Source organism: Natrinema salsiterrestre (assembly GCF_029502005.1).
Classification (GTDB): Archaea; Halobacteriota; Halobacteria; order Halobacteriales; family Natrialbaceae; genus Natrinema; species Natrinema salsiterrestre.
Window position 1 is genome coordinate 227,722 of sequence record NZ_JAMQOT010000006.1, and the last position, 55,775, is coordinate 283,496.

A 55,775-nucleotide genomic window follows, 5' to 3' on the forward strand; every position below is an offset into this window, starting at 1 on the left:
CCGGAGATTCGACAGGCCGCCGCGGTCGTCCTCGATGGAGGGGAAACGGGGGGTACCGAGAGCACCGTGGTCGACGTCTCGAGCGACACGATTCACCGGCGCGGAGCGCAGGCCGACGAGATCGAGGCGTGGCTCGAGAGCCACTGAAATCGCGACGGACTCGGGTACAGTGGTTCTCTCGGTTCGGTCTCGCCCATTCTTTCATAAAAGTGTCCACCAGTGTCCCCCGCTGCCGGTCCGGAGTAACGTTTTTCATACAGTTCGTTGAAGCTGGCGTGTCGAGTCCATGTCAGACAATACCAAACACAATTGGGCCGACTCGAGAGTCCGCCAGTACACTCCACCATGATCGACCTCGAAGAGACGTTCATCTTCGACGCCGTCGTGCACGCGTATAACCTCGCACCGTCGAACTACCGCAACGAACAGTACGCGCAGGGCATCACCGAGATGATCTACGGGACCGTCGACGAGGCCTCGCCGCCCGGCTACCGGGTGACGCGCGACGGGTACGTCCGGAACTGGTCCGTCGAGGAGACGGCGAACATGCTCTTTCTCGAGAGCGACACCGACATGGCGACGTTCCAGTCGCTCCCGCTGTACGCCTATCACGACGGGTTGACGGCCAACGAGAACTGCGTCGAGGCGGTCGAGGAGTACCCGGAACGGTTCCTCGGGTTCGCCAACATCGATCCGCTCCGCGACGGCTGGGAGGAATCGCTCGAGGAACAGGTCGAGGCAGTCGACCCGGTCGGGCTCAAACTCTACCCGTCCCACTGGGGCGAAGAACACCACGAGGGATGGCGCATGGACGACGAATCGATCGCGTACCCCGTCTTCGAGAAGGCGAAGTCCCTCGGAATCGACCTGATAGAGGTCCACAAAGCCATTCCCTTCGGTCCCGTTCCGCGGGACCCGTACCATCCCGGAGACGTCGACGACGCCTGCGCGAACTTCCCGGAGCTCGACTTCGGCCTCGTCCACGGCGGCCTCGCGTTCACCGAGGAGACCGCCTGGCAGATGGCCCGATTCCCGAACCTTCACATCAACATGGAGACCCTCGGCGTCCAGCTAGCGGCCAACGAGCGCGCGTTCGCCGAGACGATGGCCAAGATCATCAGCATCGGCGGCGAGGCCGTCCTCGACAGGATGTACTGGGGGTCGGCGGCCATGGCGTACCATCCCCAGCCCGAACTCGAGGCGCTCCGAGATTTCGAGTGGCCCGACGACATCGCCCGACGGGGCATCGACTTCGGCGAGATGCCGACCATCACCGACGAGCACAAGCGGAACCTCCTCGGGCGCAATTACGCCGACCTCGTCGGCCTCGATATCGACGAGGCGCGCGAGCGGCTCGCCGACGACTCGTTCAGCAAGCAGACGGCCGAGCAGGGGCTCGCCGACCCCTTCTCGACGACGAACGCGGCGTCGGAGGTGTACTGACGTGAGCGCGGAAGCGTCCCCGCTTGCGGTCCGGAACCGACTCGACGAGATCGTCGACCCCTGCAGCGAGGCCCGCGGGACGGACATCAGCATCGTCGAGATGGGCCTGCTCAAGAGAATCGAGATCGAGGACGGGACGGCTCACATCGAACTCCGGATCACGTCGCCGTCGTGTATGATGGTGGGGTACTTCATCGAACAGGCGAACAAGCGCGTCGGGAGCCTCCCCGGCATCGAGGACGTGAGCCTGGAGACGGACGCGGGCCTCTCGTGGCGAGAGGAGATGATGTCCGAGGACGCGAAAGAGCGCCGACGGGAGCACCAGCAGGCGCTGGCCGACCGGTACCACGACGAACGGAACGCGACGACGACGGCTCCCGTCTCGGAGGACTGACGGGGCCCTCACCTAACCGAACCCCAGCAACGACCGCAGCGTTCGCGTTTTGACCCCACACTCCGCGGCGAACTCGCAGGACTCACACTTCGAACGGTTAGTCGTCCGCGCCGGCGGCCCGTCTAGTTCGCGAACCGCACGAAGCGCGCTGCGATACTGTGCTTTCCGCCGCATCGTCACGTCGACCGATCGGATAACACCGTACGCCGGGTACTCGAGCCATACCCGGTCGACCGACTCCTCGTACTCCCAGGCCAGTGCCTTCGCGGCCGCGACCGCGTGAACCGACTGGGGCTTCCAGACGCCGTTTTCGGGCGGTTCGCCGGTCGAAATCAGCGCCGGCTCGAGCGGGTCGGTAAGCACCTTGTGAACGATCCCGCGACAGTGGCGACCGGTCGCAAAGACGTCGCGTTCACGTGGATTACGGAGGCGCTCCCAGTGGCCCGCGTCGCTGAGTCGGTCCCGGGTCGCCGCCAGCGTGTCGCGGTACCGGACGGACGGAACGGCGATCGGTTCGGATTCGAGCGCACTCGGCGGGGCCGCGAGCAGTTCGTCGTAGCGGGTCGCAATCGAGCGGATCGACTCGATCTCGGGCGGCGGGTCGCGATCCTCGTCGGGGAGGCGTCGCTGATAGTAGCACTTCCGCGGGCAGTACGCGGCAGTTCGGAGATCGCTGAACGAGACGTGCGCTCGGGTCACGGGCCGTCTGGCCGCGGCTTGGTATAAGAACCCTCGCCGGATCCTTACGGGATCCAAATCGACGCATCGAGCACGAACCTGGACACTGGGAACGGCCTTCCGTCGCGAATCGTCAGGGGATAGCTGACGGACGCCACGACGCAGAGGGCGAATCCGCCGACGACACCGGCGATCGTGAGCGCGAGCGCGCCGTCTGCGACGACGGATCCCATCGCGACGTAACAGCCGACCGCCAGCGCGCCACCGAACAGGACCGCCTCGAAGAGCGCGGAGAGGAGTCGATATCCGCGGTACATTCCTCTGTGCGACGCTCTCGGCGCGGGTTGTCAATCTATCGAACAATACGGGAACGGGTGACGAAAACGGGCGGCCGACGAAAACGAAGTCCCCGCGGTTACGTCGCCCTAAAAGTCGACCTCGGTCTCCATTCCCTCCGTCGCGTCCTCGAGGCCGTCCTCGCGGAGGTCGGACGTCATGCGCTCGGAGAGGTCGGCGTCCGCGAGGATGCTGTCGAACTCGTCGCGGTAGCGGTCGTTGGCCGCTCGAGACTGGTCTTCCGCCGCGGCGACGCGGCGGTAGCGGCGGATCTGGGCCTCGCTGACGTCGTACTCCGCGGCCAGCGTCGCGTCGTCCTCCTCGCGGTCGCGGATCGCCGCGAGGTCGACCTCGTCGGCGTCGGCCTCGCCGACGAGATGGAGCGCCATTCGTGCCTCGAAGACCGCATCGGAATCGACCTCCAGTTCGTCGGCGATCTCCTCGTCGCTCCGATCGTCGTAGAAGCCTCGAGCGACCGCGAGCAGTTCCTCGTCCGAGAGGGGCGTCTCGAACGCGTATCGCTCGCGCATCTGCTGGACGACGCTCTCGAGCCGGTCCGCGTCCGAGCGCTCGTCCCGCTCGATCGAGCCGCGGGTGTTCTCCTGCGATTCGGTGACCGTTTCCTCGCCGTCGGTGACGTCGGTGAAGATATCTCGGAGTTCTTCGGTTTTCTCGTTCATGGGTGGACACTCCAGACGGGAGTCTATTTAAGCCTGTTGCCAGATCACGTTGGGCGAGCGAATCGAACACGGACAACTATTATAAACTCGAGTCGAGATGAAAGTTTTCGCAGGACAGCGGAGGGGTGTGCTACCGAGCGGTGTGGCAAGAATTAAGTTACAGCCACCCCCCTCATTGGACATGAACGGCTTAGCACAGTCGGACGTGGCGAGGGAGACGTACTGGGGGATCACCAGCGTCGAGTACGCGGTGTTCTACCTCCTCGCGTTTACCGCCATCGCCATCTTCGTCTACGGCGTCTACCAGCGGTTCGCCCGCTACGCCGACGGGGACGACGATTCCTTCGCCCGTCTCGACGATCTTCCGGACCGTATCGTCAGCAGTGCCAAGATCGTGCTCTCGAACGAGAAACAGTTCAACAGGGACCTCTATGGCGGTCTGATGCATTCGTTTATTCTCTGGGGTTTCCTGACGCTCTTCATCGCGACGTCTATTCTGGCGTTCGATATGTACGGCGTTCAGAAGCTCTTCCAGATGGAGAGCTTCTGGGAAGGTGACTTCTACCTCGCCTACCAGTTCATGGTCGACGCCATGGGCCTGCTCTTCGTCGTCGGCATCGGGATGGCGATGTACCGCCGCTACTGGGTCCGCAACCACCGCCTCTGGGGCCGCCACACCTCCAACGAGGACGACGTCTTCATCTGGACGCTGTTCGCGCTCGGCGTCGGCGGCTTCCTGCTCGAGGGGCTGCGCGTCTACAGCGCCGGGATTCCGGACCACGAGATCGTCAGCTTCGTCGCCTACGGCATGGCGCTGGGCTTCGACGCGATGGGGCTCTCGACGCTCGGCCCCGAACAGGCCGGGTTCAACACCGCCGGGCTGAACGTCGAGAACCTCCACTGGCTCGCGTGGTGGTCCCACTCGCTGATCGCGTTCTTCTTCATCGCGTGGATCCCCTACGCCAAGCCGTTCCACATGATCTCCTCCTTCGCGAACGTCGTCACGCGCGACGAGAAAGCGGGCCAGCGCCTGCCCAACGTCCCCTCCGATCTGGACGCGACCAACGCCGAATCCATCGACGACTTCACCTGGAAGGAGATCCTCGACCAGGACGCCTGTACCAAGTGCGGCCGCTGTTCGTCCGTCTGTCCCGCCAAGGCCTCCGACCGACCGCTCGACCCGCGGGACGTCATCCTCGACCTGAAATCCTACCGCGAGGACCTCGACGCCGGCGGCGAGGAGCAACCCATCGTCGCCGACGGCGGCACGAGCGTCATCAACTCGGAGACGATGGAGTCCTGCATGGCCTGTATGGCCTGCATGGACGCCTGTCCCGTCGAGATCGAACACCTCAAGAGCTTCACCCGACTCAACCGACAGCTGACCGACCAGGGCGACGTCGACTCGAGCATGCAGGACGTCTTCCAGAACGTCATGCAGAACGGCAACACGTTCGGCGACTCGCCGCGAAACCGCGGCGACTGGGCCGACGAACTCGAGTTCGACGTCACCGACGCCCGCGAGGAGGAAGTCGACTACCTCTGGTACGTCGGCGACTTCCCGAGCTACGACGAGCGCAACAAGCAGGTCGCCCGCTCGCTGGCCACGATTCTCAAGGAGGCCGACGTCAGCTTCGGCATCCTCTTCGACGACGAGAAGTTCGACGGCAACGACATCCGCCGCGTCGGCGAGGAGCTACTCTACGTCGAACTGGCCGGTCATCACGTCGAAACGTGGGAAGACTGCGAGTTCGACAAAATCGTCTGTACCGACCCCCACTCCTACAATACCTTCAAGAACGAGTATCCGGAGGTCAACTTCGACGAGTTCGCCGACGACCCGATGATGCCCTTCGACTACGAGGAGCAGTGGAACGAGGACGGCGAGATCGACGTGCTCCACTGGACGCAGGCCGTCGAGGAGCTCGTGAGCGACGGGAACCTCGACCTGAACGGCACCGAACTCGACTACACGGTCACCTACCACGACCCGTGTCACCTCGGCCGATACAACGACGAGTACGAGGCCCCGCGCGAACTCATCAAAGCGACGGGCTGCGAACTCGACGAGATGCCCCGCAACCGCAGCAACTCCTTCTGCTGTGGCGGCGGCGGCGGCGGCCTCTGGATGGACTTCGAGGAAGAGCCCAAACCGAGCGAGGAGCGGATTCGAGAAGCGCTCGAGGACACCGACGCCGGCAGCGGCGTCGAGAAGTTCGTCGTCGCCTGTCCGATGTGCATGACGATGTACGAGGACGGCCGCAAGACCGGCGGCTACGAGGACGAGATCGAGATCGTCGACGTCGCCGAACTCATCGTCGAAGCGATCGGCAAGGCAGACGAAGCGAAGGTCGAAGTCGCCGCGGACTGATCGACTCGCGGTCGGCTCGATTTCGGTGATGCGTGCGTATCGCTCTCGTTCTTCGACAGACTGACGCGCTGGTTGCGAAGCCGTGGGTTCGCTCCCAGTTACGACTCCGAATCGTCACGGAACAGCTCGATCGTCTCGTCTTTCGACTCATAGGCGTCTCGAATTATTCGCTCGAGTACCACCGATTTGGGGACGTTCCGACCGGTCTCGCGGCGGATCTCCGCCTGAAGCTCCTCGAGCCGATCGTTCGTTGCCTCCGTGATCTCGACCGACGAGCACATATGTCCATCTTCCAATCGCTTTCGCAAAACGGTTTTCGTCGGGTTTCGTGCCGAACGATCAGTACTCGCCGAGAGACGACTGGTCGATCAGTGATCCCTAGTCGGAACGGCCGACCGAAGCAGAGGTGTCGGCAGTGGTATCGATCCGCTTTACCTCGCGAACGAACTCGAGGAAGTTCTCGAAGACCAGCTTCGCCCCGCAGGCCGCCTGGTAGTTCTCGTCGGTGATCTCTGCGAGCACTGACTCGCGGCGCTCGTCGGAGAGTTCCTTCCGGTGGACGAGGTCGCGAGCGGTTTCCATATCGTACTCGGGATGGAACTGGACGCCGAACACGCGGTCGCTGCGGAAGCCGTGATTCGAGTAGTCGTTTTCGGCGAGGGGCTCGGCTTCGGGCGGGAGTTCGGTGACTGCATCCGAGTGGCTGGTGAAGGCGGTGAAGGTCTCGTCGATGCCGTCGAACAGCCGCGATTCGCCGGTGTGGTCGATCTCGCTGTAGCCGACCTCGTAGACGCCCATGTCCGCGACGGTCCCGCCGAGGACGTCGGCCAGCAGCTGGTGGCCCCAACAGACGCCGAGGAACGGAATGCCGCGATCGATCGCATCGTCGACCCACTCCGCGACCGGCTGCATCCAGTCGTCGTTCCAGTAGACCGACGCCCGCGAGCCGGTGACCACAGCGCCGTCGTAATCGAAGCCGTCGGGAACCGTGCCGTCGGTCGCGTCGAACTCCGCCAGCGAGGCGTCGAGTTCGCGCCGGAAGTTCCGCGTCGTGTTCTCGTCCCGATGGGCCGCGTTCAGGACGGCGATTCGGAGCTGACTCATTACGCCATAGTGGCGACTCGAGAAGAATAGACCTTCCGCCACGCGCCGGCATTGCCGAAACCGACGACGGCGGGCTCGGAGAGAAGACCTCGGGTAGAGCGGCTGGCAGGCATCGTATCGCCCGGTCCGACGGTTACCCGGGGTGGTAGTTCCCGTCGTCATCTCGGTAGAATCGCTCGCCAGTGTCGAACCACCCGTCGAGGAACCGCCCGCGATCGCCCCCCTCGTCGCGCTCGGCGCGCTCGACGTCGGCCGGTTCGTACCAGTTCCCGTCCCGTGTTCCGGTCCCCTGTAGGTAGCCGTCAGCGACCACCGATCCCGAGAGCCGGAGTCGTCCCTCACCCGCGCCCTCGAACGTCGCCCCCTCGTCGTCGACCAACCGAGCGCGACAGTCCGGCACCGGCCGGCCGACTCCGGTGCCGTCGACGTCGATTTCGGCGGGCGTACCGGCGGTTTCGAACCGCTGGCCCAGTGCGGTCGGACACTCGAGACGGCCGTAGACCCGCGCGACCGGGACGCCGCGATCGCGGTAGGCCGCGACTACGTCGTCGTCGACCGGGACCCCGCAGATCGCCCGCTCTATGGAGTCGGCGGCGGTCTCGAACCCGGATTCGGCCGCGATATCGCGAAGCGCTCGCTCCCGACCCGGGAGCAACGTCGCTCCTTCCCGATCGATCGCGGTCGCGGCGTCTCCGGGGTCGAACGCCCGGTCGAGGAGCAGCGTACCGCCGACGTACAACACGGAGAGGGCGACGCGAACGAGACCGTCCGCGGCCGACAGCGGCGTGACGAGCGGGACGGTATCGTTCGCTGCGACCCCCCACGCGACCACGCTCGTGACGCAGTTTCGTTCGATAGTGTCGGCGGCGTAGCCGGCCACCGGCCGGCCGGCGTCCCCGTGGAGGGCGAGCAGTGGCCGGTCGCCCGTCGCTTCCCCGTCGAACGCGACGGAACTTCGATCCGCGTCGGTCAACTCCTCGAGCGTCACCGACCGGTCGAAGGGGATCGACCGGACCAGATCGCGCTGGGCCGCCTCCGCGACGACGATATCGGGCTCGAGGACGTCGAAGGGGCGTTCGACCGTGGCCGGCGTCAGGAGGTGTGAAATCGGAGCGAACGTCACACCGAGTCTTCGGCAGGCGAAGAACAGCGCCAGCGAGGCCACTCGGTTTCGCGTGACGAGGCAGACGGTATCTCCGGGGGCGATATCCAGCGCCGAAAGCCGCTCGGCCGTCCGCGTCGCGATGGTCGACAGTTCGCCGTAGGAGACCCGGTCCTCGTGGACCGTCTCCGCCGGCGCGTACAGTCGCCGCTCGGAGATGTCGACGACCGCCGTCCGATCCGGGAACCGCTCGGCCCGTCGCGCCAGCGAGAGTGTCACGCCGGTGACTCCCACGCTCGAGTACGTAGTAGACAGGGGGTCAGTCGCAAGCACGAGAGCGAGTAAGACCGATCGACCAGTACTTCGGCGCGCCATGCCGCGATGAGCCGCTGGCGAATCGCGGCCCGAAACCGCGAGGGATGAGTGAGTGAGCGACGCGAGCGAACGAATCGGCTGGGGAGGGTGTGGCGGTCCTCGTCGCTACGATTGCAGGACAGGCATCGCCGCAGAAATCCGCGGAACTCGACCCGAGAACTGATCCGTCGAGAGTCCTCTCCTGACGGATCACCCGTCGCCTTCGGTGTGTTCCTCGAGAAACCCGAGCGACCGATCGTTTACCGTCCGCGAGCGCTCGACGAAACAGAGGTGCCCCGCACCCTCGAGCCCGGTGAACTCTCCGCGCGGAAGCCCCCGCGCCAGCTCCCGCCCGGCCGCAGGGGGTACCAGTTCGTCCGCCGTCCCGTGAATCACCCGCGTCGGCTGCGTCACCTCGACCAGCCACTCGGTCGCGTCGAACCCCTCGAGCGCCGCCGTCTGCGCCTCCCAACCCTCGCGGTCGGCGTCGCCGTCGGCTCGCCACTCGACGATCCCGTCTCGGACGTCCGGCTGGGCGTCGATGAATTCCTCCGAGAGCGCCGCGGAGAGCGAGTCCCGAAGCGCGTCAGAGTCGTCCGGGGGTGCGAACAGCGGCTCGAGGTCGAACTCCTCGCCCCGAGCCGCGGTTCCGAACAGCGTCAGCGTCGCGACGCGACTCGAGGTCCGGGCCGCCTCGAGCGCGATCGCGCCGCCGAGGCCACAGCCCACGAGGTGGGCGTTGCGAATGTCGCAATCGGCGAGGACCGCCTCGAGGTCTTCGACGAGCGTCTCGAGGTCGTAGGGGCCCTCGGGTCGGTCGGAGCGGCCCGTGCCTCGGAGGTCCCAGACGACGGCCTCGTGGGGACCGGCGACGGCGGCGTGTTGCCAGCCCCAGAGCCAGCCGCCGAGGCCGGCCTCCGGGACGAAGACGACCGGCTCGCCCCCGCCTTCGCGGTCGTAGTACAGCGAGACCGATCCGTTCGAAGCAGTCGGCATATGTGACCGGACGGGACGGACGCCGAAAGAAGGGGTCGGTTTCGACTCGAGCGATCCACTCAGACAGCGGTGGCCGGTGGTCAGGCGTTCAGTACCTGCCGCAACACGTCGGGCGCGTCCTCGAGCGCGTCGTCCAGATCCTCGACGTTGGGGCCGCCGCCCTGTGCGAAGTCCGGCGGGCCGCCGCCGCCGCCGCCGACCTTCGCCGCGAGTTCGCCGACGACCTCGCCGGCGTTGACGCCGACGTCGTCGGGGACGGCGACGACGAACTGCGCCCCGCTCTCGCCGCTGCCGATGACGGCGATTTTGCCCTCCTCCGCGAGGGCGTTGGCGGTCGCTCGGAGTTCGTCCATGTCGGCGTCGAGGCGCTGGACGACGGCCGTCGCGTCGCCGACGTCGACCTCCTCGCCGCCGCCACCGCCGCTCGCGCGGGCTTCGGCGAGCTGTTCTTTGAGGTCCTCGATCTGTTTACCCCGCCCCTTCCACTCTTCGAAGAAGCGTTCGGCGGTCTCGGGGACGTCTTCGGGCGAGACGTCGAGGATCGCGGCGGCCTCGTAGAGCGCGTCCTCTTTGACCTGCGTCGCCTCGATGGCCGCCTCGCCGGCGGCGAACGTGATTCGCTCGACGCCGTCCTGCACGCGCTCGGTGTTGAGGATCTTGATCGTCCCGATATCGCCGGTCCGAGCGACGTGGGTGCCACCGCAGGCCTGCGTGTCCTCGTCGACGTGAATCAGCCGGATCTGTTCGCCCGGCGGGATCCCGCCCTGATAGAGATCGAAGCCGTGTTCGGCCTCCGCGTCGTGACGGTCGGGCCACTCCTGCGTGACCGTCGTGTTGTCCATCACGATCTCGTTGGCCAGCGACTCGATCTCCTTGACGTCCTCGCGAGCGATCCGGTCGTAGTGTCGAACGTCGATCCGCGAGGAGTCGACGCCCTTCTGCGCACCGGCCTGTCGGATGTGCTCGCCGAGTACCCGCCGCGCGGCGTGGATGACGATGTGCGTCGCCGTGTGATGGCGCATGAGCTGGCGACGGCGACCCCCGTCGACCTGCCCGTTGACGAACTCGCCCTTGCCGGGGTCCTCGTCGGTCCGGTGACAGATGACGCCGCCCTCGATCTGGACGTCTTCGACTTCGACGGTCGTGTCGTCGGTCGAGAGCGTCCCCGTGTCCGCGGGCTGGCCACCGCCCTCGGGGTAGAACATCGTCTGGTCGAGGACGACGTCGTAGCCCTCCTCGCGCTCGAAGACGTCCAGGACGACCGCCTCGAACTGGGTCCGCTGCTGGTCGTCGTAGTAGAGTTTCTCCGTCTCCGGGAGATCCTCGAACCGTTCGTCCTCCTCCTCGGTCGTCTCCGCGACCGACTCCGGCGTGTCGTGGCGCTTCGCGACGAGGCTGTAGAAGTCGTCCGGGATATCGACGTCCGCGCCCGTCTCCTCGGCGATTTCCGCGACCATATCCGGCTGGATGCCGTGGGAGTCGTAGAGCTCGATCAATTCATCGGTCGGGATCGGCTCGCCCTTCTTCGCGTACTCCTCGGCCAGCGTCTCGACCCGGCGACCGCCCCGCTCGAGCGTCTCGCGGTACTTCTCGACCTCGGTGCGGACGATGTCGCGGATCGTGTCGCGGTTCTCGTACTCGAGGCGCTCGGCCTGCATGTCGACGAGTTCGTCCAGCGGCGCGTCGACGCCGACCGTATCGCAGAGCCGCTTGGTCCGTCGGAGGATCATCCGCGTGAGATAGCCCGTGCCGACGTTCGAGGGGACGATGCCGTCGCCGAGCATGTACGCCAGCGTCCGGCAGTGGTCCGCGATCGCGTAGATGTCCTCGAGGGGCTCCATCAGTGCCTCGAGCTCAGTCACCTCGACGCCGAGCTCGTCGGCGATCTCGCCGCGGGCGGTCTCCATGTCCTCGGCCTCGTCGATGTCCATGTGGCCCGCGAGCTTCGCGGTGCGATGGATCAGCGCCTCCTGCTCGTCGGTGTGCTCGAGGCCGGCGTTGTCCTTCAGGAAGGCGATCATGTCGGGGTAGACCGCCTCGTAGACCGTCGGCGTCCCCTGAGAGACCCAGGTCCACCGCTCGAGCCCGTAGCCCGTGTCGACGATGTAGGTGTCCATCGGGCTGTAGCGGTTCCCGTCTTTCATCTCGTACTCGCCGTCCGGGTCCTGTTCCATGGACATGAAGACGAGCGTGGCGAGTTCGACGCCGCGGTAGATGACTTCGATCGCGGGGCCGGCGTTGCCGCCGCCGACCCACGGGTCCTCGATGTAGATGACCTCCTCGAGATCGACGCCCATCGAGTCGAAGAAGCCGTCGCAGAGTTCGACGGTGTGGTCCTTCCAGTAGACTTCGCCGTGATAGGCGTACTCGCCTTCCTCGACGTCCTCGCGCGTGTTGAACGCGTGGTGGGCCATCATCTCGAAGGCCATCGTGTGCCGTCCCGTCTTGCCGACGTTGTCGATGTCCTGCATCCGGATGCACGGCTGGGAGACGCAGAGCGGGTTCGCCGGAGGCGGCGTCTCGCCGCTCGTCACCAGCGGCTGGAAGTCGTAGATCGACGCCTGCGTCAGCAGGACGTCGTCCCGCCAGCGGTTCGCCGCGACGGGATAGGGGTCGATGCGCTCGTGGTCGTTGGCCTCGAAATAAGAGAGAAAGGCCTCGCGCATCCCCGTCAAGTCGTACGACTCGTCGAACCCCGAGTCGTCGATGAAACCGTACTCCTCGCAGGGCGGCTCGCCGCAGGTCACCCTGCTCTCGTCGCGCGTCCAGAAGTGAGCGCCACACTCCGGACACTCCTTGCGCTCGAATCCTTCCTCCTCGAAGTACTCGAGGCGGTACTCCTCCTCTAGTTCGCTCATTACGCGTGTATTGGCCCTGCAGCGCGTAAAACAGTTCCGCAACCGCCGTCGGACGCGCGGTCGGCGGGCTCGAGCGCGTCGTCGACCCGCCGTCAGCGATCGAACCGGCCGGCGTATCGCGTCGGTCTCCGGCCCACCGCTATCGAGCATCCGTTCGAACCGGCCGCGGTATCGACCGATTTCTTGGATTTTCTTTACTTCCAGTTGAAAAATTCACTACGCTGTCCAGTAAATCCTTAACGGTGGAATCACCTCTCGGTACATAGACTAGCGCGGACTCCGACGCAATGACCCGGCCCCGAGCGACCACACAGACGCGGACGATCCTCTACGTCGCCGATCTCGAGGCGACGGCCAGCGACGGCGCCGCCGCGCTCGAGGCGGTCGAATCGGGGCCCGACCGCTCGGCGCGGCCGGCGACGACCGTCGAGCGGGTCCGCAACTGGGCGAAAGGGGTCGACTGCGTCGTCTTCGCCGAGACGCCGACGACCGCGGCGGGCTCGAACCTGCTCGAGGTGGTCGACGCCTGCGGCGAGACGCCGCTGGTGCTCTTTTCGGACTCGTCGTACGCGCCGACGGCCGCCCGATCGACCGACGGCATCGACGGCTACGTGCGCCGGGATACCGACGACGCCGTCGAACACCTCGCGGACGAGATCGAGTGGGTCTGCGGGGGCGTCGACCGCGCCGAAAGTTCCGATCCCGAAACGGAGACGGAATCGGAACCGGAACCCGGCTCGGGGGCGAACGCGGAGTCCGACTCCAGTGCGATCGCGATGGCCGGCGACCGAGCGCCACCGACTCCGACCCCCGCCGATCGACTCCTCGAGTCGGTGCCCGAACTGGCCGCCTGTCGCGACCGCGATCGGCTCTTCGAACTCGTCGTCGAGGCCGCGGCCGACGCCGTCGAGTGCGAGTACTGCTGGCTCTCGACGGTGCACTTCGGGCAGTTCGAGCCGCGGGCGACCACGACGGCGGTTCCGGAAGCCGACCTCGAGTCGACCTCGCGCGAGGGACCCCTCGGTGACGTCCTCCGGACCGGAGAGCCGCTCCGCCTCGACGATATCGCGGCCGACGATCGGCTCGCGGCTCCCTTCGAGGGAATCGAATCGTTGTACTGTTTCCCCGTGGGCGACGTCGGTATCTTGCACCTCGCCGCCGGGGAGCCGGCGGCGTTCGACGAGTCCGACTGCGACGTGCTCGCACAGTGGTGTCGCTCCGGCACCGCCGTCCTCGAGCGAATCGACGCCGACGCGAGTCGGGACACGGCGCGCGAGCGACTGCGCCGGGAACGGGACCGACTGCGGGAGGAACGCGATCGGCTCGCGGACGAACGCGACCGCTCTCGCGCCCTGTTCGCGAACGTTCCGGAACCGACGGTCAGATACGAGGTCGACGACGGACGGCCGATCGTTCGGGACGTCAACGACACGTTCACCGAGGTCTTCGGCACCCACGCCGAGACCATCGTCGGCGACCCCGTCGACGAAGACACCGTCCCGCCCGGCCTCGAGCAACGACGTGCCACGCTGCTCGAGTCGCTGCGGGCGGGCGAGCGCCGCCAGCTCGTCAGTCGCCGGGAGACCGTCGACGGCGTCCGCGAGTTCCTGCTGACGCTGGTCCCGGTCGACGCGGATCCGGACGGAGACGCGAACGGGACGACCGCCGATCACAACCCCGAAGGGTTGATCATCTACAGCGACGTCACCGAGGCGAACCGTCGCGAGCGAGAACTGGCGGCCGCTCGGGCGCGCCTCGAGACGATCGCAGATATGGTCGACGAGGACGTTCGCGGGCCGCTGAACGTCGCGCGCGGGTATCTCGAGCTCGCCGAGGAGACCGGCGATCGGGAGCACTTCGACGAGGTCGACGACGCACAGGAACGACTACGGGAGGTCGTCGACCAACTGGTCGCGATCGCTCGGCGGGACGACGCGCTCGTCGAGACCGAACCCGTCGCCATTCACGACGTCGCGCGCCGGGCCTGGGTCGCAGTCGATACCGGCGACGCGCGGCTCGTCACGCAGGCGGCGAACGACCGCGTCCTCGAGGCGGACAAGACCCAGCTGCGGGAGCTGTTCGAACACCTGCTGCAGAGTACGGTCGACGTATCGGAGCGCTCCGACGCGGAGACCGACGGCGAGACGAGAATCGAGAACGATGCGACGCCGGTCGTGACCGTCGGGGCGACCGACGACGGCTTCTACGTCGCTCGACGAGATCCCGACGCCGAGACCGGGAACGTCGACGGACTCGAGACGGATCCGGTCCCCGGGCAACTGGCCGCGGCCGACGGCACCGGGTTCGGGCACGGCACCGTCGAACGAATCGCCGACGCCCACGGCTGGAACGTCGGCGTCGCCGAGGACGACGACCGCGTCGCCTTCGCGTTCCGCGGCGTCGACGCCGGCGACGGGAAAAGGAACGGGAACGGAAGCGAAGGATAGCCGCGACCGGCGATCAGGCGTCCGCCTCGAGCGCCAGCGAGGCCAGCATCGCCTCGAGTTGCAGGCGCTCGTTCGCGCCCTCCGTGATCCGGTAGTCGACCTCCCCGAGTCGCTCGAGGAGTCGAACCGTCGCCCGTTCTGGAAGATCGAACTCCCAGGCGGAGCGGTGCAGCTGGTCGATGACGTCGCCGCCGGCGAGGCCCCGCTCGGTCAGGAGGTCCTCGAGAGCGGCGCGGGCGGCGGTGAAGTCGCCGCCGATGGCGTGCTCGACCATCGCCTCGACCTCCTCGGGGCGGGCGGTCGCGGTGATCGCGAAGACGGTCTCCTCGTCGACGGTTTCGCCCATCACGGCGGCGGCCTGCAGGGCGTTGATGGCTTTCCGCATGTCGCCGTCGGCCGCGTAGACGAGCGCGTCGACGCCGTCGTCGGTCACCTGAATATCCTCGGTGGCGGCGATCTCCCGAATCTGGGCCTCGACGGCGTCGTCGGTGAGCTCGGTAAAGCGGAAGACCGCACACCGCGACTGGATGGGATCGATGATCTGACTCGAGTAGTTACACGAGAGGATGAAGCGCGTGTTGTTCGAGAACTGCTCCATCGTCCGGCGCAGCGCGGACTGGGCGTCGGAGGTCAGCGCGTCGGCCTCGTCGAGGAAGATGATGCGGTGGTCGTAGCCGCCGAAACTCGAGCGCGCAAAGTCCTTGATCCGATCGCGGACGACGTCGATCCCGCGCTGGTCGGAGGCGTTGAGCTCGAGGAAGTTCTCCCGCCAGTCGTCGTCGTAGACCTCTCGAGCGATCGCCTGTGCCGCCGTGGTCTTTCCGGTCCCGGCCGGCCCCGCGAACATGAGGTGGGGGAGGTCGTCCTGTTCGACGTAATTTTTGAGCCGCGGAACGATGTCCGTGTGGCCCTTGATCTCGTCGAGTCGTTCCGGGCGATACTTCTCGATCCAGACTTCGGTCTTCCCGGGTGTGGGCTCCGCCGCCTCGGCGTCGGCCTCGCTCATACCGGTCGAAGGCGGGGCCGAAAGATAAAACGACCGAAGGTGGCTCTCGAACGCGATCGGCCTCCCGAGAACCGGACGACCGGGGAGGCGACTGCGAGCCCCGAAACGGTAAGCGGTCCGTAACCGATCCGATTCCCGATATCTGCGTAACAATTTTTACTGTCTACTCGAGGTAGGGCACCCCGCAATGAGCAGGAACGATCGACTACCGCGACTTCTCGTCGTCGCACTGGTCGTGCTCGTCGTCTGCGGGACCGTTCCGGCGACGGTCGCCGCCCAGACTGACGGGCAGACCGGCGGCACGGTCGTCGTCGAGGAAGGCGAAACGGTCGACAGCCTCGAGGCGTTCGGCGGGAGCGTCGTCGTCCGCGGCACGGTGACGGGCGACGTCAGCGCCGTCGGTGGCGACGTGCGGATAGAACAGACCGGTTCGGTCGGCGGCGATCTCGAGGCCGCCGGCGGGAGCGTCGCGATCGCGGGAAGCGTCGACGGTGACGTCGACGTCGGGGCGGGAAGCCTCACGGTCGCCGAGAGCGGCACCGTCGGCGGCACGCTCATGGCCGGCGTCGGGAGCGCGACGATCGACGGCACGATCGAGGGCGACGCCGAGATCGGGGCGGAGACGATTCGACTGGGCGAAACGGCCAGTATCGCGGGCGATCTGCGGTACGACGGCGACCTCGAGGGGAACACCGACGCGGTCGCCGGCGAGATTCGGGAGGACCCGTCGCTGGGGGTGGACGTCGCGCCGACGATTCAGCCCTTCGCGTCGTGGCTGTTCACCGCGTACGTCCTCGCGCTGAATCTTCTGGTCGGTGCCCTGTTGCTCGCGCTGTTCCCTCGCTTCTCGGAGGGCGTCGCGGACCGCGTCGCGTCGGGACCGCTTCGCTCCGGGCTCGTCGGACTCGGAGTCCTCGTCGGGATTCCCGTCCTCTTGATCGCGCTCGCGATCACCGTCGTCGGCATCCCGCTGTCGATGATCGGGGGCTTCGTCTTCGGACTACTGCTGTGGATCGGGACGATCTACGGCCGCTTCGCCGTCGCCGCGTGGCTCCTGTCGCTGGTCGGGCTCGGCAATCGGTGGCTCGCGCTCGTCGTCGGACTGGTCGCCGGCGCGCTCCTCTCCCGGCTCCCGATCCCGATCGTCGGGGAGACGATCAACCTGCTCGTCCTACTGCTGGGGCTCGGCGCGCTCGTTCGCGGGCTCGTCGGCCACTGGCGCACCGCTCGAGGTCGAGAACAGGAACGCCGCGTCGGCCCCGGTCCCGACGAACCGACCGCCGACTGACGTCGAGCGACGCGCTCAAGGCCGTCGCCTCGTAACCCGAGCTATGCACGTCACCGTCGACGTCAAAGGCGAGGACACCTACGAACTCGAGCTCGAGGCGGTGGCGGGGGCCGGAGACGGACCCGAAGCGAACTCCGATACCGCCGACGCGCCGCCCACCTACGCGGACCTGCTCCGCGAGGTCGATCTGAGCCCCCACGAGGTGAGCGTCCTCGTCGACGGTCGCCCGATCCCCGAGGATCAGCCGGTCGAGAGCGACCACGTGACGGTGTTGCGGCTCATCAAGGGCGGATAACCGCGATCCCGAGACGGATCCACTCGGTACCGGCGAACGGACGATTACTCGTCGAACCGGTCGAGTCGAAACATGTCGATCGGGTGGTCCGTCTCGCCGTCGACGGCGAGGTCGGCGAGGATCTCGCCGACGACGCTGGCGAACTTGAACCCGTGGCCCGAGAAGCCCGCGCCGACGGCGACCTGCGGGTAGTCGGGGAGCGTATCGAGGATGAAGTGCTCGTCCGGGGAGTTCGTGAACATGCAGGTCGCGAGCCGCATCGTCGGCCCCGCCGCGTCGGGGAAGTACGTCGCCGTGGCGTCGCGGAGGAGCTGCTCGTCCTCGAGTCCCGGTTCGGTGTCGTACTCGTCCGGATCGACCTGTTCGTCGCGGTGGTGGTACTTGCCGATCTTGAACCCCGGTACGTCGTAGATGGGCAGCCCGTAGAACCGTCCCTCGGGAACCTTCAGGTTCCAGACCGGGAAGTTCTCCGGCTCGAAGGTCGACGGCTCCTCGGGCTGGAACCAGCCGAGCACCTGTCGTTCGGGGACCGCGAGCCCCTCGAGCGCGTCGGCGAACTCCTCGTTCCAGGCACCGGCGGCGAGCACCATGCTCCCGGCCTCGTAGGTTCCTCGATCGGTCTCGACCCGAACGCCGTCGTCCGAGGTCGGTTCCCACTCCAGGACCTGTTCGCGGGCGCGTATGTCGGCGCCGGCAGCCTGTGCCGTCTCGACGTGGCCGACGATCGACTGCTCGGGGACGACGAAGCCGCCGTCGGGCTGGTACAGCGCTCTGTACCCGTCGGGAAGCCGATAGCCCGGGAACCGCTCGGACAGCTGCTCGCTCGTGAGTACCTCGTGGGGAATGTCGTGCGCCTCGCAGGAGCGCAGCGACCCCTCGAAGACGGCGCTCTTCGCGGGACCGGCGTCGATCGACCCCGTCCGGTGAATCACGTCGCGCCCGGTCTCCGCCGCGAGGTCGTCCCAGAGGTCGTACGCCCGTTCGACGAGCGGGATGTAGGACGGATGCTCGTAGTAGGCCCGCCGGATGATCCGCGTGATGCCGTGTGACGATCCCCTCGCGTGGGGCACGTCGTAGCGCTCGAGGCCCAGCACGTCCACTCCGCGATCGGCGAGGTGGGCGGTGGTCGCGCTGCCCATCCCGCCGACGCCGATCACGACGACGTCGTATCGGTCTCCGCTCGTGTTCATCTACCGACCGATTCGACGACGCGACTCTTGAGTGTTCGTCCGTCGAGGACGCTCCTGCCGTCCGAACCGGCGTTACACCGGCCATCGGATCAGTGAAAGCCCAGTCGCTTTCCCCGTCGATGCGGTAGTCCGGATATGATCGACCGCGTCCGCGAGTCGGACAGACCGAGCGGCGGTCCGAGACCGATCCCGTTCGATCGCCCCGGAATCGACGCGTTGTTAGCCCGCGCCGACCGACCCTCCTGACGAATGTTCGTCCGCACCGCCGTCCGCGACGACGCCCTCGAGGTCCGGCGCATCCTCGACGGCGCGATGCTCGAGCCGGGCGACGTCGAGCACCGAATCGACGCCGCGGACGTCTTCGTGGCGGGCGATCGGCGGGGCGGATCGACGGACGCCGACGCCGCCGATTCGGCGGACCGCGAGCGGATCCTCGGAACGGTCGTCCTCGAGCCGATCGGGAGCGAGGAGGGCGCCCACGTCGCGGCCGTCGGCGTCCGCCGACGCCACCGGGGTCGGGGGATCGGCTCGGCGCTGATCGAACGCGCGCTCGAGCGGGAGGGGCGGCTCACGGCGCGGTTCGACGACGGCGTCCGACCGTTCTACGAGCGGCTCGGGTTTTCGATCGAATCGATCGACGAGCAGCGCCACCGCGGGGTGGCGGTAACGGCCGACCGCAGCTGACGGCAGTCGACGGCGGCCCCGTCCCCTGCCAGCGCACTTTTATCAACGGGAACGTGGTACGTGGCCCCGCATGGTACTCCAACGGATGCTCAGCGGCGATCCGTCGAAGAGCTCGAAGGTCTATCTGGCGATCGGTGCGCTCTCGCTCGTGAAAGCGATCGCGGTCCGCAAGGACCGGGACCGGTTCCGACGCGAGCTGATGGACGCCGGACTGTTCCTCGGCGTCGGCCTCCTGCTGCGTCGGTTCAGTAAAATGAAGACGCAGAAGCGACGGGAGCTCGAGTCCCAGATCCCGGACTGGGCGGCCGACATGGCGACCTCCGAAGCCGCGTCGAAGGGACTCCAGCAGCTCGCGAAGCGACAGCTCGGCGGCCGATCGGAGCCCGAACCCGAGCCGCGGCTTCGCGACCGAGCGCGACGCGTCGTCTCGAGTCGCTAACCGCACCCGCCGTCGGTCGCGTTCTTCTCACTCCAACCCCCCATCGACGGCGGTCGGAGCCTCGGCGGAAACCGGCTCGAGCGCCGCGGAAAAGTGACGGAGCTCCGGAACCGCGGGGTCGGAGACGATCTCGAGGCCGGACACCTCCTCGCGCCGCTCGAGGACGGCCGCGGCCGTCTCGACGACGTGCTCGAAGTGCTCCCGGTGGTAGGTCCGGCGCGGGACCGCGAGCCGGACCAGTTCCGGACGGTCGGTCTCGGGGAACGCGAAGCTCCCGAGTTCGACGCCCCTGACTCCGCCCTCTCGGTACAGTTCGCAGACCAGCGCCTGCCCCGGAAACTCGTCGGCCGGAATCCCCGGAAACGTCGCCCCGGCGTCGAGGTAGACCGCGTGGCCGCCGACCGGTTCGTATACCGGAAGGCCGGCCTCCTCGAGCATCGCGCCGAGTTCGCGGACCTGTTCGACCCGGTCTTCGACGTACGACTCCTCGACGGCCTCGCGCAGGCCGACGGCCATCGCGGCGACGTCTCGACCGGCCATCCCGCCGTACGTGGGAAAGCCCTCGTAGAGGATCGCGCGCTGTTTGCACCGCTCGAAGAGCTCCTCGTCGTCGGTCGCGACGAAGCCGCCGACGTTCACGAGCCCGTCTTTCTTCCCGCTCATGACGAGCGCGTCGGCGTAGCCGAGTTGCTCGCGGGCGACCTCGGCGACCGTCGCGTCGGCGTACTCGTCCTCGCGTCGGGTCACGAAGGAGGCGTTCTCGGCGAACCGGCAGGCGTCGATCACGAACGCGGCATCGATCTCGTCGGCGAACGCGCGGACGCGACGGGTGTTTTCGACGCTGACCGGCTGGCCCGCAGCCGAGTTGTTCGTCACCGTCAGGATCACCAGCGGGACGCGCTCCGCGCCGACCTCGTCGACGACCGCTCGCGCCCGCTCGAGCGAGAAGTTCCCCTTGAACGGCTCGTTCGCCTCCGGGTCGTGGGCCGCCGGAACCGGACAGTCGACCGGATCTGCGCCCTGATTCGAGACGTGCGCTCGCGTCGTATCGAAGTGGGTGTTGTTGAGGGCGACGTCGCCCTCGGAGAGCAGCGTACCGTAGAGGACGTTCTCCGCGCCGCGGCCCTGGTGGGTCGGCACCACGTGCTCGAATCCCATCACGTCCGCGACCGCGGACTCGAGGCGATCGAAACTCGACGAGCCGGCGTACGCCTCGTCGCCCCGCATGAGCGCGGCCCACTGGTCGTCGCTCATCGCACCCGTTCCGCTATCGGTCAACAGGTCGATGAAGACGTCGTCAGCGGAGAGCTCGAACACGTTGTACCCCGCCTCCTCGAGCGCCGTCGCTCGTCGTTCCCTCGATGGCAACTGAATTCGCTCGACGACCTTCGACTTGTACGCGACCATGGCCGTCCGTCACCGCGGCGCGTGTTCAGTCTAGCTGGCGTCTTGTGACCGTCGATGGCTCGAGCCATGCCCTTCCGGACGGATCGGCGCATCGATGGACGGAATCGAGAGGTCCGTTGATGGACGGGGTCACGGAACCGACGGGCGAAACGATGGACGGGTCCACGAGATCGACAGGCGCAACGATGGACGTGGCTACGAAATCGGCGGGCACACCGCCGACGATCGACGGCGACAGTACGATCGAACTCGCTCGCGTCCGTCGACGAATCAGTACGCGTCGGACCCGGCAGTGCCGAAGGCATCGTCGGCCACCCGCGTCGTCGTCGGATCGCCGACGAGTTCCAGCTCGTCGGTCCCGCCGTCGCGGAGAACGAGCGTCTCGAACGAGGCGTCGTCGCTCGAGTCCGAATCGGTGGATTCGAGACTTTCGACGGAATCATCGGTAGCAGTCGCCCGGTCAGGGGTCGAAGCAGTCGCAGTGAGTGCGTCGAGCTCGGCCGCGGTGGCGTCGATCGCGTCGCCGTCGTCCCGGACGGTCGCGTCCGCATCCCCGGCGAACTCGCTCTCGAAAGCGGCCTCACGGCTCCAGTCAGTCGTCTCGTCACCGAGATCGGCGAACAGTTCCGCGGCGGTCGCGTCGCTGATCTCGTCGGGCTCTGGGTCGTGTTTCCCGCCGCTTTCGACGAGTTCGGCCGGCGTCTCCGCGCCGCACGCCTCGAGGATCGCGTCCGGATCGGCCTCGACGTCCTCGAACACCTCCGTGACGGTCGAATCGGTACTCATGACTCCGTCGCCACTCCGGTCGGCCTTCGTTACGCTGTCATTACCGCGGAACGAGGCTCTCGACACCGTCGTTAATACGACGTTCACGTCTGATCGGTCGATCGAAGCGCAGCGCGATACCGAGGTAGAAAGCGTCGAGCGCAGCGATCGCTCGGGCTAGAACAGGTCCTGAGTCAGCTCGAGGGTCTCCTCGCGGTCGTCCCAGTCGACGAACAGCGCGACGCTGGTCGCGCTCGTGATGATGTCCTGCAGGTGGATCCGGGCCTCCGCGAGCGGGTTGACGATCTCGCTGATGATCCCGGGCTGATTGGGGAGTTCCCCGCCGGTGACCCGGATGACGGCGATCGGCGAGTCGACGGTGACGCTCGAGAGCGCGTCGCGGGCGATGACCTCCCGGTGGAGGATGTTCTCGGCTCGCTCGGCCTCCTCCTCGTCGATGTAGAAGGTGATCGTGTCCATACCGCTGGCGACGGCGTCGACGTTGACGTCGCTCTCGGCGAGCGCCTCCGAGAGGTGGTTGAAGACGCCGGGCTCGTTGCGGATCGCTCGGCCGGCGACGGTCAGGCAGGCCAGGGGCCGCTCGCGCAGGTCGACGAGGTTTCTGAACTCGCCTTCGATGCTCGTCCCGCCCGAGAGGAGGTCCCCGTGCTGGTAGTGGACGACGCGAACGTCCAGATTGCCGCCCTTGTAGGACAGCGCGGAGGGGGCGACGACCTCGGCTCCGCGGAAGGAGAGGTTTCGGAGTTCGTCGACGGAGATCTCGCCGACGTTCCGCGCGCCTTCGACGACGTGTGGATCGCCGGTCATGACGCCCTCGACGTCGGTCACGATGACGACCTCGTCGGCGTCCATGTACTTGCCCATCATGACCGCCGTCGTGTCGCTGCCACCGCGACCCAGCGTCGTGATCGAGCCCTCCGGGCCCTCGGCGAGGAAGCCGGTGAGGACCGGCACCGTCCCGTCGAGATCCGCTGCGACCTCCTGAGCGCGTTTCTGCGTTTCCTCGACGTTGACCTCGCCGTACTCGTCGGTGACGACGGGCCACCGCTCGCTGCCGGGCTCGAGGAAGATCGCATCGATTCCGCGGGCCGACAGCGCGGCCTTGAGCATGCGGACCGACGTCCGCTCGCCCATGCTGACGATCTGAGCGCGGTCGGCTTCGTCGGTCTCGAAGCTGATCTCGTCGAGCAGTTCGTCGGTGGTCGACCCCATCGCGCTGGCGACGACGGCGATCTCGTGACCGTCCTCGACGGCCGCGGCGATCGAATCCGCGGCGCGGTTGATCCGGTCACCGCTCCCCAGACTCGTGCCGCCGAACTTCGCTACGACGCGCATACTGACACCTCACGGGCTGCGTGCGTTACGGTGGTGTGGCTCATACTGCGTTCGTAACCAGAGCGCGCAGATAACTGTGTCCCATCGTCCCCGTTTTTATTCGGGCCGGACGGGGCGAGTCCGACCCCAGCGGACGGGATCGACTCGTTCGTGGCGATGCGCCGCGACTGGGATTTATTATCGTGGGCAGCATTACCATCCGTCGATGAACGTACGGGACGCACTCGAGGCCGACGCAGACGCGCTCGCGTCGATCGCGGACTCCCCGACCGACGTGATGCGGAATCTCGTCCACGACCGGACGGTGCGCGTCGCCGAGGACGGGAGCCACGATCCCAACGCGGACGTCTCCGGGTCGCAGTACGACGGCTCCGATCCCGAGGACCTGCTGGGGTTCATCAGCTTCGACGCGCGGGAGGATACCGTCCACGTCACCCAGCTCGACGGGACGAAGGAGGCCTGCAAGCGGCTGCTGGCCGAACCGGTTCGCTTCGCCGAGCGCGAGTCGATGGCCGTCGAAGTCCTGGCGGCACGGGACGCCGACTCCATCGAGACCGCTGCCGAGGACCTCGGCTTCGATCGACGCGGCCGCGGCCCGCGGTTCGACGGCTCCCCGACGGTCCGGTTTCGACTCGAGCCGTAGGATCGGTCAGTGACGCCGGCTCTCGGCGTCGAACGGATTCGATCGATCCGGTCGCCCGTTTCGGACCCGATTCCGGAGACAGTTCCGGTGCCCGTCGCGGGCGATCTCTCCCCGTTCGTCTCAACGTATCAGTCTTGCAACTATCCGAAGGGATTATTACCGTTAACGGTGCCTCCGGTGGTGTATGCCATCGAACCATAACGTGCCCGGGTACGAGGAGACTCGAGCGGAGTTCACGTGGGATCGGATCTACGACGAGGCGGCGTGGGATGCCCCGTCAGAACTGAACATCGCACACGAGGTCTGCGATCGACACGCCGAGAACAGGGAGACGGTCGCGCTCTACCAGGTCGGTGAGGACGGCGAGTTGACCACGCTGACCTTCTGGGAACTGGCCGAGCGGACGAACCGGTTCGCGAACGTCCTCGAGTCGCTCGGGATCGAGCGGGGCGACCGCGTCTTCTCGTACATGCCGCGGATCCCCGCACACTACGTCGCGCTGGTCGGGACGCTCAAACGCGGGGCCGTCTTCGGCGGGATCAACGAGCGGTTCGGTCCCGACGGTATCTCCTATCGGCTCGACGACTGCGACGCGAAGGCGATCGTCACCACCGCCGCGAACCGAGACACCGTGGCGGCCGCGCTCGAGGACGCCCCCTCGGTCGAACACGTCATCGTCGTCAGCGACGACGGAACGGGAATTCGGCGGGGCGACGCGAGCTACCACAGCGAGATGGAGACGGCGAGCCGCGAGTACGAGCCGGCCGACACCGGCGGCGAGGACGACGCGCTGCTGTACTACACCAGCGGGACGACCGGGCTGGCGAAGGGCGTCCTCCACAAACACCGATGGGTCGCCGGCGTCGCCGCCACCCAGAAGTACTCGGTCGATCTCCGGGAGGGCGATCTGTACTGGTCCACGGCGGACCTCGGCTGGCTGACCGGGCCGATCAACACCCTCGGTGCCTGGTTCTGGGGGACCGCGCTGTTCACCTACGAGGGCGAGTTCGACCCCGAGGAGTGGGCCGACCTGCTCGACACCTACCCGATCTCGGTCCTGTTCTCGGTCCCGACGGCCTACCGCATGCTCCGCGAGCACGAGGACGTCCTCGAGGACGTGTCGCTCGATCTGCGGCACGCGCTGTCGATCGGCGAACCGCTCTCGGCGGGCGTCGTCGAGTGGGGCGAAGCGACCCTCGGCGTCACGATCCACGACACCTACGGCCAGACCGAGACGGGGAACATGATCATCGACAACTACCCGACGATGGACGTTCGGCCGGGATCGATGGGGAAGCCCCTACCGGGTATCGAAGCCGCGGTCGTCGATCCGGAGACGGGCGAAGTGCTCGAGCCCGGCGAAACGGGCGAGATTGCCCAGCGCGGCGACTACCCCTGCTTCTTCGCGGAGTACTGGGAAAAGCCGGAGAAGACGGACTCGTGTTTCGTCGACGGCCCCGACGGGGAATGGTATCTGTCCGGTGATCTCGCACACACGGACGAAGACGGGTACTTCTGGTTCGAGGGCCGGGCCGACGACGTCATCCTCTCCTCGGGCTACCGGATCGGCCCGTTCGAAGTCGAGAGCTCGCTGGGCGAGCACGAGGCCGTCGCCGAAGCCGCCGTCGTTCCCAAACCCCACCGCGAGCGCGGGAACATCGTGAAGGCCTACGTCGTCCCCAGCGAGGACGCGACGCCCTCCGAGGCGCTCGAGGAGGAGATCAGCACCCACGTCCGGGAGGAACTCTCGGCCCACGAGTACCCCCGCGAGATCGAGTTCCGGGAGGAGCTGCCGAAGACGGTCACCGGGAAGATCCGTCGGACGGAGCTCCAGGACGAGGTCGACGGAGAAGCGCAGGCGGAGTGACGACCGGTCCCGCGTCTCGAGGCGAGCGGGTCGGTGTCGGCCGGCGTCCGGTCAACTGAACTTTCGGACCGTCACGTCCAGCGTATCCAGATCGACGATCGGGGCGAACCCGGCGTCGGGATCGATGTTGACGCTCTTCTGGAAGTCCGTCTGGGCCTGCCAGCAGCCGGAGTTGATCGCGAGCACGTCGTGGTACTTGCCGAAGCCGAGCTTGTGGACGTGACCCGTGTGGAAGATGTCGGGCACCTCGTCGATGATGAGGTAGTCCTTCTCTTCGGGCGCCAGTCGGGTGTGACCGCCGAACTGCGGCGCGACGTGGCGCTTCTTGAGGAGGTGGTACATCGCCTTGTGCGGATCGTCGTAGCTGGCCTTTTCTTCCGGGAGCTCCGCGATGACTTCGTCCAGCGAGACGCCGTGGTACATCAGGACGGAGACGCCCTCGAGAGTTACCATCGACGGGTTGCTCACGATCTGGGGGTCGTGTGCGGACATGATCTCCCGGAGTTCCTCGTCGAACCCCGGCTGCGGTTCCGCGAGTCGGACCGCGTCGTGGTTGCCCGGAATCATGACGACCTCGATGTCGCCCGGAATCTTCTTCAGGTGCTCGCTGAACGCCTCGTACTGCTCGTAGATGTCGACGATGTCCAGTTCCTCGTCCTGGTCGGGGTAGACGCCGACGCCTTCGACCATGTCGCCCGCGAGCAGCAGGTACTCGACGTGCTGGGCCTCCGGCGTGTGGAGCCAGTCGGCGAAGGCGTTCCACGCGTCGGCCATGAACTCCTGACTGCCGACGTGGACGTCGCTGATCAGCGCCGCCTGCACGTGGCGCTCCGCGGTCGACGGCTCGTGGGTGCGGGGAACGTCCGGGAAGTGCATCGAGTCGACGAACGCGATCCCCGAATCGTCGGCCAGCGTCCCCTCCATCGCCAGCACTTCGTCGCAGAGTAACTCCTCGACGAGATCGGCGTACTCCCTGTCTTTCATCACGAGCCACGGGAACGTTCCCGTCGCGTCCTCGAGTTCGATCAGCCAGTGACCGCTGGCGGTCGACCGGATGTCGTTGACCAGTCCGACCATCGCGACCTCGCTGCCTCCCGCCATTCCCTGAATGGCCGTCGCCGGGCGGTGATTGACCCGTCCCCGCAGTTTCGCACCCAGCCGATCGAGCCGGTCCCGGAAGACGGAGACGAAATCGTCGTACTCGCCCGTTCCCGTACTCTGGCCGGTCATATCGCCGACGATCTCGAGCGATCGCTGGGCCGGATCGGACGATCGATTCGCCGACGGTGACCCCTCCGTTTCGACTGGAGACCGACCGACCGATTCCGCCCCCGTACCGGCCCCGGTTCCAGTTGAAACGGAGGGGGGCGACTCCGCCGACGGCGAATCGCCGGCGGCGGCTGGGTCGATTCCCGTCGCAACGTCAGCGCTGGCGTCGGGGTCCGTCGTACTCGCATCGCCGGCGACGGAACCCGAACCGGATCTCGAGGGAGCGTCCCCGTCGGTCGTCGAGAGGGCCGCCTCCACGTGATCGGTCCGAACGACCAGCGCGTCGTCGGGGATCTCCTCGAGGACGCGCTCGAGCGCCGCGGCCGGATCCTCGACCGCCGCGAGCCGGGTTACCGCCTCGCGCTCCGCGTTGTACCCGCGGCTCGTGAGTTCGCTGACGATTCGAGCGGGAGCCTCGAGTGGCACTACACGTCGCATTCGCGAGCGCGGGCAAAAGGATAGCGGATCCCCCGCCGACGAGAGGTCGGTCCGGTCGGACGGGATCGGCTCTAGCGTGTAACTAACGCGTACGGAACCATCGCTGAACGAGCCCGCATCACTCGCGTAGAGCCTGTAGGTGTCATATCACCTGCATAGACCGCCGAGCATCGCCGGAAGTTTGATGCGTAGTTCGCCGTAACCGGTTCCCAATGGACGGTCCCGACGCCGGCGAACGGAACGACGAGCGATCCGACCTTCGCGACGCGCGTTCGGGACCGCAGCGTTCGACGGACGACCCCGGCAATCGTCGGCCGCGGTCCGGCGCGACGGAACGCCCCGATCGCGACGGGGTCACGATCGATGACGACGGGATGCTCCGCTGGTTCCTCGAGTCCGACGACCGGACCGTCACGGTCTGTCGGGACGCCGCGACGGTCGTCGCTCTCGTCCTCGTGATCGGTCTCCTCCTGTTCGGTATCAACGGGACCTGGCCGCCGTTCGTCGCCGTCGAGAGCGGGAGCATGGAGCCCAACATCCGGGAAGGGGATCTCGTATTCATCGTCGACGACGGCCGGTTCGTCGGCGACGATGCCGTCGCCGGAACCGGTATCGTCTCCCTCGAGAGCGGACGGGAGAGCGGCCACGAGAAGTTCGACGCTCCGGGCGACGTCATCGTGTTCATGCCGAACGGCGATCCGAGGCGGACGCCGACGATCCATCGCGCCCACTTCTGGGTCGAGGCGGGCGAGAACTGGGTCGCCACGAAAGCCGATCGCGAGTTCACGAACGGCGCGAGCTGCAACGAGATACTCTCGTGTCCGGCACCCCACGACGGGTTCATCACGAAAGGCGACGCCAATCCGGGGTACGACCAGTTGCCGCAGTCTGGTGCGAAGACGACCGTCATCAGTCCGGAGTGGGTGACCGGAAAAGCGATGGCCCGCGCCCCGTGGCTCGGAGAAATTCGATTGGCCGTCGGTTCGGTACAGGCGCTGACCGGGATCGGATCGGCCGCCATCGTCATCGCTACGGGTGTGCTCACGCTCGTCCTGCTCGGGGCGGCCGCCGGCGGCCGGGATCCGTAATAGGCTCACCGAGGGTCTCGATTGCGATGGCGGAGCGCTCGATCGCCGAACGCCACGAACAGAAAGTTGATTGGCTGGCCGGGCAAAGGGAGTGACGATGAGCGGTTCTAGCTCCGGGGACCTCCCAGGTGATTCCGGTGACGACGGTCGTGAGAACGAGGATCGAAGCGCTGGCCCGTCACAGACGCAACCCTCGCCTGAGGAACGTCCGCGGAGCTCCGCCGACGCCGAGGCCGTAACGATCGAAGACGACGGCGTCCTCCGCTGGTTCCTCGAGACCGACGACGAGACCGTCGTGATGACGCGAGACGTGCTGAGTAGCGTCGCCATCGTCGCCGTCGTGGGTCTCCTCCTGTTCGGAATCAGCGGTATCTGGCCCCCGCTGGTCGCCGTCGAGAGCGGCAGTATGGAACCGAACATGCAGCGAGGCGATCTGATCTTCGTCGTCGACGACGGCCGATACGCCGGCGACGCGGCCGTCGCGGGAACCGGAGTCGTCACCATGGAGCGCGGGCAGGAAACCGGGCACGACAAGTTCGGCAATCCCGGCGACGTCATCGTCTACAGACCGGACGGCAGTCAGCTGCAAACGCCGGTAATTCATCGCGCCCATTTCTGGGTCGAGGAGGGAGAACACTGGGTCGACACGAAAGCCAGCGAGGAGATCGTCGGCGACGCGACCTGTACCGAAGTCGCTACCTGTCCCGCCGAGCACGCCGGCTTCGTCACGAAAGGCGACGCCAACCGCGGGTACGATCAATTGTCGAGATCCGGTGCGAGAACTGACGTCGTCAAACCCGAATGGGTCACCGGCAAGGCGATGTTCCGAATCCCGTGGCTCGGCCACGTCCGGCTGACCTTCGACGAGCTCCTCGGCGGGATGCTCGTGCCGACGACTCCCTCGAGTTCGCCGGTGTACGAGCCGGCATCGGTGACGCAGACGGCGACGCCCGCCGGACCCGAAACGACCAGTGGTGGAGGCCGCGGTGAGTTCGCCGGGGCCGCCGCGCTCGCCGCTACCGGGGCCGGAGCCGCAGTCGCGGTCGACCGGTCCCGTCCCTGATTCGACCGGCGAACTAATTCCGGCTCGTCTGACGTTTTTTCGGCTCTCTTTTCGTCCGTTGGACCGCAGCGAACGGTTATTCGACACGCGATGAAATTTGATTCGAACGGTCTCGGGTGGACATAGAGGGGCAGGTCGGTTCTGACGATCCGTCGCGTCGCAACGCCGGTTCGACTACGGCGGGCTGTCGGAACGGGAGCGGGAAGCGACACGAAAAGAACGACAAAAGCAGTGAGCGGACGCCGGACGGAGTCGATTCGTCAGTTTTCGAAGCGGGCCTGAACGAACGGCTGCACGTCGTCGATATCGCTCAGTCGGGAGTCGCTCAGTAGCACGGCCTCCGTCTCTTCGAGTGGAACGGAGAGACTGATCTCTTTGGTTCGACCGTATCGGCCCTTCGAAACGACGACGGCGTTGACGATCCCGAGCATGTCGAGCTCGCTGATGAGATCCGTCACTCGCCGCTGGGTCAGGACGTCCGCGTCGATCTCCTCGCACAGGCGCTTGTAGATGTTGAACACCTCGCCCGTGTTGATGCTGTGGACGCCGTTTTTCTCGAGCAGGATGATCGCGAAGAGGACGAGTTTGCTCTGCGTGGGGAGGGTCCGGACGACCTCGACGACCCGATCGAGTTCGATCTTGTCCTGGGCCTGCCGGACGTGCTCCTCGACGATGGTTTCGGCCTGTGATCGTTCGGCCAGTTCGCCCGCAGTCCGAAGGAGGTCGAGTGCGCGTCGCGCGTCCCCGTGTTCCTGCGCGGCGAAGGCCGCACACAGCGGGATCACGTCGTCCGAGAGCGCGTCGCCCTTGAACGCGACGTCCGACCGATGGTTGAGGATATCTCGCAGCTGGTTCGCGTCGTAGGGCGGGAAGACGATCTCCTCCTCGCCCAGCGACGACTTGACCCGGGGATCGAGGAAGTCGGTGAACTTCAGGTCGTTCGAGATGCCGATGATCGAGACGCGCGAGTTCTCGAGTTCGGAATTCATCCGCGAGAGGTTGTAGAGCGTATCGTCGCCGCTTTTTTCGACGAGCTTGTCGATCTCGTCGAGCATGATCACGACGACCCGCTCGTCGTAGTCGACGGCGTCGAAGAAGACGCTGTAGACCCGGTCGGTCGGCCACCCCGTCATCGGGACTTCCTCGAAGGAGTCCTTGTCGTCCTCGAGTTCCGCGATTCGGTCGTCGACCTCGTCGCGCGCTTCGAACGGCGTCGATTCGAGTGGGTGTGCGGGCGAATCGATCGCGGATGAGTCACTCTGATCGGTGTCGCCGACGGCCGTCGGATCAGCGGTATCCGAGGACCCTACGGCCGGAGTCGATTCCGAAGACCCCCCCGTTTCGAGTGGAGAATCGCCCGACGTAGCACCGGTATCGGTTCCAGAAGAACCGTGTCCTTGCGACTCGGTCTCGTCGCTCGAGACGAAATCGAAGGGGTCCGACGCCGTCTGGTCGTCCGATAGGCCGTCGGCCTCAGTTTCGCCAGCGCTGCGACGCTCCGCGTCGGCGTCATACTCGTCGAGGGCGTCCAGTAGCGACTCGAGTTCTGCGACTCGGTCATCGATGCGCTCTTTGTTCTTGTCGATGAACTTGTTCGCGAGTTGCGCGAGGACGCGGTACTGGGTATCGGTGACCTCGCAGTTGATGTACTCGACGTCGCAGGGAACGCTGTACTTCTGGGAGGTGCTCTCGAGTTCCTTGCTGACGAACTTGGCGCTCGCGGTCTTTCCGGTCCCCGTTTTCCCGTAGATGAGGATGTTCGACGGCGTTTCACCGCGGAGCGCGGCGACGAGTATCGTCGCCATCTTGTTGATCTGATCGCTCCGGTGGGGGAGCTCGTGTGGTGTATAGGACGGACGAAGCACCTCCTTGTTCTCGAAGATCGGTTCGCCGCTGAGGAGGTCGTCGAACAACCCCTGATTCGACTCATCGTCGTCGAGATCGGCGCTCTCGAAGTCCGTCGAGAACCCGCTCGTTCCGTCAGCGTCGTCCGAGTCAGTGATTTCTGAGTTGTCGTCTGCCATCCGTCGTACTGAACCCCCTTATTTCGAGTGGAACGCCGAACACCGGAACAGGAATATAGCGGTGTAATGGCCTTAATCGGGCGATTCACCGTTCCAGATACCGGGTTCGAATCCAGTTGATGCAAACGAAACAGAGGAAAAGCACGTTAATAAAGGCTTCCCTTCCCCTCGGATCTTGCCCGGTCGCAGCGGTCAGTGTGCGATCGATCCGGACGCCGTGACTCGATTTCGAATTCCGACGGAACCGTCTCGCAGTGAACGAGACGGTCACGCCGGATCGACACTCGAGGTGGCACGTCGGGGACGGATTTCGAGTCGAACTGAAGACCGTAATCGACACCTGTCGCTCGGCCCCCCGAGCGACCGAACGGCGGCATAAACGGCCCGATCGACTCGATGAACTCGTCGTTCGGTCGGGCCGAAACTCGGTGTCGGTCGAGTCACGAACAGTTCTCGGGGAACGCTTTCGGGAGGCTTTCGACGAGCCCGTCTGCTCCATCTGCTTTCGATGAGACGATCGGCTTCCTCGAGTGCGAGATCCGAGAGCGAACGTATGTGAACCGAAAGGGTGTGCGAAGAGTGAGGATAATGGGGGAAGTTAGCATTGCTCAGTCCGAGACCCCCCCACCCCTTCGTTTCGAGTGGAACGCACTGAGAGGGAGGGAGGGGGTTCGACGACATATTGCGACGGAAGATTTTATATAGTGCTGTGAGAAACAGTATCCGTAGAACTAGCAGACCAGCTAGTCTTACTAGGCTTTTGTTTCTAGTTACTAGTTCCTGCTAGACTCGCTTCTCACGGCCGTCTCGATTACTAGAATCGTTCTCGAGTTACTAGATCGATCGCTATCGGGGAATTCTCCGGCGAGATCGTCTCGAAACCCCGTTCGAATCGAAATGGAGGGTCGAAATCGTCACAGTCCCGGTCGATCAGCTCTCGTCACCACCCACGGTCTCGTCACTCTCCAGTTGAAACGAAGGGGTGGGGGTCTTCGAACCGCTCTGTTCCTCCGCTACGAACCCGTTCGCATTTCGATCCCCCCTGTCATCTCTTCACACGCTCCCGAATAATTCACAGTAATTCAATCGTCTCTCGCGATCTACCGTGCCACGCGATCGCAGCCGGAACGCGTCCAGCCGGCACACCCTATCTGACACTTCTGTGATCCGCTATATCCATCACTCTTATTTCAGGCCGAAGGCTGTGTAACGTATCCGTTCTCGGAGACGATATCGGTATCTTATATTTCTCTTTCGTCGAATTGTCTACACGTCTGACGTAGGCTTAAGTGAGTTCAGTTAGTAGTACGCGCAGATGCACCCCGCGGTGCTGGAGGCCCCTAAGGATGGGACTGTTCACAGAACTCAAAGATAGTATCTCTCGGGCTACAGACCGCCTGTTTTCGGAACAGGAGCCCAAACGAATCGGTATCTACGGTCCGCCGAACGCCGGCAAGACGACGCTCGCGAACCGTATCGCACGTGACTGGACTGGCGACGCGATCGGCGCTGAGAGTCACGTCCCTCACGAGACTCGTCGCGCACGCAGGAAAGAAAACGTCGAGATCGAACGAGACGGAAAGACGGTGACCATCGACATCGTCGACACACCCGGTGTGACGACGAAAGTCGACTACGAGGAGTTCACCGACGAGATGGACGAGGAGGACGCGATTCGTCGCTCCCGCGAGGCGACCGAAGGCGTCGCAGAAGCCATGCACTGGCTTCGAGAAGACGTCGACGGCGTCATCTACGTCCTGGATAGCGCAGAGGATCCGATCACGCAGGTCAACACGATGCTGATCGGCATCATCGAATCCCGCGATCTCCCGGTTCTCATCTTCGCGAACAAGATCGACCTCGAGGAATCGAGCGTCAAGCGGATCGAGGACGCCTTCCCGCAGCACAAGACCGTGCCGCTCTCGGCGAAGGAAGGCGACAACATGGACGAAGTCTACGACAGCATCGCGGAGTACTTCGGGTGATTACGATGCCAAAAGCAACCAACCCGGACGATCCGGACGCGCCCGACGGCGTGCAGATCGACCTGATCAGCGGCGAGCGAATGGACGGCATGGCGACGATGGAGAAGATCAGGATGATCCTGGACGGCGTCCACGACGGCAATATCGTCATCCTCGAGGAGGGGCTCACTCCCGACGAGGAGAGCCGACTCATCGAGGTCACGATGGCCGAAATCAGTCCCGACGAATTCAACGGGATCGAGATCGAAACCTACCCGAAATCCGACACCCGCGATTCGTCGTTGCTCGGCCGCATCATGGGAGGTGAGGAGGCGGAAGCGAAGCTGACGGTGATCGGCCCGGCCAATCAGATCGAAACGCTCCACAAGGACGAAACGCTCATCAGCGCGCTCGTGTCCCGTAACTAATGCCTCACCAGTGTACGAACTGCGGCCGGACGTTCGCCGACGGCTCCAAGGAGATGCTCTCCGGCTGTCCCGACTGCGGCGGGAACAAGTTCCAGTTCGCACCGACTGCGGCCGCCGTCGCTGACTCGTCCGCGGAAGCCGAGGGATCGGGTTCGCTCGATGCCGACGGTACCGCGGGGGAGTCCACCGCTCCCGAGTCCGACAGCGTGGCCACGCGAGCTGCGGAGACGGTTCGTGATCTGGTATCCGGCGATTCGTCCGATCAGTCGGCGGCCGATGTCCCGGCAGAACCGCCGCTCGAGGAGTCGGCCGGGGCTACGCAGTCGGACGCCCCCTGGCCCTCGAGCGAGGACGCTCCCGAAACGGATTCGACGACGTCGGACGGCGAATTCGAAGAATGGCCGGAAACGGCCCGACGGCCCGAGGACCGATCGGCGTCCTCGGACGAAGCGGCTGCCGACGCACCACGCGAAACCGGACCGACCGATCGAACCGACTCCGAGTGGCCACCGCAGTCCTCGGCCTCCAGCGGTCCGACGACGACGATCGCGGACGACGAGAACTCGGCCCAAGCCAACGCTCGCAGCGAGGTCATTCCGACGGACGACCTTCCGTCCGGCTCCGGGACGGCCACACGGGATACGTCGGACCACGGCACCGAGGCCGGAACGGACCGTGGCACCGCGGCAGGCTCGGAACACGGCCATGAAGCGGACAGTGCGGTCGAGACGCCGGCTGGTGCCGATGGATCCAGTGGTGACCTCGACGCCGACCAGTCGCCCGACCACGGCCGCGTCGTCAGCGAGCCGAGCGGTCAGCGACCGTCGCTCGAGGAACTCCGGGCGGAGCTCAACGAGCAGTTCGAGAGCATCAAGATCGTCAGTCCGGGACAGTACGAACTCAATTTGATGGAGCTCTACAACCGCGACGAGTACATCATCTCCCTGCAGGAAGACGGCCGATACGTCATCGACGTTCCGGATTCGTGGCGCGCCGGCGACGACGAAGACGAGTGACTGAATCGGCTGAATCGACGTTCGGTTCCGTCTCTCGTGACACCGTATTGTTTCGACTGCAGACTGGTCGTTAACTCCGTTTCTAATCGTTTTACAAACACTTTCAGTTCCAGGAGAAACTGTCCTCACGTCGGGATCGCCGGGATGAGACCCCGGCCGCCAGGTCGGAACGACGGACGTGCACTCGCCGAGCGACGATCTGTTCTGACACGCAGTAATACGTTCGTCCCTACTCCATCGCTGGCGGCCCGAAGTCTTCGGCCAGATCCGGACGAGGGGAACGCACTCCGCCGCCGGACGGACTTCCGGGAGGCCAGAATCGTGACGGTGACGCCGGCGGACCGGTCGGAGACAGATGGATTTAAGCGACGCGGATACGACCCACCGCACATGAGCACCGCAACCAAGGTCGTTCTGTCAACGGTCGCCGTATCGGCGCTACTGTCGATCCTGCTCGTCTTTCAGAACGCACTCGCCTGATGTTCGAGGCCCGTGCGCTCTCGGATCGAGTCGACGCCGTCCGCGAGGCCCGGACGCCCGACGTACAGGTTCTCGACTGCGACCGTGACTTCGAGACGCTGACTCCCGCACTCGCCGAGGACCTCGGCCTGCTCGTCGACGCGCTCGAGCCCGCGACCTATCCGACGGCCTGGCTGCCCGACGACGCCCCGACCTTACTCACTCGCTACGCGAGTTCGGACCTCACGATCGGAATGCCGGGCGACGGCAGCGTCGTCTGGACTCGCCAGACCGACCCGCCGATCGTCCTCGTCAAACCGCGAGTCGAGGGCTCGCCCGAGTCGTTCGTCGACTTCCTGATCGCCGAAGCGCTCGTTCAGGTGGATCTCGAGGTGCCCGAACACTTCATCGGCTTCTTCGAGGGGGCGTATCCCGACCTCGATGCGGCGGTCGCGCTCGACCCGAACGGGACCTATCAGGTCGCCGCGGCGCTGTACGACGGGTGGGTCGGGCTTCAGACCCGCGAGGTCTTCGCGGACTGGCACGACGAGCATCCCGAACTCGCCGACGCCTGGCAGGACGCGGGGACGCGGCTCGAGGATCGCGTGTCGGAGCTCCCGCGTGCGGTCGCACGCGGTGACACCGAGTTCGCGGACGCGACGGAGCTGGCGTGTGCCGCGATCAAGCACGCCATCGAATTGCCGGCACCCTTCGCGGCGCTCGATACCGACGCGTATCTGGACCACGGCCCGGCGTACGCGATCCAGTGGGCCGAGAAAACGTTCGACTCGCTCGAGGACTAGCTCCTCACGTGTGCTCGAGACGGGGGATTCGTCCTCGAGCGTTTTCGTCGCGATAATTCCGATCGGAGAGATACGCGTCTCGTTCCCGCCCACCGTGACACTCCACGGGATTCCCGTGCAGCCGAACTCTCGAGACAGACAGTGCGGATCGCCGCTCAGAACTCGGCGTCGACGCTGCCGTCCTCGTCGAGGTCGATGATTCCGTCGAAGAGGCCGCGGAACCGGTCGACGAGGGCTTCGTCGTGGGGGTCTTCCGAGAGGTGGAAGAGCCCGACTGCATCGTGTTCCTCGAGCAGTCCGAGGATCCGTTCGACCGCCTCGAAGGCCTGCTCGTCGCCGGCGTAGTAGGCGAGTTCGGTGACGGAGTCGAAGCTGATGCGGAGTTTACCGTCGTGATCGGCGAGGAAGCCGTCGATGTGGTCGACGATGCCGTCGACGTCGTCGGGGGCGGCGACGTAGTGGACGGTGTCGGACGAGCGTCGGGAGTAGCCGCGTTCGATGCTCAGCGTGTCCAGGATTTCGGCTCGTTCTTCGTCGACGTCGTAGTATTCGAGTTTCTGCCTGACTTCGCGGGCAGTGGTTCGCGTGGAGACGACGAGGAAATTGTCGGTGTCGGCTTTGAGGAAATCCGTGTCGATACGGTCGGTTTCACCGGTGCTCGGATGGAGGAGGAGCACGCCGGTCCCACCCGGTACGGTCGCCGGTGTGTCGTCTATTTCGAGCGTATACTCCATATTGGCGTGAACAACTCTGGGGACTCCCTTAAGCGTGCGGATGTCTCTCTCGTCGGGGGATTCCGTCGGAAACGGAGGAAGGGTCTGAAAAACTGGCGAGGGGTGGGACAGTGCGACTCACCGAGCGTCGACGCGAAATCCGGATGCCCACGGATTTCGGCTATCGACGACCCTTCACCTCGTATATTTTAGGCAAGCCTAAAGAAACTGTCGGTGGTTCTCGTCTCACTGAGAACGGTGCGCGATTCGCTCGAGGTGGAGCATGCGTGGTTCGGTGCGGTGGAAGAGATACCGTGCAGTGATAGCGGTGATGGCGGTGATGGCGGTGATGGTGGTGATGGCGGTGATGGCGGTGATGGTGGTGATGGCGGTGATGGCGGTGATGATGATGATGATGGCGGTGGACGGGATACCGATGGGAACGCGTTTAGGGTCGCGGACCCCATCGGTCCGCATATGAGCGTACGCGAGGAGTTCGACGAGTGGGCGGCCAGCGGTCGAGACAAAGGGATGGAGGAGCGCCACTGGCACACCGCAAAACACGCGCTAGCACGGATGCCGGTCGAACCCGGCGACACCGTCCTCGATCTCGGCTGCGGGAGCGGCTACGCCGGTCGCGCGCTTCGGGATACCAAGGGAGCCGGCCGAATCTACGGTCTCGACGGCGCGCCCGAGATGGCCCGCAACGCGGCGGCGTACACGGACGACCCGGCCGTCGGCTATCTCGTGGGCGACTTCGACGAGCTCCCGTTCGCCGACGACTCGATCGATCACGTCTGGAGCATGGAAGCGTTCTACTACGCCGCGGATCCCCACCACACGCTCGAGGAGATCGCCCGTGTCCTCCGACCGGGCGGTACCTTCTACTGCGCCGTCAACTATTACGAGGAGAACGTTCACTCCCACGAGTGGCAGGAGTACATCACCATCGAAATGACACGCTGGGATCGCCAGCAGTATCGCGACGCCTTCCGCGAGGCGGGACTGTCCGTCGCCGAACAGGACGCCATTCCCGATCGGGAGATCACGATTCCGAGCGAGTCCGAGTTCCCGACCGAAGACTGGGACACCCGCGAGGACATGGTCGAACGCTACCGCGACTTCGGGACGCTCCTCACCGTCGGCGTCGCTCCCTGACCGCTCCGTCTCCACTCACTGACGGGCGACCTGTCAGCGAAAACCCCCTCATTTCGACTCGAGATACGTATTCTCTCCCGAGCACCTGTCACACGCCCGGTGACTCGAGTCGAAACGGTCCCGTCGCCTCGGTGATCGTTTCCTGTCTCGTCGGCATCGGCCGTTCGAACTGTCGAATCGCCGCGCGGGTGCCACGTCTGCGGGCCAGCCCTCGCAGGAGTCGTCTCGAAACCGGGGGACTATTCGTCCCGTTCGCCGGCCGGAATCGTCACCTCGAGCCAGTTCTCTTCCGGCGGGAGCGGGCAGTCGAAGGTGTCGCTGTAGGCACAGAACGGAGAGTACGCGAGGTTGAAGTCCACGACGATTTCGGTCCCGTCTTCGAGTTCGTCGGCCGGCTCGAGTTCCATGTACCGACCCCCATCGTAGCTCTGCTGGCCCGTCGTCTTGTCCCGGAACGGTACGAACAGCGGTTGCTCGTCGGGGCTCTCCTGCTGGTAGGCCGCGAGTTCGAACGTGCCGTCCTCCAGGTCGTCGTCTTCACGATCCAGTTCGAACTCGAGCGTCGCCACGCGGAGATACCGCATCTCTCGACCCGCGGTGGTGTCCATCAGCACGACCTCGGGGTCGTCGTGGACCGTCGCGGTCGCGCTCACGCGGTAGGCCGGGTCCGGCTCGAAGTAGTCGAGTCCGTCGAACTCGTCTCGTTCCTCCGGCGGGATCGGCGACTGGGGATGGTCGGCGAAGAACTCGTCTTTCTCCGCGCGTTTCGACTCGAGTTCGTCGCGCCAGCGGTCGACGTCGATGGAATCGCTCATATCCGGAGTAGTCGACGGATCCGGGAAGGCGTTGCGTTTCCGACCCGTCGTCGTCACTCCGTCCTCGGTACGTAGCGAGCACCGATGGAACTATCAAAACAGCGATACGGTTGGGAACTCGCCCGTCGCCGCCGGGTTCCGTTTCGAGTCCAGCGTTACTCTTCGATGGTGAGTACGCCGTTGCGCGCGGAGACGTCGCTCGCTTCGGGCGGGAGCTCGAACTCGAACTGGTCGCCGTCCGCGACGATGATGGCGGTCGAGCCGACGACATCGACCGAAATCTCGGCGGCCGAGTTACCGAAATCGGCCGCGATGACGCTACCGTCGTCGTAGTCGAACGTGCGGACGACCGCGTCCTGATCGACGTTCCGCAGTGATTGGGGGACCTTCACAAGCGGCCGTAGGGACTCAGCTAAGTAAAGGGTCACGCTGGCAGCAACCGGAGAGGTGACGGTCCGTTCGACTCTACGGTTTTCCGACACTATTCGCGCTGACTCGTCCTCGAGTCGGATCCGCGGTCGTCCCCGACATTTATAACTCGAGGCGCGACCATTCCAGTCCGTCAACGCTATGGACGACCGACGATGAGTACGGAGAGAATGACGAACTGGCGGACGGTGTTCGGTCACGAGCAGCCCTACGATCCCCAGGTCGACGGCATCGAGACGGCCATCGACACCGGCCGGGATGGCGGCTACACCGTCATCGAAGGGGCCTGTGGCACCGGGAAGACGATGATCGCCCTCACCGCGGGGATCGAACTCGTGCGCGATCCCGACACCGATTACGAACGCGTGCTCGTGCTCACGAGCGTCAAACAGCAACTGCGCCAGTTCGAAGAAGATCTCGAGACGATCAACGAGAACCTGCCCGCCGACTGGGACCCGATTTCGGGACTCACGCTCGTCGGAAAGGCCGACGTCTGTCCGTACAACCGCGAGGGCGCGGCGGGGATCGACGACGGCAACGTGTACGACCGCTGCGAGACGCTCCGGGACCGAACCCGCGACCTCACCGGGGAGGGCGGCGAGACGACCGCACAGAACCTGGCCGCCCGCGCTCGCAGCCAACAGATCGGTCTTGCGGACAGCGGAACGCAGTCGAAGAACACCTTCCTCGAGACCGCCGGCGAACCGACGCCCTACCCGCCCGACCTGCCCGAGTACGGCGAGGGCGGGCCCGTCGGAGCCGCAACCGAGTACTGTCCGTTCTACGCGCAGTACCTCGAGGACCTGCCGGACGACGAGGAGGACGGGTCGGCGGCGGAAGCGGTTCCGTACGATTTCACCGACACTGGGATGGTCACGCCGGAGGAGCTGGTCGCCCGATCGGTCACACACGGCACCTGTCCCCATTCCGTAATGGGGGCCGCCCTCGGCGAGGTCGAGGTCGTCATGGGGAACTACTACCACGCCTTCGATCCCCGAACGGTCGGCTCCTTCACCGGCGCGTTGCTCGACGACTCGACGTACGTCGTCTGCGACGAAGCCCACATGCTGGAACCGCGCGTGCGCGACCTCGTCAGCGAGGGCGTCGCCGACAGCACCCTCCGAGACGCCGAAACCGAACTCTCGCGGGTCATCCAGCCGATCAAGTTCGAGCGCGAGGGTCGACAGGCCGAAGGCGGCTCCAAGACCGCCGACGCCGATCTCGTCCGCGGGGAACTCGCGGACAGCGACGTCTCCTTCGAGGAGCTCAATCGGACCCTCGAGTTCGTTCGCGACCTCCGGGAGGAGCTCGATCGGCGGATCACCGCACACCTCGATCGGAATTACCGCGGCTGGCAGTCGAACCTGAACGACCTCCGCGACGAGGAACTCCCCCTCCGCGATCCGGGCCAGCCCGCCGAGGACGAACTCTCGGAGTGGGCGAGCGAGGCGGGGTACGGCGACGCCGACTGGGTCCGCGCCGAGGCCGTCGGCGCGATCGTCGAACGAGTGCTGAACGAGGCCGAAGACGAGGACCGGACCCGCGCCGCGCCCGCGGTCGGCCGTGTCCTCGGCGAGTGGTATCGCCGCGGCCACACCGACTATTTCCGGGAGATCGAACTCGAGCGCACCTGGGACGACACCGAGCCCGCGGACTCGTGGCGGCGGGCCTACAACGCCCGACTCTCCCTGCACAACTGCGTCCCCAGCGACGCGATCGGCGACCGGCTCGGCACGTTCGGCGGCGGCATCCTGATGAGCGCGACGCTCGAGCCGATGGACGCCTTCACCGAGGTGACCGGACTCCAGTACCTCGAGCACGAGGAAGACAGACCGGTCGTCGAGCGCCGGTACGGACTTCACTTCCCCCGAGAGAACCGCGAGAGTTTCGCGGTCGCCGCGCCGAAGTACACCTACGACAATCGCGGTAGCCCGGGAGAAGAGAATCCGACGCGGCGATCCTACGCCGACGCGATCTCGAAAGTCGCGAACCTCCCCGGCAACGTCCTCGTCGGGATGCCCAGTTACGCCGAGGCCGAGTGGACCGCCGGCGTGCTCGAGGACCGGGTCGACAAGCCGATCCTGCTCGACGCCGCGAGCGACGACGAGACCACGCAGTCGCTCAAGGACGAGTTCTTCGCCGGCGAGGGGAAGGTGCTCGTTACGAGCCTCCGGGGAACCTTGACCGAGGGCGTCGACTACAGCGGCGACCGACTCGCCGCCGCGGTGGTCTGTGGCGTCCCGATCGTCAACACCTCGAGCCCGCGGACGAAGGCCGTTCGCCGCGCCTACGACGACGAGTTCGGCGACGGCTTCACGTACGCGCTGACGATTCCCGCGGTACGGAAGGCGCGGCAGGCGATCGGCCGCGTCATCCGCAGCCCCGAGGACGTCGGCGTTCGCGTCCTCCTCGACGAGCGCTACGCCCGCGACAGCTGGGACTCCGTCAAACCCTACCTCCCCGACGACGGCGAGTTCCAGACGGTGAGTCCCGACATGCTCGACGTCGGCCTCGAGCGGTTCCGCTCCCGTCTCACCCCGCAGTAGCCGCGCGCTCACCGCTCAATCGTCGGCGTCGGATTCGACGGCCGTTCGCGGTCCGTCCCGCCCCCGCTCCGCGAGCACCCGCTCGACGATGTCGCTACTCGAGTACCAGTGATCGCCGGACGGTTCGAGCCCGCTCGCTCGGTCGACGCGACAGTCGATTCCCCACTCCCCGAGCAGCCGCTCGATTTCGTCCCCGTCGTGGTGCTGGTCGTGGCCGAGGACGAGCACGTCCGGATCGATCTCCCGGATCGGGATCGAAAAGTCCTCGGGATGACCGACCCGAGCGTGATCGACCGCGTCGAGAGCGGCGACGACGTCCCGGCGTTGCTCGCCCGGCAGGACGGGATCCGGTTTGTGAGAGATGCTGTCCGCACGGGCGACGATGACGTGTAGTTCCTCCCCCGTCGCGGCGGCTTCCTCGAGGTAGTGGACGTGGCCCGGGTGGAGGAGATCGAACGTCCCCTGTGCGACGACCCGCGTTCCGTCCCGTTCCGGCTGAGTTGTCATATTGATATCTTCGTCCTCTCGGTCACGGCCGCCGTTTCGGTGTACAGCGAGTACAGTAAGATCCCGAACCCGACTGCGGTGACAGTGCTCTGGAGGACGACGCCGAGCGCGACTGCGCCGCCGAGGAGGTGAACCCCGCCGCCGAGTACCGAGCCCCCGACGATGGTACCGAACCCGACGGCGACTGCCCGAAGTGCCGCCGAGCCCGTTCGTCGAAACGCTCGGGAAGCCAACAGTGCGACTGCCCCGCCCGTGCGTACCGTCGCCGTGTTCGCGGCTGCGATGAAGAGCGCGTAGTCGTTCATGGGGGTGTTTCGAATCGGCGTCGGTCGCTCGGTTCAGTGTGGATTCCGATTATGGAACGCTCGAGTACCGATCGCGGCGTGTCGGGCTGCTCGAGTATCGGCCGTCTCCATACGGGATCGTCCCGACGGAGATCACGTGAGTATCGCGTACGGTTCCCGCTCCAAAGGAACTTCTCCGAAGATGTTCACGAGATCGGGTCCGACCGTTGCCACGACTGAACGGGGGCCGAAACGATAGTACGCCGGATCGCGGGCTCGCCTCGAACCGGGGCCTTCAAGCGGGACCGTCGGAATATCCGGACTATCAACCGTGTCTGGACTTCTCCCGTCGGCCGCTGGGGCCGTTCCGCTGGCCGCCGAGTCCGGTAGCCTCGCCGTGACTCCCCAGATGCTGGTCGTGTTCGGAATCATCGGTATCGCGCTCGTCCTCTTCATCACCGAGTGGCTGCCAATCGACGTGACTGCCATCCTGATCATGGTGTTGTTGATGGTGCTCGGGGCCGACGGCGTGGTGAATCTCACCGAAATATCGACCGAAGAGGGGACCTCCGGCTTCTCGAACCCGGCGACGATCACCGTGCTGGCGATGCTCATTCTGAGTTCGGGCATCAGTCAGACGGGCGTCGTCCAGATTATCGGTCGCAAGATGTCGGCGTTCGCGGGCGACGACCTGAACAAACAGCTGCTCGCGACGATCGGCGTCAGCGGTCCGATCTCCGGCTTCATCAACAACACGCCGGTCGTCGCCATCCTCGTCCCCGTCATCTCGGACATCGCCCACAAGGGGAAGACGTCGCCCTCGAAACTCCTGATTCCGCTCTCCTACGCCTCGATGTTCGGCGGGATGCTCACCCTCATCGGCACCTCGACGAACATCCTCGCGAGCGACGTCTCCGGGCGCCTGCTCGGCCAGCCGTTCTCGATGTTCGAGTTCACCAAGCTCGGGATCGTCGTCCTCGTCGTCGGGAGCCTCTATCTCATGACTATCGGGCACCGATTGCTGCCCGAACGCGTCCCCGTCGAGGAGGACTACATTCAGGAGTACGCGATCGAGGAGTACCTGACCGAAGTGGTCGTCGACGAGGGGTCGCCGATCGTCGGAACGACCGTGGGAGACGCCATCGACCACGTCGAATTCGACGCCGACATCCTCCAGGTCGTCCGCGACGGCGACGAGTTCATCGAACCGATCAGCCAGAAGACGATCAGAGAGGGGGACCTGCTTCGGCTCCGCGCCGACCGCGACACAGTCCAGCAGTTCGTCGATCGGGGAACGCTCACTCTGGCGGGCAATCCGGAAACGGCAGACGAACTCGAGCCGGACGACGTCTCGGAGCGAACCCTCGTCGAGATCGTCGTCCCGCGGGGGTCGTTCCTCGTCGGCGAGTCGCTCGAGACGTCGACGTTCCGCCAGCGCTACGACGCGACCGTGCTGGCGTTTCGGAGCCGCGGCGAGACGGTCCGGGATCACATGGACGAGCGCCGGATCCGCGTAGGCGACACGCTGTTAGTCCAGGCGGCGCCGGACAGTATCGACCGCCTCTCGCAGAACGACGATTTCATCGTGGCACACGAGCCCGCGGAGCCCGATTACCGGACCGAAAAGATTCCCCACGCGGCGGCGATCATGGCTGGCGTCGTCGGGTTCGTCGCAGTTCCGTGGGGGACGGTCGGCTCCGCCCTCGCCGGGCTGACGGGCGTCGGCGCGTTCGAGGCGATGACGGCGCTTTCCCTGCCGATCATGGTCACCGCCCTCGCGGGCGTCGTCGCGATGGTCGCGACGGGCGTCCTCAAGCCGACCGAGATCTACGACGCCGTCGAGTGGGACGTGATCTTCCTGCTGGCCGGCATCATCCCGCTGGGAATCGCGCTGGAGCAGACCGGCGGCGCGGACCTCCTGGGCACGCTCGTCGCCTCGACGAGCACCTACCTTCCCGTGATCGGCGTGCTGTGGGTGTTCTACCTCGCCACGGGGCTCATCACGGGCGTGATCTCCAACAACGCGAGCGTCGTGTTGATGCTCCCAGTGGCCGTCGAGACCGCCCGGCAGATCGACGCGAACGCCTTCGCGTTCGTGCTCGCGGTGACGTTCGCGGCCTCGACCGCGTTCCTCACGCCCGTCGGCTACCAGACGAACCTGTTCGTCTACGGCCCCGGCGGGTACAAATTCACGGACTTCGTCCGGGTCGGGGCACCGCTCCAGTTGTTACTCTCCGTCGTGACCGTCCTCGGGATCGCGTTCTTCTGGGGCCTAACGTAGTACCGCCGCGTCGCTTCTCCGTCTCTCCGCGTCTCCCTCGGCTTATTCCTCGTCCTCGAGTTCGGCGTCGTCCTGATCTCGGTCGTCTTCGTCCTCGAGTTCCGGTTCGTCCTCGTCGTCCCGCTCGAGGGCCTCCGAGACCTCTCGTTCCCGCTGTCGCTCCTCCTCGTCGTCGGCCTGTTTGTCTCGGCTGTTTTTCGAGTCTGCCATGCTATCTCCCACAGCGGCAGGCGGGATAACGCTGTGGCACGATACCACGTGCACGGTCTCGAGGTCGACCCCGCAGTCACTCGTCGCTATCGCGGTCTCGCGGGCCGATACGGACGGAGTGCGGCTTCGTTCGGGACGACGCGAACGAGCTCCGACGCCGGCTCGTACGCCACGCGCTCGCTCGGCGCTTTCCTCGCCGTGAGCTTCCAGAACCCGGGCGAGTCGAACTGTAGTCGACACAGTCCTCGGCCGTCCGTTCGGACGGATTTCGTCTCGGTCGTGACGACGGCGCCCTCGACCGGTTGTCGTCGATGATCGCGGACGCGAACGGTGATCGGGGTCCCGACTGACACCTCTCTGCGTTCGACCTCGAGCCGGAGCCGCCGAGTGACCTTCATGCGAGGAGCTAGCACAGCTGTATTGAAAGAAGCACACTTGCACGTTCCGGGCTACTCGAACCGATATGGACCGTCGCTATCGAGGGTCGACGACGTGCGCGTCGTCGGGTTCGAAGCCGACCGTCAGTTCGTCGCCGTCCGGAACCTCGTCGAGCCGGAGCACGATTCTCCTGTCGTTCCAGCGGCCGTTGACGCGGACCGTCTCGCCGAGGAACTCGCTGGTCTCGACGCGGACCGTCAGCCGGTTGCGGTCGGCGGACCGCGCGAGCCCGCCCGGCCGCACGCAGAAGGTGACCCGATCGGATCCGTCGACCACCGGCACGGTGAACGTCTCACCGCCGACTTCCGCGCGTCCGTACTCGCCGTCGCGGCTCCGAACCGCGGCGTCGAAGACGTTGTTATCGCCGACGAACTCGGCGACGAACCGGGTCGCGGGCTCGCGATAGATCTCCTGTGGCCGTCCGATCTGTTCGACCCGGCCGCCGTTCATGACCGCCACCCGATCGGATATCGCCAGCGCCTCCGCCTGATCGTGCGTGACGTAGACGGTCGTGATCCCGAGCTCCGACTGAATCCGCTTCACTTGTCGGCGCAGCGATTCCCGGAGCTGCGCGTCGAGCGCGCTCATCGGCTCGTCGAGCAGGAGGAGGTCCGGCGCCGGCGCGAGCGCTCGAGCCAGCGCCACTCGCTGCTGCTGGCCGCCCGACAGCTGCTCGGGGTCGCGGTCGCCCATTCCCTCGAGGTCGACGAGGTCGAGCAACTCGGCGACGCGGTCGTCCGCGGTCGCCCCGTCGGGCGGGTCCCGAAACCGGAGGCCGTAGCCGACGTTTTCGGCGACGGTCATGTGCGGGAACAGCGCGTAACTCTGGAAGACGACGCCGACGTCCCGCTCTTCGGGCGGGACGCCGGTCATCTCCCGACCGTCGAAGCGGACGGCCCCCTCGGTCGGTGCCTCGAAGCCGGCGATCGCTCGGAGGGTCGTCGTCTTTCCGCAGCCGGAGGGACCGACGAGGGTGAAGAACTCCCCGTCGCGAACGGTGATGTCGACGTCCTCGAGGGCGACCGTGCCGCTATCCGGGCCGTCCGTCACGCCGGCTCCGCCGTAGACTTTCGACACGCCATCCAGACTGAGTCCGGTCACCCTTCGAACCTCCCGCCGACGCGGTCGACGACGACGAAGCTCGCGGCCGTGATCACCAGCAGCACCGTCCCCATGGCGATCGCGGGGCCGGAGCGGCGGCCGAGATAGCGCTCGACGGCGACGGGCATGGTGTAGGTATCGCCGCCGCTGGCCAAAATCACCGTCGAAGAGAACTCGCCGATCGAGATGGCGAACGCGAAGGCGGCTCCCGCGACGATCCCGCTGGCCACCAGCGGGAGTTCCACGTCCCGGAGCGCGCGGTAGCGGGAGGCGCCGAGCGCTCGAGCGGACTCGACCATCGCCGGATCGAGGTTCGCGAGCAGGGGCGAGATGTTGCGCGTGACGAAGGGGTAGGCCGCGACGGCGTGGGCGGCGACGATCGCGACCGCGCCCGTCACCTGGATTCGCCACCCGCCGGGTAACGGAATCCCGAAGACGAGCCCCTGCAGGAGACCGATGCCGAAGACGACCCCGCTGACCGCGAGCGGCAGCATCGCGAGCGTGTCGACGATCGCGCCCCCCCGATCGGCGCGAACCGTCACCACCGAGACGACGATGCCCATCGGCACGGCGACGACCAGCGTCGCGAGCCCGAACAGCAGCGAGTTCCGGATCGCGACCAACGGCAGAGTCTGGTAGTCGGCGCCCTCGAGCTGGCGCTCGAGCAGGAAGGCGTAGTGACGCGTCGTGAACCCGCTCCCGTCCGTCACGCCGCCGACGACGAGGCTCGCCATCGGACCGACGAAGACGACCAGCGTGAGGATCCCGTAGCCGACGATCGCCACCCTGCGGGGCGAGAGCGCCGTCCGCAGATCGGGAAAGAGCGGCGTCCGGGACGGGGAGGTCGCCCCTCGAGCCAGTCCCGACTGTGCGGACTCGTACCGGAGGTAGGCGTACGTGAGTCCGAGCGAGAGGACCGTCTCGAGGACGGCCAGCGTCGCGGCCTCGGAGTAGGCCAGCCGGCGGACGCGGTCGTAGATCCAGACCTCGACGGTCGCGAGCTGCAGGCCGCCCAACGCCAGCACGATCGGGAACGTCATGAACGTGAAGATGAAGGTCAGCAACGCGCCGGTCAGAACGGCCGGCAGGAGCTGCGGGACGACCACGTCCCGGAACGCGCGCCGGGGGCTCGCGCCGAGGCTGCGAGCGGTCTCGACGGTCCGAACGTCGACCGACTCCCAGGCGGCGACGGTGACGCGAGCCACCAGCGGCGCGTTGTAGAACGCGTGGGCGACGATCACGATCGCGAGCGGGTTCCACTCGATGAACGGATACGGTCCGAGTCCGGCGATCCCGAGTAACTGGTTGAGCGTTCCCGTCCGACCGAACATCGCGTAGAACCCCACGGCGACCATGATTCCCGGCAGCACGAACGGGAGGATCGTCAGCGAACGCAACGTCCGCCGCCCCCGGAATTCGTACTTCGCGAGGATATACGCGGCGGGCAACCCCAAAGCGACGCTCGCGACCGTCGAGAGGGCGGCCTGGTACGCCGTAAAGCCGAACAGCCCCGTCCGGATTCCCGGGGTCTCGAGGCTCGGCCACGGTATCGGTAACGGAACGCCGGGGATCGGGTACTCGAGCGAGATCGAGACGGAGACGGCCGCGAGCCAGCCGAGCAGCGACTCGAGGTGTGCCCGTACTGCCAGCGGCTCCGCGAAGAGGTCAGCGAGGACACCGACGTAGAACGGGTCGGTGAGCACCTCGCGAAAGAACGCGAGCGTCGCGACGCCGTCGTCGAAGGCGGCGTTGACGAAGACGACCCCGACCGGCAGGTAGAGCATGACGGCGAGGACGCCGGCCGTCGCGATCGCCGTCAGTGACAGCGCGTGGTGCTCGAGCCAGCGGCGAACGGCTGTGGACCGCCGTCGAAGCCCGGCCGCCCGCACGGACCAGTCCGGTCGAGACACGGGCCTACTGGCTGGCGAACTCGCGCGCCCAGTTTTCGACCCAGCCGTCGAGGTTGCCACGAAGCTCCTCGTAGCCGACCGTCACCGCCTCCGGCGGGACGTGTGCGTACCGGTCGAACTCCTCGTCGAGATCGACGTGTTCCGCGGCGACGGCCGGGAACTGGACGTTTCGCTGGGCGATCTGGGCCTGGGCATCGCTCGAGAGGGCGAAGTCGAGGAACTCGTACGCGAGATCGACCTCGCTCGCTCCCTCGAAGACCCCCATCCCCTCGGGGTTGGCGTACCCCTGATCGTTCGGGAAGGCGATCTGGTGGCGACTCATATCGTAGTCGTACTGGTTGGCGAACACCTGATCGGTCGAGTACGAGACGACCATCGGCCGATCCCCCTCCATGTACGCACCGGTGTACGACTCGCTCCAGTCGTTGAGAACCCGGATCCCGTTCTCCTCGAGCCCCTGCCAGTAGTCGAGGTAGCCGTCCTCGCCGTAGGCGTCGATCGTCCACAGCAGGAACGCCTGTCCGGGATCGGACTGCTGGGCGTTCTGGGCGAGCAGGGCGTCCTCGTAGGCCGGCTCGGTGAGGTCGTCGAGCGTCTCGGGCTCGTCGACGACGTTCTCGTCGTAGACGAGACAGATGTAGCCCGTGTCATAGGCGAGCACTCGACCGTGGGGGTCGCCCATGTCGAGCCCGTCCCGGATCCGGTCGGCGCGATCGATCCGATCGACGTTGAGGTCCCGAAGGAGACCGCCGTCGTCGAGATTGTCGTCGATCCTGACGAGGTCGTCGACGTTAGCCCCGAGATAGACGTCGGCGTCGATATCGGCGCCTTGTTGTTCGCGATCGATGTAATCGTTGATCCCGTTGTTCGGAATCGTCCACGTCAGTTCCGCGTCGGGGTACTCCTCCTCGAAGGCCTGCTTGAGCCACGGGCCGGCCGGGTTCTCGCCGTCGACCATCGACTCGTAGGTCGCGACCCGAAGCTCCCCCTCGAGATCCGGGTCCTCCGGCTCCGGATCTCCGGTTTCGGTCCCGTTCCCCTGATCGTCCTCCCCGTCGCGCGTCAGACAGCCGGCGAACCCGGCGACCGTACTCCCACCGACCGCGCCCACGAACGTTCGTCGTTTCATTACCCGGTGGTTGCACCGGGTAGTCTTAAGGCCCCTGATCGGCGCCTCCGTTTCGAACCCGCCGCTCGAGCCGAAAGACTTTGTTCCCCGAATGCGACCCACGAACGTGACAGGGACCTCGGCCGAGAGCGCCGGCGGGAACAGGCGCCGCCGATACGTTCTCGCGGGAATCGTCGTCGCGCTGGGGATCGTGACCGGCGGCATCCTGCTCGAGGTCCTCGGAACGATCCTCTTCGCGCTGACCGTCGCGTACGTCCTGTTGCCGGTCCAGGGGTGGCTCGTCAGGCGCGGCCTCTCCGAGTGGACCGGGGCTCTCGCTGCGACCCTGCTCGGATTCGTGAGTGCGATCGCGGTCTTCGCGCCGATCGTCGTCGCGCTGTCCTTCCGCTTCGAGCAGGTGCTCGAGGCCGTCGAGGCGCTCCCACGGGAGGTGACGATCACGGTGCTCGAGGTGGCGTACACGATCGAAGCCGGCGAGGTCCAGACGATGGCGGTCGACTATCTCAGCGACGCCGCGACCACGTTCGCGCTCGCGCTCCCGGTGCTCGCGATCAAGTTCGCGCTGTTTGTCGTCCTCCTCTTCGGCGTTCTCCTCAAGGGCGACGAAGCGGGACGGGCCGCCGTCGCACCGATTCCCCACGGGTATCGAGACGTCGTCTACGCGCTCGCGACGCGCGCTCGCGAGACGCTGTACGCGATTTACGTTCTACAGGTCGCGACCTCGATCGCGACGCTGGCCGTCGCCTATCCGCTGTTCTGGATCCTCGGTTACGAGGCGGCGCTGACGCTCGCGATCGTCGCCGCGGTCCTGCAGTTCGTCCCGATCATCGGCCCGAGTATGCTCATCGCCCCGATCGCACTCTATCACGTCGCCGCCGGCGATCTCGTCGCCGCGGTCCTGATGGGCGTGCTCGGCCTGTCGCTGGTGGCCTGGCTCCCCGATATCGCCGTTCGTCCGCGGCTGGCCCGCCGCTCCGCCGGCTTGCCCGGCAGCCTCTACTTCGTCGGCTTCACCGGCGGCCTCTTCACGCTCGGCCCGATCGGCGTCGTCGTCGGTCCCTTACTTGTCGCGGTCTTCGTCGAAGCCGTCGATCTGCTCGCCGACGAGGTCAACACCGACGCCACGTTCGCGGAGATCATCGAACACGACCTCGCGGAACCGCCCGAGGACCCGACCGGAGCGGAGACCACGTTCGAGGAGTCGGGTTCGGAGTTCGCCGACGACTGACCGCGATCTCGAGATCGGAGGCGGAGCGCAGCGACACCACGGACCACCGACACTTTTCACTTCGCTCCCCGTCCGTTCGGTATGGTCCGGAGTAGCACCATCGTCAACGCGGTCATCGGAGCCGTTATCGGCGTCGTCCTCTCGTTCATCCCCCTCTCTCCGGCTCTCGGCGGGGCCGTCGCGGGGTTTCTCGAGGGGCCGAACGAGCGTGCGGGTGCGATTGCGGGAGCACTGGCCGGCGTGATCACGTTCCTTCCGATCGTCGCCGGTAGCTTCCTGCTCTTCGGCTTCCTCGGGCTCGGACTCCTGGGCGGCGCTCCGGGGAGCGGGATCGCCTTCGCCTCGATCTTCATCTTCGGCTTCCTCTTCGTCGTGCTCGTCTACACCGTCGGGTTCTCGGCACTCGGCGGTTTTCTGGGGTCGTACCTCGCGCAAGAGTATCCCGATCGACAGCGCCGGACCCGGGACACGATCGGGTTCGAGACGGATCCCGAACGGCCGTCTCGCAGTCCCGACACCGTTTCGACTCGAGACCGCGACGTCGATACAACGTCTCTCGGAGATGGAGACACCGATGGGACGTCACCTCGAGACCGCGACGCCGAGGCGGATCGATCCGCGTCGGGCGGGTTCGAGGGGGACCGGTACTCGGAGCGGGATCGCGATCGCGAATCGGACCTCGAGTAGCGCGGCGTCGAGCGAAACCGCCACGTCCGCGCCGCGAGTCACTCGTATCTGAGCGCGTCGATCGGATCCGTCCGCGCGGCCCGCCAGGCGGGATACAACCCGGCGACGATCCCCACGAGCATCCCGACGACGACCGCGAGCGCGACGTACTCGAGTGGGTAGACGAGCGGGAGATCGATGTACTGCGCGCCGAGATAGCCCCCGAGGAGTCCGAGCCCGGTCCCGAGGACGGAACCGATGACGCCGAGGATAACCGACTCTGTGAGAAAGAGGCCGAGGACGTCGCGGTTTTGCGCACCGATCGCTTTCATGATGCCGATCTCGCGGGTCCGCTCGGTGACGCTCACGAGCATGATGTTCGCGATGCCGATCGAGCCGACCAGCAGGGAGATGGCCGCGATGCCGACGATGAAGTTCCGCAGGAGATCCAGGACGTCCTGTAGCTGCTGGAGGAGTTCCGTACTCGTCCGGAACCGGACCGCGAGGTCGTCGCCCATCAGTTCGCTCGCGTCGGAGCGGTCGCTCTCGAGGTAGGCGGTCGCGCTCTCCCGGGCGGCGTCGATGTCGTCGTCGTCGGCCGACGGGGCCTCGACGATGATCGCGAGGAAGCGAACGTCACTGCCCGTGTCGGTTTCGGTGTCGTCCCCGCCACCGCTTAGCGCGGCCGCCTGCTCCGTATAGTAGGGGTCGGTCGGCACGTAGATCCGCGGCGAGGATTCGAACCCTTCGAACGGGCTCTGTCCCTCGCTCGTGTCGGTGATGCCGACCACCTCGAGCGTCGTCTGCTGGCCGCCGAATATCGTTACGGTGAGTTCGTCGCCGACGGTGACGTTCTCCTCGAACTGGTTCGCCGCCGCCGGATTCAGCACGGCCTCGCGTTCGCCCATCCGGAACTGTCTCCCTTCCGCCAGCCGTTCCTCACGGATGTACGACGGCCCCGAGGCGATCAACCCGTTCCCCTGTGCCACCGTCTCGTTGCCGTTCGAAACCGTCTGCATCTGAATGTTCGCGTAGCCGTACGCCGCGTCGACGTCCTCGAGCTCCTCGACCGCCTCGAGATCGTCCTGCGTGAACACGGGCTGGGCACCCGCCAGCGGGCCGCCCTCAGTGTCGGGCTCGGCGGCCCAACCGTAGACGTTGCGCTGATCGTCGGGGCTGATGTCGCCGATAATCCCCGCCTGCAAACTGGCACCCAGCGTGACGAACGCGATCACCGCCGCGATGCCGATCACGATCCCCAGCGTCGTCAGCGCAGATCGGAGCTTGTGACCGCGAATTGACCGCCAGGAGAGTCGCAGGCTCTCGAGCGGGTTCATTCGGAATCGGCCCCCGGCTCCGACTCTCGGCCCGCGATCGAATCCGTCGTCACGCCGTCGCTAGCGGATCCGTCGAGTTCCTCGATCCGCTCGATTGTCCCGTCGAGCAGGTGGACGATCCGGTCGGCCCGCTCGGCGACGTGTCGCTCGTGGGTGACGACCAGCATCGTCGTTCCGGCCGCGTGAAACTCGTCGAAGAGGTCCAGGATGTCGGCCTCGGTGTCCGTATCGAGGTTCCCCGACGGCTCGTCTGCCAGGACGATCGCCGGATCGTTGACCAGCGCCCGCGCGAGCGCGACCCGCTGGCGCTGGCCGCCCGACAGTTCGTTCGGGAGGTGATCCGTCCGATCGCCGAGGCCGACCCGCTCGAGCAGGTCTCGCGCCCGTTCCCGGCGCTCCGCGCGATCGATACCCCGGAACAACTGCGGTAGCGCGACGTTCTCGAGGGCGTTCAGCCGCGGCATGAGGTTGAACGTCTGGAAGACGAACCCGACTTCCGTCCCTCGGAGCCGGGTCCGTTCCCGGTCCCCGAGCGTCCCGATCGTTCGACCGCCGACGGCGACCGTCCCCGCCGTCGGCGTGTCGAGACAGCCGACGAGGTTCATCAGCGTCGATTTGCCGGATCCGCTCGGTCCCATGATCGCAGTATAGGATCCCCGGGGCACTTCGAGCGTGACGCCGTCGAGCGCGTGCACCGGCTCGCCGATCCGATAGGTCTTCCGGACGCCGTCGAGCGCCACCGCCGTCTCCCGTGCCATGGAGGGTCGTCCACGGACGGTTCAAAAAAAGTTCGGCGCAACGAGGGGACGCGCGAAACCGGGTTCGACGCCGGTCGGGGCTCGAGGCGGATCGATGGCGCGGCGAATCCGAGACGATCGATCGAACGCCGACCCGTCGATTTCCGAGCGTCGTCGCGAGATGTAACGTTTTTCTCGCCGCCGCTCGCTTGGGGTACCATGAAGACGGAAGGCGGCTCCACCGCGGCGAAACGCCGCGCCGGCGAACGGGCGGCCGAGGCGGTCGAAGACGGATTCGTCGTCGGCCTCGGCACCGGCTCGACGACCGCCCACGCGATCCGGGCGATCGGTCGCGCCGTCGACGACGGCCTCGCGGTCCGCGGGATCCCCACCTCGTTCCAGTCCCGCCAGCTCGCGCTCGAGGTCGGAATCCCACTGACCGACCTCGACGCGGTCGACGGCGTCGACCTCGCGATCGACGGTGCCGATCAGGTCGTCGACGATCCTGACTCCCGCGCTCACGGCGCGCTCATCAAGGGCGGCGGTGCGGCCCACGCGCGCGAGAAGCTCGTCGACACGGCTGCGGAGCGGTTCGTCGTCGTCGCCGACCCCTCGAAGCTGACCGACCGGCTCGAGCGCCCGGTTCCGGTCGAAGTGCTCCCCGACGCTCACACCGTTACGGCGGACCGGATCGAGAACCTGGGCGGTGATCCGACGCTCCGCGACGCCGAGCGAAAGGACGGCCCCGTCGTAACCGACAACGGCAACCTCGTGCTGGACTGCGCGTTCGGTCCGATCGACGATCCCGACGGGCTGGCGGCGCAACTGTCGAGAATTCCCGGCGTCGTCGAGCACGGCCTGTTCGTCGGGGTAGCCGACGCGACGTACGTCGGGACCGACGACGGGGTCGAGGTTCGTCGCTACTGATCCGAGTTCGCAATTATCTCCTTTCGCGTCGATCCTCGACCGCAGTGTCCGTCGGCCCGCCGGCCGGTCTCGAAAACAGGCCGACGGCCACGTAACACGCTCCGAGCAGTCTGGTTACCGGCACCACCCACCCCTTCACCTCGAGGTCGTCGGCGTTCTCGTAGGCGACCGCCAGAGCGAGTTCGACGACCGTTCGGGGGGCCAACGCGAGGACGAACCCGACGGCGGCGAGCGCTCTCTCGACGCCCGCCGGCGGCCCCCGTCTCCGACCGAGGAGCCAGACGAACGCCGCCCCCTCGAGCCGAGTGATCGGGATCGTCCAGAGCCGGAGCCGTCCGGCGTCTGGGGTTTCGAACGCCAGCCGCTCGCTGTAGCTGATGAGTTTCCCCGGTGCGATCACCGCGAGCAGCCCGACGGCGATTGCCAGCGTTCGACGCTCGGTTCTCACTGCAGTTACCTCGAGCGGATCTGCAGCCGGCGCGAGGACTGATCACCGTCGTCGCTACCCTCCTCGGACGCCGGCTCGGTGCCGCCGCTTCGCGAGAGCAGGGTGACGGTCAGGTAGAGGACGCCCAGTAGCCGGGCCGCCGGCACGACCCACGGCTGTACCTCGAGCTCGTCGGTGTCGGCGTAGACCAGATGCTGGCTGAGTCCGATGATCGGCCGCGGGACGAGGACGAGCGTCAGCCCGGCGAGCCCGAGCAGGGCGGAGACGAGCGTCGACCCTTGCCGGCCGCGGACGAGCAACCAGACGAACACGAGCCCCTCGAGCCGCGCGCCCGTCAGCGCGAGCGGCCGTCGCTGTGCCGCGGCGGGGTTTCGCAGACCGATCCGCTCGCAGGCCTCGATAACCGGCCTCGGTTTGACGATCTCGAACAGCCCGAAACCGATCAGGAGCGTGCGCAGCATGGCCACGTCTACGACGGGGAGCAGCAAAAAACTCGACCCGGGTATGGAGACCTGAGGGTCGGTGGCGATGGCACTGTCTAGTTTAGCACCTCCGCTGGCGTCTGTTCGTTAAGTGATTGGTGCGGTCGTTGTGTGTTGTAGTAGTGTATGAACTGTTCAAGCCATTCTCTGACGCTCACCCGACTGCCCACCCAC

55 protein-coding genes (1 of these 55 running past the window's edge) are annotated in these 55,775 nt (G+C 66.1%); 24 read left to right on the plus strand and 31 right to left on the minus strand.

Annotation, left to right across the window (positions count from 1 at the left end; translation table 11 throughout):
• The 3 genes from NDI89_RS17410 to NDI89_RS17420 form a co-directional block, all read left to right on the plus strand.
• Positions 1-147 carry the 3' end of an L-threonylcarbamoyladenylate synthase gene (locus NDI89_RS17410; RefSeq protein ID WP_277523285.1) on the plus strand. Its footprint begins 438 nt before the window's first position, so only the last 147 of its 585 coding nucleotides appear in the window; its start codon lies off the left edge, out of view; it ends in the stop codon at positions 145-147.
• Between the two features lie 198 nt (positions 148-345).
• On the plus strand, positions 346-1,443 hold the full coding sequence (locus NDI89_RS17415) for an amidohydrolase family protein (protein WP_277523287.1): 1,098 nt from the start codon (positions 346-348) through the stop codon (positions 1,441-1,443).
• A 1-nt stretch (position 1,444) separates the two neighbouring features.
• Positions 1,445-1,837 (plus strand): metal-sulfur cluster assembly factor, encoded by a 393-nt coding sequence (locus NDI89_RS17420; RefSeq protein WP_277523289.1) that lies wholly within the window; start codon positions 1,445-1,447, stop codon positions 1,835-1,837.
• Positions 1,838-1,849: 12 nt separating this feature from the next.
• Here the strand turns inward: NDI89_RS17420 and NDI89_RS17425 are convergent, their stop codons facing one another.
• The 3 genes from NDI89_RS17425 to NDI89_RS17435 all read right to left on the minus strand — a co-directional run bounded on the left by NDI89_RS17425 (position 1,850) and on the right by NDI89_RS17435 (position 3,531).
• The gene (locus tag NDI89_RS17425) at positions 1,850-2,536 is read right to left on the minus strand and encodes a CRISPR-associated protein Cas4 (RefSeq protein WP_277523292.1); all 687 of its coding nucleotides are present in this window, start codon (positions 2,534-2,536) and stop codon (positions 1,850-1,852) included.
• Between the two features lie 44 nt (positions 2,537-2,580).
• Entirely contained in the window at positions 2,581-2,832 is a 252-nt protein-coding gene (locus NDI89_RS17430) for a hypothetical protein (protein WP_277523294.1), read from the minus strand.
• A gap of 108 nt (positions 2,833-2,940) precedes the next feature.
• Positions 2,941-3,531: a conditioned medium-induced protein 4 gene (locus NDI89_RS17435; RefSeq protein ID WP_277523296.1), complete on the minus strand. Its 591-nt coding sequence runs from the start codon at positions 3,529-3,531 to the stop codon at positions 2,941-2,943.
• Between the two features lie 181 nt (positions 3,532-3,712).
• On the opposite strand from NDI89_RS17435, the gene NDI89_RS17440 reads away from it, so the two are divergent.
• Positions 3,713-5,902 carry a (Fe-S)-binding protein gene (locus tag NDI89_RS17440; RefSeq protein ID WP_277523298.1) on the plus strand — a complete coding sequence of 730 codons (2,190 nt, stop codon included), beginning with the start codon at positions 3,713-3,715 and terminating at the stop codon, positions 5,900-5,902.
• Between the two features lie 98 nt (positions 5,903-6,000).
• Here the strand turns inward: NDI89_RS17440 and NDI89_RS17445 are convergent, their stop codons facing one another.
• From NDI89_RS17445 to alaS, 5 genes are all read right to left on the minus strand, one after another.
• Positions 6,001-6,183 carry a hypothetical protein gene (locus NDI89_RS17445; RefSeq protein WP_277523300.1) on the minus strand — a complete coding sequence of 61 codons (183 nt, stop codon included), beginning with the start codon at positions 6,181-6,183 and terminating at the stop codon, positions 6,001-6,003.
• 97 nt (positions 6,184-6,280) lie between these two features.
• The gene (locus NDI89_RS17450) at positions 6,281-7,006 is read right to left on the minus strand and encodes a type 1 glutamine amidotransferase (protein ID WP_277523302.1); all 726 of its coding nucleotides are present in this window, start codon (positions 7,004-7,006) and stop codon (positions 6,281-6,283) included.
• Positions 7,007-7,139: 133 nt separating this feature from the next.
• Positions 7,140-8,402, minus strand: coding sequence for an AMP-binding protein (locus NDI89_RS17455; protein WP_277523304.1), 1,263 nt, complete (start codon positions 8,400-8,402; stop codon positions 7,140-7,142).
• 270 nt (positions 8,403-8,672) lie between these two features.
• The gene (locus NDI89_RS17460; RefSeq protein WP_277523305.1) at positions 8,673-9,458 is read right to left on the minus strand and encodes an alpha/beta fold hydrolase; all 786 of its coding nucleotides are present in this window, start codon (positions 9,456-9,458) and stop codon (positions 8,673-8,675) included.
• 80 nt (positions 9,459-9,538) lie between these two features.
• Positions 9,539-12,316, minus strand: a complete 2,778-nt coding sequence (gene alaS / locus NDI89_RS17465; RefSeq protein ID WP_277523308.1) for an alanine--tRNA ligase — start codon at positions 12,314-12,316, stop codon at positions 9,539-9,541.
• Positions 12,317-12,603: 287 nt separating this feature from the next.
• Between alaS and NDI89_RS17470 the strand changes: the two genes are divergently transcribed.
• Complete coding sequence (locus NDI89_RS17470) at positions 12,604-14,763, plus strand: GAF domain-containing protein (RefSeq protein WP_277523310.1); 2,160 nt, start codon at positions 12,604-12,606, stop codon at positions 14,761-14,763.
• Positions 14,764-14,776: 13 nt separating this feature from the next.
• Here the strand turns inward: NDI89_RS17470 and NDI89_RS17475 are convergent, their stop codons facing one another.
• A complete protein-coding gene (locus NDI89_RS17475; RefSeq protein WP_277523312.1) occupies positions 14,777-15,769 on the minus strand; it encodes a replication factor C small subunit in 993 nt (330 codons plus the stop codon).
• Positions 15,770-15,956: 187 nt separating this feature from the next.
• Between NDI89_RS17475 and NDI89_RS17480 the strand changes: the two genes are divergently transcribed.
• Positions 15,957-17,057, plus strand: coding sequence for a bactofilin family protein (locus tag NDI89_RS17480; protein ID WP_277523314.1), 1,101 nt, complete (start codon positions 15,957-15,959; stop codon positions 17,055-17,057).
• A gap of 43 nt (positions 17,058-17,100) precedes the next feature.
• Positions 17,101-17,352, plus strand: a complete 252-nt coding sequence (samp2, locus tag NDI89_RS17485; protein ID WP_277523323.1) for a ubiquitin-like small modifier protein SAMP2 — start codon at positions 17,101-17,103, stop codon at positions 17,350-17,352.
• 44 nt (positions 17,353-17,396) lie between these two features.
• Here samp2 and solA read toward each other — a convergent pair whose 3' ends face one another.
• Positions 17,397-18,542, minus strand: coding sequence for an N-methyl-L-tryptophan oxidase (gene solA, locus NDI89_RS17490; RefSeq protein ID WP_277523324.1), 1,146 nt, complete (start codon positions 18,540-18,542; stop codon positions 17,397-17,399).
• Between the two features lie 249 nt (positions 18,543-18,791).
• On the opposite strand from solA, the gene NDI89_RS17495 reads away from it, so the two are divergent.
• Both NDI89_RS17495 and NDI89_RS17500 read left to right on the plus strand, forming a co-directional pair.
• Positions 18,792-19,226, plus strand: coding sequence for a GNAT family N-acetyltransferase (locus NDI89_RS17495; protein WP_277523325.1), 435 nt, complete (start codon positions 18,792-18,794; stop codon positions 19,224-19,226).
• A gap of 70 nt (positions 19,227-19,296) precedes the next feature.
• Positions 19,297-19,665, plus strand: coding sequence for a hypothetical protein (locus NDI89_RS17500; protein ID WP_277523326.1), 369 nt, complete (start codon positions 19,297-19,299; stop codon positions 19,663-19,665).
• Positions 19,666-19,692: 27 nt separating this feature from the next.
• On the opposite strand, the gene NDI89_RS17505 is transcribed toward NDI89_RS17500, so the two are convergent.
• The 3 genes from NDI89_RS17505 to NDI89_RS17515 form a co-directional block, all read right to left on the minus strand.
• On the minus strand, positions 19,693-21,072 hold the full coding sequence (locus tag NDI89_RS17505; RefSeq protein WP_277523327.1) for a tryptophanase: 1,380 nt from the start codon (positions 21,070-21,072) through the stop codon (positions 19,693-19,695).
• A 270-nt stretch (positions 21,073-21,342) separates the two neighbouring features.
• Positions 21,343-21,858: a hypothetical protein gene (locus NDI89_RS17510; RefSeq protein WP_277523328.1), complete on the minus strand. Its 516-nt coding sequence runs from the start codon at positions 21,856-21,858 to the stop codon at positions 21,343-21,345.
• A gap of 156 nt (positions 21,859-22,014) precedes the next feature.
• Positions 22,015-23,193 carry an aspartate kinase gene (locus tag NDI89_RS17515; RefSeq protein ID WP_277523329.1) on the minus strand — a complete coding sequence of 393 codons (1,179 nt, stop codon included), beginning with the start codon at positions 23,191-23,193 and terminating at the stop codon, positions 22,015-22,017.
• 205 nt (positions 23,194-23,398) lie between these two features.
• On the opposite strand from NDI89_RS17515, the gene NDI89_RS17520 reads away from it, so the two are divergent.
• On the plus strand, positions 23,399-23,836 hold the full coding sequence (locus tag NDI89_RS17520; protein WP_277523330.1) for a hypothetical protein: 438 nt from the start codon (positions 23,399-23,401) through the stop codon (positions 23,834-23,836).
• Between the two features lie 184 nt (positions 23,837-24,020).
• On the plus strand, positions 24,021-25,703 hold the full coding sequence (locus tag NDI89_RS17525; protein WP_277523331.1) for an acetate--CoA ligase: 1,683 nt from the start codon (positions 24,021-24,023) through the stop codon (positions 25,701-25,703).
• A gap of 51 nt (positions 25,704-25,754) precedes the next feature.
• Here the strand turns inward: NDI89_RS17525 and NDI89_RS17530 are convergent, their stop codons facing one another.
• Positions 25,755-27,398 carry a DNA-directed DNA polymerase II small subunit gene (locus NDI89_RS17530; protein ID WP_277523332.1) on the minus strand — a complete coding sequence of 548 codons (1,644 nt, stop codon included), beginning with the start codon at positions 27,396-27,398 and terminating at the stop codon, positions 25,755-25,757.
• Positions 27,399-27,622: 224 nt separating this feature from the next.
• Between NDI89_RS17530 and NDI89_RS17535 the strand changes: the two genes are divergently transcribed.
• Positions 27,623-28,498, plus strand: a complete 876-nt coding sequence (locus tag NDI89_RS17535) for a S26 family signal peptidase (RefSeq protein ID WP_277523334.1) — start codon at positions 27,623-27,625, stop codon at positions 28,496-28,498.
• 97 nt (positions 28,499-28,595) lie between these two features.
• Positions 28,596-29,561: a S26 family signal peptidase gene (locus tag NDI89_RS17540; protein ID WP_277523336.1), complete on the plus strand. Its 966-nt coding sequence runs from the start codon at positions 28,596-28,598 to the stop codon at positions 29,559-29,561.
• Between the two features lie 260 nt (positions 29,562-29,821).
• Here the strand turns inward: NDI89_RS17540 and NDI89_RS17545 are convergent, their stop codons facing one another.
• Positions 29,822-31,585 (minus strand): Cdc6/Cdc18 family protein, encoded by a 1,764-nt coding sequence (locus NDI89_RS17545; protein ID WP_277523337.1) that lies wholly within the window; start codon positions 31,583-31,585, stop codon positions 29,822-29,824.
• A 1,346-nt stretch (positions 31,586-32,931) separates the two neighbouring features.
• Between NDI89_RS17545 and NDI89_RS17550 the strand changes: the two genes are divergently transcribed.
• The 5 genes from NDI89_RS17550 (at position 32,932) to NDI89_RS17565 (ending at position 36,255) form a co-directional block, all read left to right on the plus strand.
• Positions 32,932-33,570, plus strand: a complete 639-nt coding sequence (locus NDI89_RS17550) for an Era-like GTP-binding protein (RefSeq protein ID WP_226004824.1) — start codon at positions 32,932-32,934, stop codon at positions 33,568-33,570.
• Positions 33,571-33,575: 5 nt separating this feature from the next.
• A complete protein-coding gene (locus NDI89_RS17555; protein WP_277523338.1) occupies positions 33,576-33,977 on the plus strand; it encodes a DUF2073 domain-containing protein in 402 nt (133 codons plus the stop codon).
• Entirely contained in the window at positions 33,977-34,993 is a 1,017-nt protein-coding gene (locus NDI89_RS17560; RefSeq protein WP_277523340.1) for an OapC/ArvC family zinc-ribbon domain-containing protein, read from the plus strand. The genes NDI89_RS17555 and NDI89_RS17560 overlap by 1 nt, the downstream gene beginning before the upstream one ends.
• A 390-nt stretch (positions 34,994-35,383) precedes the next feature.
• On the plus strand, positions 35,384-35,473 hold the full coding sequence (locus NDI89_RS24075; RefSeq protein WP_425498572.1) for a hypothetical protein: 90 nt from the start codon (positions 35,384-35,386) through the stop codon (positions 35,471-35,473).
• Positions 35,473-36,255, plus strand: coding sequence for a DUF7089 family protein (locus tag NDI89_RS17565; protein ID WP_277523342.1), 783 nt, complete (start codon positions 35,473-35,475; stop codon positions 36,253-36,255). Before NDI89_RS24075 ends, NDI89_RS17565 begins: the two co-directional genes overlap by 1 nt.
• A gap of 155 nt (positions 36,256-36,410) precedes the next feature.
• On the opposite strand, the gene NDI89_RS17570 is transcribed toward NDI89_RS17565, so the two are convergent.
• Positions 36,411-36,989 (minus strand): DUF7090 family protein, encoded by a 579-nt coding sequence (locus NDI89_RS17570; protein ID WP_277523344.1) that lies wholly within the window; start codon positions 36,987-36,989, stop codon positions 36,411-36,413.
• Between the two features lie 225 nt (positions 36,990-37,214).
• On the minus strand, positions 37,215-37,445 hold the full coding sequence (locus NDI89_RS17575) for a hypothetical protein (protein WP_277523346.1): 231 nt from the start codon (positions 37,443-37,445) through the stop codon (positions 37,215-37,217).
• On the opposite strand from NDI89_RS17575, the gene NDI89_RS17580 reads away from it, so the two are divergent.
• Positions 37,446-38,126, plus strand: coding sequence for a class I SAM-dependent methyltransferase (locus NDI89_RS17580; RefSeq protein WP_277523348.1), 681 nt, complete (start codon positions 37,446-37,448; stop codon positions 38,124-38,126). It abuts the gene before it with no gap.
• A gap of 239 nt (positions 38,127-38,365) precedes the next feature.
• Here the strand turns inward: NDI89_RS17580 and NDI89_RS17585 are convergent, their stop codons facing one another.
• Positions 38,366-38,941 carry a DUF1684 domain-containing protein gene (locus NDI89_RS17585; RefSeq protein ID WP_277523350.1) on the minus strand — a complete coding sequence of 192 codons (576 nt, stop codon included), beginning with the start codon at positions 38,939-38,941 and terminating at the stop codon, positions 38,366-38,368.
• A 155-nt stretch (positions 38,942-39,096) separates the two neighbouring features.
• A complete protein-coding gene (locus tag NDI89_RS17590) occupies positions 39,097-39,333 on the minus strand; it encodes a DUF7127 family protein (RefSeq protein WP_277523352.1) in 237 nt (78 codons plus the stop codon).
• 207 nt (positions 39,334-39,540) lie between these two features.
• Between NDI89_RS17590 and NDI89_RS17595 the strand changes: the two genes are divergently transcribed.
• Complete coding sequence (locus NDI89_RS17595; protein WP_277523390.1) at positions 39,541-41,916, plus strand: ATP-dependent DNA helicase; 2,376 nt, start codon at positions 39,541-39,543, stop codon at positions 41,914-41,916.
• A 15-nt stretch (positions 41,917-41,931) separates the two neighbouring features.
• On the opposite strand, the gene NDI89_RS17600 is transcribed toward NDI89_RS17595, so the two are convergent.
• Together NDI89_RS17600 and NDI89_RS17605 are read right to left on the minus strand one after the other, a co-directional pair.
• On the minus strand, positions 41,932-42,423 hold the full coding sequence (locus NDI89_RS17600; RefSeq protein WP_277523354.1) for an FAD synthase family protein: 492 nt from the start codon (positions 42,421-42,423) through the stop codon (positions 41,932-41,934).
• Positions 42,420-42,728: a DUF7521 family protein gene (locus tag NDI89_RS17605; RefSeq protein ID WP_277523355.1), complete on the minus strand. Its 309-nt coding sequence runs from the start codon at positions 42,726-42,728 to the stop codon at positions 42,420-42,422. Before NDI89_RS17605 ends, NDI89_RS17600 begins: the two co-directional genes overlap by 4 nt.
• 388 nt (positions 42,729-43,116) lie before the next feature.
• Between NDI89_RS17605 and NDI89_RS17610 the strand changes: the two genes are divergently transcribed.
• Complete coding sequence (locus NDI89_RS17610; protein WP_277523392.1) at positions 43,117-44,988, plus strand: SLC13 family permease; 1,872 nt, start codon at positions 43,117-43,119, stop codon at positions 44,986-44,988.
• Between the two features lie 42 nt (positions 44,989-45,030).
• Here the strand turns inward: NDI89_RS17610 and NDI89_RS17615 are convergent, their stop codons facing one another.
• The 5 genes from NDI89_RS17615 to NDI89_RS17635 all read right to left on the minus strand — a co-directional run bounded on the left by NDI89_RS17615 (position 45,031) and on the right by NDI89_RS17635 (position 49,776).
• Positions 45,031-45,198 (minus strand): hypothetical protein, encoded by a 168-nt coding sequence (locus NDI89_RS17615; RefSeq protein ID WP_226004834.1) that lies wholly within the window; start codon positions 45,196-45,198, stop codon positions 45,031-45,033.
• An 86-nt stretch (positions 45,199-45,284) separates the two neighbouring features.
• A complete protein-coding gene (locus tag NDI89_RS17620; protein ID WP_277523358.1) occupies positions 45,285-45,596 on the minus strand; it encodes a carboxypeptidase regulatory-like domain-containing protein in 312 nt (103 codons plus the stop codon).
• Positions 45,597-45,672: 76 nt separating this feature from the next.
• Positions 45,673-46,737, minus strand: a complete 1,065-nt coding sequence (locus NDI89_RS17625; protein ID WP_277523360.1) for an ABC transporter ATP-binding protein — start codon at positions 46,735-46,737, stop codon at positions 45,673-45,675.
• The gene (locus NDI89_RS17630) at positions 46,734-48,647 is read right to left on the minus strand and encodes an ABC transporter permease (protein WP_277523361.1); all 1,914 of its coding nucleotides are present in this window, start codon (positions 48,645-48,647) and stop codon (positions 46,734-46,736) included. The genes NDI89_RS17625 and NDI89_RS17630 overlap by 4 nt, the downstream gene beginning before the upstream one ends.
• A 4-nt stretch (positions 48,648-48,651) precedes the next feature.
• Complete coding sequence (locus NDI89_RS17635) at positions 48,652-49,776, minus strand: thiamine ABC transporter substrate-binding protein (protein ID WP_277523362.1); 1,125 nt, start codon at positions 49,774-49,776, stop codon at positions 48,652-48,654.
• A 91-nt stretch (positions 49,777-49,867) separates the two neighbouring features.
• On the opposite strand from NDI89_RS17635, the gene NDI89_RS17640 reads away from it, so the two are divergent.
• On the plus strand, positions 49,868-51,004 hold the full coding sequence (locus NDI89_RS17640) for an AI-2E family transporter (RefSeq protein WP_277523363.1): 1,137 nt from the start codon (positions 49,868-49,870) through the stop codon (positions 51,002-51,004).
• 81 nt (positions 51,005-51,085) lie between these two features.
• Complete coding sequence (locus tag NDI89_RS17645) at positions 51,086-51,691, plus strand: DUF5518 domain-containing protein (RefSeq protein WP_277523364.1); 606 nt, start codon at positions 51,086-51,088, stop codon at positions 51,689-51,691.
• A gap of 38 nt (positions 51,692-51,729) precedes the next feature.
• On the opposite strand, the gene NDI89_RS17650 is transcribed toward NDI89_RS17645, so the two are convergent.
• Positions 51,730-53,007 carry an ABC transporter permease gene (locus tag NDI89_RS17650; RefSeq protein WP_277523365.1) on the minus strand — a complete coding sequence of 426 codons (1,278 nt, stop codon included), beginning with the start codon at positions 53,005-53,007 and terminating at the stop codon, positions 51,730-51,732.
• Positions 53,004-53,765, minus strand: a complete 762-nt coding sequence (locus NDI89_RS17655) for an ABC transporter ATP-binding protein (protein WP_277523366.1) — start codon at positions 53,763-53,765, stop codon at positions 53,004-53,006. Before NDI89_RS17655 ends, NDI89_RS17650 begins: the two co-directional genes overlap by 4 nt.
• A 198-nt stretch (positions 53,766-53,963) precedes the next feature.
• Here NDI89_RS17655 and rpiA point away from each other — a divergent pair, with 198 nt between their 5' ends.
• On the plus strand, positions 53,964-54,671 hold the full coding sequence (gene rpiA, locus NDI89_RS17660) for a ribose-5-phosphate isomerase RpiA (RefSeq protein WP_277523368.1): 708 nt from the start codon (positions 53,964-53,966) through the stop codon (positions 54,669-54,671).
• Positions 54,672-54,684: 13 nt separating this feature from the next.
• Here the strand turns inward: rpiA and NDI89_RS17665 are convergent, their stop codons facing one another.
• From NDI89_RS17665 to NDI89_RS17675, 3 genes are all read right to left on the minus strand, one after another.
• Positions 54,685-55,119: a hypothetical protein gene (locus tag NDI89_RS17665; RefSeq protein WP_277523370.1), complete on the minus strand. Its 435-nt coding sequence runs from the start codon at positions 55,117-55,119 to the stop codon at positions 54,685-54,687.
• A gap of 5 nt (positions 55,120-55,124) precedes the next feature.
• Entirely contained in the window at positions 55,125-55,580 is a 456-nt protein-coding gene (locus NDI89_RS17670; protein WP_277523372.1) for a hypothetical protein, read from the minus strand.
• Between the two features lie 77 nt (positions 55,581-55,657).
• The coding region (locus tag NDI89_RS17675; RefSeq protein ID WP_277521295.1) for an integrase core domain-containing protein at positions 55,658-55,775 on the minus strand (118 nt) is incomplete at its 5' end.

Coding starts and splice junctions, on each gene's coding strand:
- NDI89_RS17415 (WP_277523287.1), top strand. CDS start 346: ATGATCGACCTCGAAGAGACGTTCATCTTCGACGCCGTCGTGCACGCG.
- NDI89_RS17430 (WP_277523294.1), bottom strand. CDS start 2,832: ATGTACCGCGGATATCGACTCCTCTCCGCGCTCTTCGAGGCGGTCCTG.
- NDI89_RS17435 (WP_277523296.1), bottom strand. CDS start 3,531: ATGAACGAGAAAACCGAAGAACTCCGAGATATCTTCACCGACGTCACC.
- NDI89_RS17440 (WP_277523298.1), top strand. CDS start 3,713: ATGAACGGCTTAGCACAGTCGGACGTGGCGAGGGAGACGTACTGGGGG.
- NDI89_RS17445 (WP_277523300.1), bottom strand. CDS start 6,183: ATGTGCTCGTCGGTCGAGATCACGGAGGCAACGAACGATCGGCTCGAG.
- NDI89_RS17450 (WP_277523302.1), bottom strand. CDS start 7,006: ATGAGTCAGCTCCGAATCGCCGTCCTGAACGCGGCCCATCGGGACGAG.
- NDI89_RS17460 (WP_277523305.1), bottom strand. CDS start 9,458: ATGCCGACTGCTTCGAACGGATCGGTCTCGCTGTACTACGACCGCGAA.
- alaS (WP_277523308.1), bottom strand. CDS start 12,316: ATGAGCGAACTAGAGGAGGAGTACCGCCTCGAGTACTTCGAGGAGGAA.
- NDI89_RS17470 (WP_277523310.1), top strand. CDS start 12,604: ATGACCCGGCCCCGAGCGACCACACAGACGCGGACGATCCTCTACGTC.
- NDI89_RS17475 (WP_277523312.1), bottom strand. CDS start 15,769: ATGAGCGAGGCCGACGCCGAGGCGGCGGAGCCCACACCCGGGAAGACC.
- NDI89_RS17480 (WP_277523314.1), top strand. CDS start 15,957: ATGAGCAGGAACGATCGACTACCGCGACTTCTCGTCGTCGCACTGGTC.
- samp2 (WP_277523323.1), top strand. CDS start 17,101: ATGCACGTCACCGTCGACGTCAAAGGCGAGGACACCTACGAACTCGAG.
- solA (WP_277523324.1), bottom strand. CDS start 18,542: ATGAACACGAGCGGAGACCGATACGACGTCGTCGTGATCGGCGTCGGC.
- NDI89_RS17495 (WP_277523325.1), top strand. CDS start 18,792: ATGTTCGTCCGCACCGCCGTCCGCGACGACGCCCTCGAGGTCCGGCGC.
- NDI89_RS17500 (WP_277523326.1), top strand. CDS start 19,297: ATGGTACTCCAACGGATGCTCAGCGGCGATCCGTCGAAGAGCTCGAAG.
- NDI89_RS17505 (WP_277523327.1), bottom strand. CDS start 21,072: ATGGTCGCGTACAAGTCGAAGGTCGTCGAGCGAATTCAGTTGCCATCG.
- NDI89_RS17510 (WP_277523328.1), bottom strand. CDS start 21,858: ATGAGTACCGATTCGACCGTCACGGAGGTGTTCGAGGACGTCGAGGCC.
- NDI89_RS17515 (WP_277523329.1), bottom strand. CDS start 23,193: ATGCGCGTCGTAGCGAAGTTCGGCGGCACGAGTCTGGGGAGCGGTGAC.
- NDI89_RS17520 (WP_277523330.1), top strand. CDS start 23,399: ATGAACGTACGGGACGCACTCGAGGCCGACGCAGACGCGCTCGCGTCG.
- NDI89_RS17525 (WP_277523331.1), top strand. CDS start 24,021: ATGCCATCGAACCATAACGTGCCCGGGTACGAGGAGACTCGAGCGGAG.
- NDI89_RS17535 (WP_277523334.1), top strand. CDS start 27,623: ATGGACGGTCCCGACGCCGGCGAACGGAACGACGAGCGATCCGACCTT.
- NDI89_RS17540 (WP_277523336.1), top strand. CDS start 28,596: ATGAGCGGTTCTAGCTCCGGGGACCTCCCAGGTGATTCCGGTGACGAC.
- NDI89_RS17545 (WP_277523337.1), bottom strand. CDS start 31,585: ATGGCAGACGACAACTCAGAAATCACTGACTCGGACGACGCTGACGGA.
- NDI89_RS17550 (WP_226004824.1), top strand. CDS start 32,932: ATGGGACTGTTCACAGAACTCAAAGATAGTATCTCTCGGGCTACAGAC.
- NDI89_RS17555 (WP_277523338.1), top strand. CDS start 33,576: ATGCCAAAAGCAACCAACCCGGACGATCCGGACGCGCCCGACGGCGTG.
- NDI89_RS17560 (WP_277523340.1), top strand. CDS start 33,977: ATGCCTCACCAGTGTACGAACTGCGGCCGGACGTTCGCCGACGGCTCC.
- NDI89_RS24075 (WP_425498572.1), top strand. CDS start 35,384: ATGAGCACCGCAACCAAGGTCGTTCTGTCAACGGTCGCCGTATCGGCG.
- NDI89_RS17565 (WP_277523342.1), top strand. CDS start 35,473: ATGTTCGAGGCCCGTGCGCTCTCGGATCGAGTCGACGCCGTCCGCGAG.
- NDI89_RS17570 (WP_277523344.1), bottom strand. CDS start 36,989: ATGGAGTATACGCTCGAAATAGACGACACACCGGCGACCGTACCGGGT.
- NDI89_RS17575 (WP_277523346.1), bottom strand. CDS start 37,445: ATGCGGACCGATGGGGTCCGCGACCCTAAACGCGTTCCCATCGGTATC.
- NDI89_RS17580 (WP_277523348.1), top strand. CDS start 37,446: ATGAGCGTACGCGAGGAGTTCGACGAGTGGGCGGCCAGCGGTCGAGAC.
- NDI89_RS17585 (WP_277523350.1), bottom strand. CDS start 38,941: ATGAGCGATTCCATCGACGTCGACCGCTGGCGCGACGAACTCGAGTCG.
- NDI89_RS17595 (WP_277523390.1), top strand. CDS start 39,541: ATGACGAACTGGCGGACGGTGTTCGGTCACGAGCAGCCCTACGATCCC.
- NDI89_RS17600 (WP_277523354.1), bottom strand. CDS start 42,423: ATGACAACTCAGCCGGAACGGGACGGAACGCGGGTCGTCGCACAGGGG.
- NDI89_RS17605 (WP_277523355.1), bottom strand. CDS start 42,728: ATGAACGACTACGCGCTCTTCATCGCAGCCGCGAACACGGCGACGGTA.
- NDI89_RS17610 (WP_277523392.1), top strand. CDS start 43,117: ATGCTGGTCGTGTTCGGAATCATCGGTATCGCGCTCGTCCTCTTCATC.
- NDI89_RS17615 (WP_226004834.1), bottom strand. CDS start 45,198: ATGGCAGACTCGAAAAACAGCCGAGACAAACAGGCCGACGACGAGGAG.
- NDI89_RS17620 (WP_277523358.1), bottom strand. CDS start 45,596: ATGAAGGTCACTCGGCGGCTCCGGCTCGAGGTCGAACGCAGAGAGGTG.
- NDI89_RS17635 (WP_277523362.1), bottom strand. CDS start 49,776: ATGAAACGACGAACGTTCGTGGGCGCGGTCGGTGGGAGTACGGTCGCC.
- NDI89_RS17640 (WP_277523363.1), top strand. CDS start 49,868: ATGCGACCCACGAACGTGACAGGGACCTCGGCCGAGAGCGCCGGCGGG.
- NDI89_RS17645 (WP_277523364.1), top strand. CDS start 51,086: ATGGTCCGGAGTAGCACCATCGTCAACGCGGTCATCGGAGCCGTTATC.
- NDI89_RS17650 (WP_277523365.1), bottom strand. CDS start 53,007: ATGAACCCGCTCGAGAGCCTGCGACTCTCCTGGCGGTCAATTCGCGGT.
- NDI89_RS17655 (WP_277523366.1), bottom strand. CDS start 53,765: ATGGCACGGGAGACGGCGGTGGCGCTCGACGGCGTCCGGAAGACCTAT.
- rpiA (WP_277523368.1), top strand. CDS start 53,964: ATGAAGACGGAAGGCGGCTCCACCGCGGCGAAACGCCGCGCCGGCGAA.
- NDI89_RS17670 (WP_277523372.1), bottom strand. CDS start 55,580: ATGCTGCGCACGCTCCTGATCGGTTTCGGGCTGTTCGAGATCGTCAAA.